Raw genomic sequence first — 57,671 nt, 5'->3', positions numbered from 1 at the left:
TAGGAAGAGAAATGCAAATTGTTGCAGATGATTATGTAGATATGGAGCTTGGCTCCGGAGCAGTTAAAATTACACCTGCTCATGATCCGAATGACTTTGAGATTGGGAACCGTCATAATCTAGAGCGTGTGCTTGTGATGAACGAAGATGGCACCATGAATGAAAATGCAGGGAAGTATCAGGGATTAGACCGTTTTGAATGCCGGAAGCAGCTGGTTAAAGACCTGCAAGAGCAGGGTGTGCTCTTTGAAATCGAAGAACGTCCGCATCAGGTCGGGCATTCGGAGAGAAGCGGTGCAGTGGTAGAGCCTTACTTATCTACACAATGGTTTGTAAAAATGGAGCCGTTGGCAGAATCAGCTTTGAAGATGCAGGATTCTGACGCGGAAAAAGTCAACTTTGTACCAGAGCGATTTGAAAAAACATATTTCAACTGGATGGATAATATCCGTGACTGGTGTATTTCCAGACAATTATGGTGGGGGCACCGGATTCCGGCCTGGTACCATAAAGTAACAGGTGAAATTTATGTAGGTAAAGAAACGCCGGAGGATGTTGAAAACTGGGAGCAGGATGAGGATGTATTGGATACATGGTTCTCATCTGCCTTATGGCCGTTCTCTACCATGGGCTGGCCGAATGAAGAATCCGCTGATTTGAAACGTTATTTCCCTACCAATGTTTTGGTAACAGGCTATGATATTATTTTCTTCTGGGTATCCCGGATGATTTTCCAATCAAAGGAATTTATGAATGAACGTCCATTTGAGGATACATTGCTGCATGGCTTAATTCGTGATGCTGAAGGAAGAAAAATGAGTAAATCCCTGGGGAACGGTGTAGACCCGATGGATGTCATTGATAAATACGGTGCCGATTCGCTGCGTTATTTCTTAATGACTGGTTCTACACCTGGTCAGGACCTGCGTTTTCATTGGGAACGAATCGAGTCTACCTGGAATTTTGCCAATAAAGTATGGAATGCCTCCCGTTTTTCTCTGATGAATATGGAAGGGTTCCAGTATGAGGATATTGATTTAACAGGGGACTTAACGGTTGCAGACAGATGGATTTTATCCCGATTGAATGAAACAATTGACCATGTAACGAGAAATGCAGATAAATATGAATTTGGCGAAGCAGGAAGATATCTCTACAACTTTATTTGGGATGAATTCTGTGATTGGTACATTGAAATGGCTAAGCTGGCGCTGTATGGTGAAGATGAAGCCAAGAAAAATACAACCCGTTCTGTATTGGCACATGTATTAGACCAGACGATGCGTATGCTGCATCCGTTTATGCCTTTTATTACAGAGGAGATCTGGCAGCAGCTTCCGCATGAAGGAGCATCTATTACAGTCAGCGAATGGCCAAAAGTAAATCCGGCATTTGATGATAAAAAAGCAGTTTCTGAAATGCAGCGCTTAGTTGCTATTATCAAATCTGTACGTAACAGCCGGGCAGAGGTAGATACACCGATGTCTAAGCAAATTGAGATACTTATCTCCGCAGAAAATGAAGAGCTTGTGCAGGAATTAGAAAAGAATCGGGAGTATTTAGAGCGTTTCTGTAACCCGAGCTCTCTGCAAATTGCAGAAGATATTGCAGCACCGGACAAAGCGATGACCTCTGTTGTGACAGGTGCAGAAATCTTCCTTCCTTTAGAAGGCCTGATTGACTTTGATAAAGAAATCGCACGTTTGGAAAACGAACTCGCTAAATGGAACAAAGAAGTAGAAAGAGTGCAGAAAAAGCTCTCTAACCAAGGCTTTATCAGCAAAGCACCAGAATCCTTAGTGGAAGAAGAAAAACAAAAAGAAAAAGATTATCTGGATAAACAGGCGAAAGTAAAAGCCCGTTTAGCAGAATTAAAACAGTAATTAAAAATGCTATGAGACAATTTCTCATAGCATTTTTTCTTTTATATACGTTACATATTCTTCTAATATATTGATATCGCTGAGTTTGCTCAACGTACGCGAACCAACGGCGTCTTCAATTTCATTAAATATAAATTCTCCATTTTCCGTGAACATAAAATCAATACCGGCAAGGCCGAAATCATAAGCATTTATAATTGTTTGAACGATACTTTTTTCTGTTTCATTTAACGTATACAGAGATGCTGTTCCGCCAAGAGAGTAGTTTGCTCGAAAATCGTTTAAGTTCTCACGTAAAACAGCTGCTATAATCCTTGTACCAATCACGAACACGCGTAAATCCTTGCCCGGCTGAATATGTTGAGAAGACTGAAGTACATAGTCTTCGGTCAGGCTCTGGCGGTATGCTTCCCATTCTTTTTGGCTATGAAGCATCGCAACCTGCTTTCCTCCTTTCCCATTAGCTGTTTTGGCAACAAAAGGGAAGTTAAAAGGCAAGGAGGGAGGGGCCATCTTTCCGGGGAAAAAATAGGTTTCCGGAACAGGAATACCTAGTTGCTGGATAGCGAGATAGCCATATGCTTTATGATTAAATGTTTCTGAGATTATAGAGTGATTAAATACGGTAATTCCCATTTGTTCTAATTGTTTATTGAGCAGAGGTTCCATTGTCCGGATAACTGCGAAATCTGCACAGATTTCTTCTCCATTCGCATAGATAACCTGTTTATTTTGATTTATGCCAATCGATAGATCTTCCCTGATCAATAATCTGAGATAGATGGATTGCTTTTTAGCTTCATCTATAAACCAGTCGATATAGCTTTTATTTCTTATTGAATCTGCTTTCGTATATATCAGCCATCCATTCATCGGGAAAGCTCCTTTTTTATATAAGTTATCATGTAATCAGCGGCGTTGACGCCCGTACACTCATAAAGATTGCGGATATGTGCATTCGCATTTATTTCACAAATCAGCAGTTCACTGTCTTGGCCAAACAATAAATCGACACCGGCAAAATCAGCTCCAATGGCTTTAGCTGCTGCTACAGCCAGCTTTTCTGTATTCTCATTAAGGGGAAAGGGCAGCATTTTGCCTCCATTAGTTACATTTGCCCGAAAATCTACTTCGTTTTGCCGTTCCACAGCAGTTATCGCTTTGTCACCAACTACCTGAACGCGAATATCCCTGCCTCTGCTTTCCTCTATATAACGCTGAAATACGAAGGGGCGCTCGCCAATATTCGAGATAATATCTGTTAAGCTCTGTTGATTGTCGATTAAATGAACCTGTTCACCAAAGGAGCCATATGCTTCTTTCACAATCAGCGGAAATCCAAAATGATTGATTATTTCCTGGATATAGTCGGATGGCAGATTATCTGCATGATATTTTTTAGGAGCAATAACCGTTTCCGGAATAGGAAGCTGATTTCTCATGAGCATTTGATAGGTGTAGATTTTATCGTCGCTGATTTCGATAGCAAGTGAACTATTAAAGACACGAACCCCCAACTGCTCCAGCTGTCTTGCCAGATAAATATCCTTGTCGATAAAAAAAGCAAAATCAGGCAGTTTATTATGGTTTGGTATAGGTGACACCGTTCCATTTTTCGGGCATAATAAAGTTAAAACCGCATCATTTTTTAAACAAATGGTTTTCATTTTTTGTTTTGCAGCGGCTTCTTCAATCATAGTTGCATAATCGATAAATTTATCCGTTGCGATACTTCCATTAATAATAATCCAGCCAGTATAATTCAAAGTTGTACATCCTTTCTGCTAAAGGGTGAAAATTTAGCTATTGGTCAATTTCTCCTGATAACCTTAAGGCAGTCACTGAGGAGATGAAGCGGCCACTTCCCTGTATAAAAAAATTTTTAGCTGTATGTAATATAGCAGGGAAAAGCACAGACGCTTATGCTGTGATAATTAGTATACGATGAAATAGATAAAGGAGGAAAGAAAGATGCGTACGAACATCCATGAATTTTTTGAAAAACGTCAGAAGCTTGGTGTACAGCCTGGACTAGACCGGATAGAAGCATTATTAGAAGCTTTAGATCATCCGGAGAAGAAGTTTACTTCGGTCCACATTGCCGGTACAAACGGAAAAGGGTCCACAGGAGCTTTTTTGCAGGCTGCTTTAAGAGCAAATCGTTATCGGATTGGAACCTTTACATCACCGAGTTTAAACGGTTTAACCGGGTTTATCCTTTACAACGGGGAATTTATTTCAGAAGATGTATTTGCAGAGTTGTTTGAGGAAATAGAACCGGTCATTGAACAAATGGATCGAGAAGGCAAACCGCCAAGCCATTTTGAAATTATGACAGCAATGGCATTTTTATATTTCTCCAGAAATGTTGATATAGCTATTATTGAAGCTGGTATGGGCGGAAGAGACGATACGACCAATGTGATACAACCAGTTTTATCCATTATTACCACGGTTTCCAAGGACCATACTGCTTTTTTGGGAGATACACTTGTGGAAATCGCAGCGCATAAAGCTGGAATTATAAAACCTCATACTCCGATTATAACAGGGGTAGAGGGAGAGGCACTCACTCCAATTGTTAATGAAGCAAATAAAAATAGAGCAGTATTATATCGTTTTGGGATGGACTTTACGATGGAAAATATCCAGATAGATGAATTTGAATGGAAAAACCTTGGCTCACGTTACCGAGTAAAGCTTCGGACAATTGGATTACATCAGCATCATAATGCTTCCGTAGCGATACAGGCGTTAAAAGTGTTAAAAAATCGATTCGGTCATCTGGATATGCACACGTCCATCGAAGCAATCCAAAAAGTGACCATCCCCGGCAGAATGGAAAAGATTCATGATAACCCGTTTATTCTAGTAGATGGTGCTCATAACGAAGCAGGAGTAAGAGCTTTTATTAAAACTGTGAGAGCTATTTATCCAAGAAGAAAAGTACATGTACTGTTTGCAGCTTTTAAAGATAAGGATATAGAAGAAATGCAGCGTCTGCTGGCAGATGTCTTTCCAAACTTATATATAACATCGTTTGATCATCCCCGGGCAGCTGCCCTAACCGATTATCCGCTGCAAGATAAGGGAGAGCAGGTCGAGGACTGGCAGGCATGGATGAAAGAAAAAATAAAAACGTCAATGGCACCGATCCTGATAACAGGTTCCTTTCATTTTGTTGATTATATCCGTTCTTTTGTGAAGTCACTTGAAGCGTCTGAATAGAGGGAGGATTATTAAGAAAATTGTAGAACGATTATAATAGATAGTGTCATGATTCGCCTTACTTTTTACAAGGGCTGTGCTAGAGTGAAACAAAACTGGCACTGGAGGGCTGGATGAATGACAAAACATAAACTGCATAGAATAAAAGATACGAAAGGTACTTGGACATACAAAGTCCATACATCCTCCAAAGATGATAGTGCAGAAAGAACATCGGCAGCAACGCTGGAGAACGAACCAGAAGAAACAGACATCACCACGCTGACAGCCGTTAAAGGCACGAATAAGGGAAAATTAAAAAGAAATCCTGTATGGAAAACAATCCTGATTAGTGGGGGAAGTGCTGTGCTTGTCGGTACCTTGATTGGTTTTTTAATTTTCCGGATGTTTCTGCAGGTTGATACACCGACAAGTGCTGAAAATCCATCCCAAACAACCCCAGCGGTAACGCCGGCAGAAAAAGAAGAAGCCAGTCCAGATGTTATTGCTGTCACACTCGCTTCGTTAGAAACCTATATCCTTCAAGCAGGTGTTTTTTCAGATCAAGAAAATGCTGACCCATTAATCGCCAGCTTGAAGAATTTAAATATTCCATCTGTATTTTTTGACAGGGATGGGGAGTTTTATCTAATGGCAGGAGTTGCATCGTCAGAGGATGCTGCACAGGCTCTTGCTGCATCCCTTTCCGATAATCAAGCAGAGCTTTATGTGAAGGCATGGGGAACGCAGACAAAGGACATAGAAATGACCGAAGCAGAAAGGGAATGGATCACAGCGTTTCAAGCTTTTTTTGAGGAGCAGCTTCAGCAGACAGAGTCCAATCAGCCGATCCCTGAGGAAGAGATAGCTGCTCTAGTGGACAAGGCTCCTGCAGAGACTGTGGCGATTGATGAATTATTAAGCAGCATAACCGAAATGCAAGGAGAGCCTTCTTTTTACCAATTGTTGACCTGGATGAAAATCTATGACGAATTATAGGGAGCAGACGTTATAAAACCCTTAGAAAGCTGGATTGAGATGCCCGCTTTCTAAGGGTTTTATAATGAACTGTTGATTTTACATAAAATTTATTTTTATAGTAGTACAAGGTTATCAAAACAACAATTTTTTATTAGAAAACAACGATTATTACTAGATAATTCTTATTGAAAATGGATAATTGTCAAGTTGTAGGAAAAGTGTGTTCTCGCTATGATATAAAGGAAACTTCATTCAGCGAAAGTTTTATCTCCGTTGAAGAAGGAACAAAGGCTAAGTTTACGCCGTCTCCGGGACATTTGTGACCAACAGCCAGTTGAACTGCAATAAATAAACGAAAGGCGGGATACCCGTGGCAAAACCAATTTTTATACGAGATTTACCTACAGAAGACAGACCGAGGGAGCGTTTGTTAAAGCATGGAGCGGATAAGTTGAGCAATCAGGAAATACTTTCTATTCTAATCGGCAGCGGCTCTAAAAATGAACCTGTCCAATTACTAGCAGACCGTATTTTGATGCATTTTGAAGGAATTAAACTGCTAAGAGATGCCACCGTGGAAGAATTGACAGCGATTAAAGGGATTGGAACGGCAAAAAGTTTAAATATACTGGCTGCCATTGAGCTTGGAAAGCGAATCAGCAGCTATAAGCCGGTGGATGCCTATGTAATCCGCTCTCCAGAAGACGGCGCGAATTACGTTATGGAAGAGATGCGTAATTTATCACAGGAGCATTTTGTAGCGCTTTTTTTAAATACTAAAAATCAAATCATTCACCGGCAGACTATCTTTATCGGTTCGTTGAATGCTTCTATCGTCCACCCCCGTGAGCTGTTCCGGGAAGCTGTAAAACGGTCAGCCGCCTCCATACTAGTTTGCCATAACCACCCCTCCGGAGATCCAACCCCCTCACAAGAAGATATTCTTGTTACAAAGCGTCTTGTCGAATCTGGAGATATCATTGGAATAAAGGTTATTGATCATTTAGTTATTGGGAATGAGTGTTTTGTTTCATTAAAACAAAAAGGATACTTATAAATACTATCTATTTTAGCGTTTTTTTCGTATAATTATATTTGGAATTAATTTTCAGCGCCATTTTTCGGAAAATATAAAAGTGGCGCTTCTTAGAATTGTATAAAGTATCACTCCATTCTGCAGGGCGGTTCTTTTCATCCCCTGCAAACGAAGCTTTACTGCGAAAGGAATACATTCTAGAGTGCTGATATAAAACGAAATTGCCTTCCAAGGGAATTTTACGGATGGCTATCCGTGATAGAGGAACAGCTAAAAATTAATATTTGATGGAAGAACGGAAAGGATGAAATTTATGGGGATATTTAACTTTTCACAGGATTTAGGAATTGATTTAGGAACAGCAAATACATTGGTTTATGTAAAAGGTAAAGGAGTTATTGTCCGAGAGCCTTCTGTTGTAGCTAAAAATTTGGAGACTGGGGCCGTCGAGGCTGTTGGAAGTGATGCAAGAATGATGATTGGGCGTACACCCGGAAATATTTCTGTTGTCCGCCCGATGAAGGATGGGGTAATTGCAGATTACGATACTACTTCCATCATGATGAACTACTATATGAAAAAAGCAATGAAGAAACGTTCTCTTTTTGCTAAGAAACCTAATGTAATGATTTGTGTTCCATCTGGCATCACCATGGTGGAGGAACGGGCAGTTATTGATGCAACGAAGCAAGCCGGTGCGAAAGAAGCCTATCCGATTGCAGAGCCCTTTGCAGCGGCAATTGGAGCAGGGCTTCCTGTCTGGGAACCGACAGGAAGTATGATCGTTGATATCGGCGGAGGAACGACGGAAATCGCTGTTATTTCATTGGGAGGAATTGTAACGAGCAGCTCCATTCGAATTGCAGGAGATGATATGGATGAAGCGATTATCTCTTACATAAGAAAAAAATATAACCTAATGATTGGAGAAAGATCCGCTGAATCGATTAAAATGGATATAGCAGCAGCGAAAAAAGGCATTGTTGGAGAAGAACGGGATATTAGAGGGCGTGATTTGTTGACGGGATTGCCAAAAACAATTACAGTTACATCGGAAGAAATTTCTGGAGCTTTGGATGATAATATTGATGCAATTGTGAATGCTGTCAAAACAACATTGGAAAAAACGCCGCCAGAATTATCGGCTGATATCATGGATAGAGGAATCGTCTTATCCGGAGGCGGTGCTCTATTAGAAAATCTGGATAAAGTCATTAGTGATGAAACGAAAATTCCTGCATTTGTTACAGAGGAACCATTGGAAAGCGTGGCAATTGGAACTGGAAAATCACTAGATTACATCGAACAATTCCGTTCAGCTCCGAGTGTGTCTTCACGCGCGTTAAATTAATAAGTAGGTGTTTGTATGAATTTTTTTCGAAGCAAGAAATTATTTATAATCCTTATCGGATTTATTGTACTCGTCGTATTAATAGGATATTCTCTAAACAATCGCGGACATTTAAACGTTGGTGAAAAGATTGTCAGTGATGCCGTGGGGTGGGTGCAGAATGTTGCACAGGCTCCAGTAACGTTTGTCACTGATATTGCTTCCAATATCAGTGATTTCAAGACAACATATGAAGAGAACCAGGTATTAAGGGAGCAGCTTTCTCAACAAAAAAGTGTAGCCTATGACCTGCAAAATCTGGAAGAAGAAAATGAAGAGCTGCGTTCCATGATTGATATGACGGAAACAGCTCGAGACTATGAACCAATCTATGCAACAGTGATTGCCCGTTCGCCGGAGCAATGGGTTAATCAGGTAACCATTAATCGCGGAGAGAATGACGGGGTACAGGAAAATATGGTTGTGCGTACAGCTGAAGGAATGATTGGAAAAGTGCTTCATACATCAGGGGGTACGGCCACGGTACAATTACTGACAGGTTTTGACGAGTTCAACCGTGTTTCTGCAACTGTATTGAGAGAAGACGACAGTGATATTTTTGGAATGATAGAAGGGTTCGATGAAGAGACAGAGATGCTCTTATTCCGCATTATTGAAGAATCGGATACAGATATCGAGGAAGGAGATACCGTATATTCCTCAGAACTTGGCGGAGAGTTTCCTGCTGGCATAACCATTGGTGAAGTAAATGAAGTAGTTGCCGACCAATATGGATTGACCAGAATCGCAATGGTCGAACCGGCGGCGGATTTATTTGACATCCGCAATGTTATTGTTGTGAACCGTTCTATTGACCAGCCGGAAGACGATGTTGAAGAAGGGGATGACGAGTCTTGACTAGACGTGTGATATTCCCTTTGATTCTGTTCGTCGTCATGGTACTCAGCGGCGTGGCTTTAGAGCTTTTACCTCAACAGTTATTAATGGGTACATATATGATTGTGCCGCACTGGCTGTTTATTATGCTCATTTACATTGCCATATTCTACGACCGTAATGATACTTATTATGCTGTTTTATATGCACTTATTTTTGGATTGCTTTTTGATATTGTGTATACAGGTATTTTAGGTGTTTATATGTTTTCTTATGCACTGGTAATTTACATTGTCCGCGGTTTAAAGAAAATGCTGCAAGGTAACTTTTATGTGCTGTTAATCCTTTCCGCTTTTGGAATAGCTTTGGCTGATCTAAGTGTCTATACGGTTTTCACTGTGATTGGATTAGCAGATATGCCGATAGAAGTATACTTATTGAATCGATTAGTGCCTACTATTCTTTTGAATCTTTTATTCCTGGTATTAATCTATCCGCTAATAATAAAACCGATACGGAAATGGGGAAGAGAATTAACCTGATCTGACCGTTTGAAATAAATCTGTTCAAACGTATATTTATGAAAGAGCGGCGGACTCTGCTCAGTCAGTAATCTGCTTTTATGCTGGCTGTAGAAAAAAGAGGTGAATATATCGTGCAAGAAACCAAACCGACCATCACGATTAAAGGGACAAGAGATGGTTTGATTTTATTTATAGATGAAAATTCTTCTTTTGAAGAAATTGTCCAAGATTTAATCAAAAAGCTTGATGAAAGCAGCCCGAAAAAAGAGGAACCTGTAGTTTCTGTAAAAGTAAAACTCGGACACCGTTATTTAACCGAGGAACAGCGCAATCAATTAAAGAAAATTATTGAAGAGAAGAATCGTTTCCAGATTGAAGCAATGGAATCCGAAGTTATACCAATCAAAGATGCAAAAACTTGGCTGGATCAGAGTAAATTAAAAGTAGTTAACCAGATTGTCCGATCTGGACAAGTTCTTGAAACAGAAGGCGATTTGCTGCTGATTGGTGATGTGAACCCTGGAGGCAGAGTAAGAGCCAGAGGAAACATCTATATCATGGGGAACTTATTAGGAATTGCACATGCTGGCACAGAAGGGGACCAAGAAGCTTTTATAGCTGCTTCTTATATGAAACCGGCACAGCTTCGAATTGCAGAATATATCAGTCGGGCACCTGATTATGAAGCAGATGGAGTATACATGGAATGCGGAATCATTGATCCGGATCAGAACAAGATTGTAATTGATTCTATCAAAATACTTTCTAAACAGAGAAAGGTGATTAGCGCATTTGAGAGGAGAATGAATAATGGGTGAAGCGATTGTAATTACATCCGGGAAAGGTGGAGTTGGTAAAACAACGACAACTGCAAATATTGGGACATCTTTAGCATTAATGGATAAAAAAGTTTGTTTAATCGATACAGATATCGGCCTTCGTAATCTCGATGTAATTATGGGGCTGGAAAATCGTATTATTTATGATATTGTTGACGTTATTCAGGGGCGCTGTAAGCTGCAGCAGGCTTTAATCAAAGATAAACGTTTTGATTACCTTTCTTTACTTCCTGCCGCACAGACAAGCGATAAGTCATCTGTCACCACAGAGGGAATGAAAGAGATCGTGACAGAATTAAAGCAAGAATACGATTATATCATTATTGATTGTCCGGCAGGTATTGAACAAGGCTTTCAAAATGCCATTGCTGGTGCGGACAGAGCGATTGTAGTCACAACACCTGAAAATTCCAGTGTACGCGATGCAGATCGAATTATCGGATTGATTGAAAAAGAAGATATGATCGAACCGCCGAGACTCGTCATTAATCGAATCCGTAATCATATGATGCAGAATGGCGATATGCTCGATGTAGACGATATTGTTCAGCTCTTAGCAATTGATTTAATTGGGATTGTAGCGGATAGTGAAGAAATGATTAAAGCTTCTAATAAAGGAGAACCCATTGCGCTGCATCCAAATTTTAAATCCTCTATCAGCTATCGCAACATAGCCAGAAGGATTTTAGGCGAAACCGTTCCGCTTCAGTCGCTCGAGGAAGAAAAAAGTTTTATGCAAAAGGTAAAAGCATTCTTTAAAATATAATAATCTTATAAATAAAACATCCGCTGCGGAAGTACCGTGGCGGATGTTTTATTTATTCAGTAGCCAGTAAAAGCTTCTCCAATCGTTTTTCGATAAGGTCTCTCATTAAAATAGAAATCCAAGCATTCATTATCCTCCACAGAAATGCGTTCTCTATCAGGGTATTCAATATAAATAGTATGTTTTTTTTCACGATGAAACCGGGCTAATACATCCAAAAAGCTATCTTGAGGAGAGGCATAAATCGGTTGGATAGCACGTACAAAATGTCCGCTCTCATATCTCTTTAAAAGGAAACGGATAAATACATAAAAGCGATATTTCCATTCTTTTCGATTTTCATGTATTAAAAAGAGCCAAATAAGAAAACTGCTCAGTGTAAATGGAAAGAAAAGAAGCTGAGCGAGAATAATCAGGGCACAAATTACTAAAGAGCTGATGATAGTTACATAATACGCCTTTTTAAAGGTTAAGAAAGTAGTTAAAGCTAAGAAAACAAGTTTTCCGCCATCCAGCGGCCAAATAGGCAGCAAGTTAAATAAGAGGATGATTGTATTATAATAAAGAATTAATCCGTAGTAATAGTCTGGTATCATTCCAAAGGAAAATGCGCTATAAAGGAAGCCAAATATGAAAACTTGTACCATCGGACCTGCCAGTATAACAATTACTTCTTCACGGACGGGGCGAGTCCCGTGTTCATCTGTCTTCATGACGCCGCCGAAAGCCCAAAGAATAATAGCGGAAATTCGCCATTTAAAGGAAGAAGCAGCAATATAGTGCCCTAATTCGTGAAGAAAAACAAGGCTGAATATAATAGCAAGTTCAGTAAAAGAACCTGTTAAAAAGGAAATGACAAAGAATATCCAAAGAATCGGATGTAGATGAATAAGCTGTACGGAATTTTTAAGGCTGTTGATCAACCAGAATCACCTGCTCAGGATCAATATATTGGTTTTCTTGCTCAATTGCGAAAAAAACAGATGAACTTTCGCTTTCCATTTCCATTCCTGAGGTTCCCAGAACTTGCCCATTGGCAATATGCTGATATAAATGAACCTCGATGGAATCTAAAAAGCCATATTGTGTCGTGGTTCCATCTGCATGCTGAATCTTGACTGTTTTTTCTGTGGAACGGTCGTTGCCGGCAAACACAACAATACCTTCTTGGACAGCTGCTACATTTTCTTCTCCCTCCGGTTCAATATAGATGCCTTGCCCATTTTCATGGAAATGCTCTGAAATGATGCCGTTGACTGGAAGATACCCTGCATCGTTGGTTACTTCTTCTGAAACTGTACTCGGCCTGAATGACAGGGGAGCACCAAATGCATCAGAATACCATGCATTTACTTTTGCAAAAGGAAATTGATTCGTTAAAGTGGAAGTAAGCCACTCTTTAGGCTGTTGCATAAATGGCCTGTCTATTTCTGTAACGAATGCGGTCCCCAGAAACAGTGAAACGGACAAAAGAGCCTTCACAGCAATACTGGTAATACGGGAATTGTTCTCAGGACTTGCTGAATTTGTATGGCTGGCGGATATAGAAGGATAAAAACCGTGAGACTCTTCCATTTCCGGTAACGCGTTACTTTGCAGATAATCTTCTTGCTGGCTCCGATTTGTTCGATTTAATCCTTTTGCTTTTTGACGCATTTCAATGGCTTTGCGAATTCTTTTTAAGTTTTTATCCATACATCTCACAATCCTTTATAGCGTGGTGTGATTCATTATATGTGGAACAAGCTGTATATATGAGTAAATGGAAGAAAGATAAATGACAGACTGTGCAGGCTGAAGATGATTGATATTTATCCCTTTATCAACGGATATATCGCAGTGTAATTAAAGGTAAGGTTCTTGCAGAAGGATGCATTATTTTATATAATTTGAAAGACACTCCGTCTAAATGGACGAATATAAAGGTATTTTTTAAAAAAGGTTGACAATGAAACCTGTAAAATGATAAGATTTATCTGTTATGCAAAGTAGCACCCGTGCTACAACCGCGCAGAACAGGTTTTAAAACTGCTGTCTGCAGTACCTGAATGGCGAGTCTGAGTTTAAAGAGGAGGTGCATATAAATGTACGCAATTATTGAAACTGGTGGTAAGCAAGTTAAAGTAACTGAGGGACAAGAAATTTATGTAGAGAAAGTTACTGGTGAAGTGAATGACACGGTGACTTTTGAGAAAGTCCTATTCGTCGGCGGAGACGATGTGAAGGTTGGTGCTCCATATGTGGATGGCGCATCTGTAACAGCTAAGGTTGAAAAACATGGCCGTCAAAAGAAAATTGACGTTGTGAAGTTCAAGCCTAAAAAGAACTATCATCGTAAACAAGGTCATCGTCAACCATATACGAAACTTGTAATCGATAAAATCAGCTTATAAGGATCTGTTGTTCATAATGATTCAGGTAACGGTTTTTCAATCTGACAATCAGGTTACAGCATTTAAACTTACTGGACATGCAGAGAGTGGTCCTTATGGGTATGATCTTGTCTGTGCAGGAGTTTCAGCTGTGACATTTGGTGCTGTGAATGCAATTATGAAGCTATGTGAGACAGACCTCGATATTGATCAGGGAGCTGACGGCGGTTATCTTGCTGTGAAGCTTCCAACAAATATAAGCTCCGAAAAACTTGAAAAAATACAGTGGCTGATAAAAGGGATGATTGTCTCTTTAGAAACCATTGAAGAAAGTTATGGGGAGCATATTGAACTGAAATTTTCATAAGGAGGTGCATTTTCATGTTACGTCTTGATTTACAATTTTTCGCATCTAAAAAAGGTGTAGGTAGCTCAAAAAACGGTCGTGATTCAGAATCAAAACGACTTGGATCTAAACGTGCTGATGGACAGTTTGTAACTGGCGGTTCTATCCTTTATCGTCAACGCGGTACAAAAATTTATCCAGGTGAGAATGTTGGCCGCGGCGGGGATGACACGCTTTTTGCTAAAATCGATGGTGTTGTGAGATTCGAACGCTTCGGTAGAGATCGTAAAAAAGTCAGTGTTTATCCTGTAGCTAAAGAAGCATAATGCTCGGATAACAGTATAGTTAAGAAACGAACAAGACAGGCTGTCGAGATAATCTCTCGGCAGCCTTCTTTGATTTCTAAAGTATAGCCGGATTCTGCTGTTTACGACTTTTGATTTCCTCTGATTTCTGCTATACTCAATTTTAATGAGGTGAAGGAATGGACGAAAAGGAGACAGTTGGTTTAATCCAGAAGTATCGACATGATCTAATGAACCGATTACAAATTGTTTCCGGTTATTTGAGTATGGGAAAAGCAGATAAAGCAAAAAAGAATTTAGATGATGTAATCAAGTTTTATGAAGAGGAACGAAAACTGATGCGGTTGAATGCTGATGCATTTATGATCTGGGTATTGCGGTTTCAGGATAACTACCCTTCTTTTGCATTAACCTATCGTATAGATTTGCTGGAATCAATGGAAAAATCCATTGACGGGCAAAAGCTTCTCTCTGCTTGTGAAGCATTATTAGCTGTTTTATCAGATGCTGCAGAAGCGTTCCATGTGCACGAACTCTTTCTCAATATGAAAGAAAAAGAAACCCATTGGGAAATCGGGATGAACATAAATGATGTCGTACTTGAGAAAATAAATATGAATAACGTAGAAAAACAATATGGGATTTCTATGACGAATGAAAAAGAACAAACAAGCTTTAATTGGAAAATAGCAAAGGAAGAAAGAGGTGAATAGCCATGTTTGTTGATCAGGTAAGTGTCTATGTGAAAGCCGGAGACGGCGGTAATGGACTTGTTGCATACCGCAGGGAGAAATATGTTCCAAAAGGCGGCCCCGCAGGTGGAGATGGCGGTAATGGAGCGGATATCGTCTTTAAGGTAGATGAAGGTTTAAATACATTAATGGATTTTCGCTACAATCGTCATTTTAAAGGTAAACGCGGTGAAAACGGAATGAGTAAAACCCAGCACGGTAAAAATGCTGCTGCTTATGTGATTCCAGTACCACCCGGAACAACTGTAATCGATGAAGATACAGAAGAAGTAATAGCCGATTTAACAACTCACGAGCAAGAGGCTGTTATCGCAAAAGGCGGACGGGGAGGAAGAGGTAACACAAGGTTTGCCAGTCCGCGTAATCCAGCTCCCGATATGGCAGAAAACGGTGAACCGGGGCAGGAGCGTAATATTAAAGTAGAGCTGAAGCTGATTGCTGATGTGGGATTGGTCGGTTTTCCAAGTGTTGGAAAGTCTACATTATTGTCTGTCGTCAGTGCGGCTAAGCCAAAGGTTGCTGCTTATCATTTTACAACGATTGCTCCAAATCTGGGTGTTGTGGACACAGGAGACCAGCGCAGCTTTGTGATGGCCGATTTACCCGGTTTAATAGAGGGCGCCTCCCAGGGGGTTGGATTGGGCCATCAATTCCTGCGCCATGTGGAGCGTACAAGAGTTATTGTTCATGTGATTGATATGGCAGGGACAGAAGGACGCGACCCTTATGAAGACTATATTAAGATTAATGAAGAGCTGGCGGCGTATGATAAGAAGCTTTTAACAAGACCGCAAATCATCGCTGCCAATAAAATGGACATGCCGGGTTCAGAAGAGAATTTAGCAGGGTTCAAAGAAAACCTTGGGGAAGAAGTTCCGATATATAAAATTTCAGCTGTTACCAAGGATGGTCTGAGAGATTTATTATTTGCAGTGGCAGATAAGCTGGAAGAGATTCCAAAATATGAGCCAGAGATAGAGCAGGCGGATGAAACGGTTGTTTATCGTTACCAGAAGGAAGAGGATCCTTTCCATATCACAAGAGATCCGGATGGTGCATACGTACTCTATGGACATCGAATCGAAACATTATTTAAAATGACTGATTTCCAACATGATGAAGCTGTTCAGCGTTTTTCACGCCAATTAAGAGGAATGGGTGTAGATAAAGCGCTTCGTGAGCGCGGAGCACAAGACGGTGATACGGTTCGGCTGTTAGATTATGAATTTGATTTTATTGAATAGATTTTAATTTTCAGTTCCAAGCGCCAAAAACGAAGAAATAACACATGAGCCCCGGCGGAAAAACTTAGCAGCCTGCAAGCCTGCAGGTGCGGACAGATCAAAGTTAAACCGCTCTAAATGAACAGGGGCTCAAGTTTCGGCGTTGTTTAACAGGTGCTTTGCATTTTTCTATTTAGGAGGAAATGAAGTTGACGAGTATTGGTTATTTAGGCCCCAAAGGAACATTTACAAAATTAGCAGTAGATGCAACGTTTAACGGAGAACATAAAGAAGCTTTTAAAACAATCCCAGAATGTATCGATGCCGTAGATAAAGGAGAAATTGATATTGGAGTTGTTCCGTTAGAAAACGCTATTGAAGGAACTGTACAATTGACGGTGGATTATTTGATTCATCAAGTGCGGATCCCTGTAGTGGGAGAAATCGTTGTCCCGATTCAACAGCATTTATTGGTGCGCAGTGATATAGTTCAAAAAGAATCCGATATAGAAGAGGTGCATTCGCATAGTCATGCTATTGCTCAGTGCCATCAATATTTGCACCAGAATTTACATAATGCCAAAATTGCTTTTACTTCCTCAACGGGGAAAGCGGCTGAAATCGTAAGCAATTCTGATCAGCCCATTGCAGCTATCGGAAATCGGGCAGCAGCTTCAGAGTATGGCTTGGAAATAATGAAAGAAAATATTCATGATTATCCAAATAACCATACCCGATTCCTGGTCCTTTCTCACCAGCCGGAGAAGGTTAAAATCAAAAGCGAAGCCAAGGGTGATAAAACAACGCTTTTAATTACGCTGCCAAGTGACCAGGCAGGAGCACTGCATCAAATTCTTTCTGCCTTTGCGTGGCGTAAATTGAATTTATCTAAGATTGAGTCCAGGCCTACGAAAACAGGATTAGGCAATTATTTCTTTATTATTGATGTGAATCAAGCCTATGATGACGTTCTTCTTCCCGGTGTAAAGGCTGAACTGGAAGCATTAGGATGCCAGGTTACAATTTTGGGATCATATTCTGTTTATGATATCTTATAAGTTAAAAGTCCTGTCCCTATTTGAAGTTTAGAAGTGATAACAGCGATAATATAATATTTTAAAATAAAAGATAGGTAACAATTTGCAAACAGAATATAGGAGAACAAAAGAAAAAAGTGCTGAGTGATTACGCCCAGCACTTTTTTCTTGCTTATATACCTTTTGTATCGTCTTTTTGCTTTTCTCTGTACGTTTCTAATTTTTTCTCATATTCCTCTGGCGATGTTTCCAGATAAGTTTTCACCCGCTGTTTGTTCGGTGTAATCGTTAGCCCCAGGAATTTTCTTTCTTCATTAGCAATTTTGAAGAAGGATATAACCAGCAATATGACTACAATACTAAATGGCAGAGCAGCTGTTATCGCAGCTGATTGTAATGCGTCAAGACCAGTTTCTCCTCCCGCTAATAAAAGAATAAATGCAATAGCTGATAAGGAAACTCCCCAAACAATTTTCACTCTTCCAGGCGGTGTCAGAGACCCGAAGGAGGTTTGCATTCCTAAAACGAAAGTTGCCGAGTCGGCAGAGGTTATAAAGAATATGGATACAAGCAGAATCGCAATAATTGATAGTATCACGCCCATTGGAAGTTCGTTGAAAATTCCAAACAATTGTGTTTCGGGCGGCATATCAAATATATGTGGAGTACTTTGACCGATAGAGATGCCAGTGACTCCAAATACGCTGAACCATATAATACCTATTACTGTAGGAACCAGCAATACAGCAAGAATAAATTCACGTACTGTACGACCCTTGGAAACACGTGCAATGAAGATTCCCACAAACGGGCTCCAGCTCATCCACCAGCCCCAATAGTAAATCGTCCAGTCGGACATCCAATCACTTTTTTGCTGATTCAGCGGTGCGACATCTAAAGCATTATATACGAAATTTTGCAGATAGCCGCCAGTGCCGGAGGTCATAATATTCAAGATTAAAATAGTCGGTCCGACAATTAATATGATTAGAAATAAAATTCCGGCCAATACCATGTTTGCATTACTTAAATATTGGATTCCTTTGCTTAAACCGCTCCAAGCGCTGATTAAGAACAGCACTGTTACCACAGCTATAATAATTGCTTGTACGAATATGTTATTAGGTATACCGATTAAGTAGTTTAAACCGCCATTAATCTGCAAAGCACCTACACCAAGTGAGACGGCAACACCGATTACGGTTGCAAAAACTGCAAGAACGTCTACCACGGTGCCCAATGGTCCATCAACGCGATCGTGGAATATCGGGCGTAATGCTTTGGATAAAAGTCCAACTTCCCCTCTTCTAAATTGAGAATATGCGAGTGCCAATGCTACAACACCATATATAGCCCATGCATGGAAGCCATAGTGTAAGAAAGTAGAGCGCATCGATTCAAGCATCGCTTCGTTCGTCTCTGGATCCGCTGTTGGCGGAGCAAGATAATGCGAAACAGGCTCAGACGCACCATAGAACACTAACCCAATTCCCATCCCGGCACTAAATAACATAGCAAGCCAAGAAACGGTATTGAATTCTGGTTTATCTTTTGGTTTTCCTAACTTTAACGTTCCGATTGGACTGAAAATAAGAAAAATACAGAAGAAAACGAGGATGGTTGTAAGAATCATGTAATACCAGCCAAAATATTCTGTAATCCAATCTGATAAATTACCTGCAATGTTTCCAAATCCTTCTGGAAAAACTGCTCCAAGTATTACTAAAATGCCAATAACAATAGAGGCGTAAAGAAAAACGTTAGACATTTTTCTTTTTGATGAGTTTTTACTCATAATTTGCTCCTTCCCGTATTTAAAACAATCCTAAATACAAATTTGAATTTTGTATTTTATAGACTTTCATATCCTAACAAGGAACCATCATAAAATCAACTGCAATCTGGATAAAAATAAAGCGAAAGCCTTATTGTACAGCGGTAAGAATGGATTTTAAATTTTATTAAGCTTCTTGTTTCAGGATATCCCCTTATATCTATATACCTCTATAAGATAAAAGAAAACATTTTTATATCAAAATGCGCCTTCAACAGAATAAATGAACTGCCAATGAAAAAAGAAAACCATTTTTAAGGTGCCTGTATGTTTGCAGGTTCTGTTCAGGCGGACAGCCCGGGATAAAATAAAACGGTACAAGAAAAAGCGCTGAGTTATTTTCTTCCCAGCACTTTTTAAGCATCTAATCAGTGTTCAAAAATCTTTCATAACAGAACCTGTCCCTAAGCATGCAACAGCACAGAGTCTGACGGAGAAGCAAGCTGAGAGGCGTCCACAGAATTTAATTTGTTTGCATACTTATTTACCACGGAGAACCGTCCGTAAAACTCCCGCTGAGTGAAGTTTTATTTTATATTCCTTTGGTATCGTCTTTTTTCTTTTCCCGGTATGTTTCTAAATTCTTTTCGTATTCCTCTGGGGAATTTTCCAGATATGTCTGCATTCTTTTTTTGTTAGGCGTTATAGATAAACCTAAAAATTTCCTTTCCTCGTTAGCAACTTTAAAGAAGGATATCACCAGCAATATAACCACGATGCTGAATGGCAAGGCAGCGGTTATTGCGGCGGACTGCAGTGCATCGAGGCCATTTTCTCCGCCTGCCAAAAGAAGGATATATCCAATGGCTGATAATGCAATCCCCCAAATAATTTTTATCTTCCTATCTGGAGTTAAAGACCCAAAGGATGTTTGCATCCCTAAAACGAAAGTTGCTGAATCCGCAGAAGTTATAAAGAATATGGTTACGAGCAGAATTGTAACAATGGATAAAATGGTGCCCAGCGGCATTTCATTGAAAACTGCAAATAATTGCGTTTCCGGGCCCATATTAAAGATTTGCGGAGCACTTTGGGCAATCGAAATACTTGTAACGCCAAATACACTGAACCATAAAATACTAATGATTGTAGGAACAAGCATTACAGCCAAAACAAATTCTCGAATTGACCGGCCTCTGGAAACACGGGCGATGAAGATGCCGACAAATGGACTCCAGCTCATCCACCAGCCCCAATAATAAAGCGTCCAGTCAGCCATCCATTCACGCTTTTGAGCATTTAGCGGCGCGACGTCTAAAGAATTATACAAAAGATTTTGCAGATAGGAGCCTGCTCCGCTTGTCATCATATTTAAGATTAGAATAGTTGGTCCAACAATTAATATAGTAAGAAAGATGATGCCGGCTAACACCATGTTTGCATTGCTCAAATATTGAAGCCCTTTATTTATTCCGCTCCAGGCGCTGATAAGGAATAGCACCGTTACAATAGCGATAATGATCCCCTGAACGATTGAGTTATTAGGCACACCGAACAGGTAGTTTAACCCGCCATTGATTTGTAAAGCTCCGACACCGAGCGATACGGCAACACCAATTACAGTTGCAAAAACGGCTAATACATCTACGACAGTGCCGAATATACCGTCCACACGATCATGGAATAATGGACGCAGGGCTTTAGATAATAGTCCGACCTCTCCTTTTCGAAACTGGGAATATGCGAGAGAAAGAGCAACTACGCCATATATCGCCCAGGCATGAAACCCATAATGTAAAAAAGTGGAGCGGATCGACTCAAGCATCGCGGCATTGGTTTCTGGATCTTCTGTAGGTGGAGCAATATAATGTGAAATTGGCTCAGAGGCACCATAGAACACTAATCCAATCCCCATCCCGGCACTGAATAACATGGCAAGCCAAGAAATTGTATTGAATTCTGGTTTATCTCTTGGCTTCCCTAATTTTAAAGTTCCTATAGGACTGAAAATAAGAAATAAACAGAAGAAAACAAGAATCGCAGTAAGAATCATGTAATACCAGCCAAAATAGTTCGTGATCCAGGAGGATACGTTTCCGGAAATTTGTCCGAATTGATTTGGAAATACTGCACCAAGTATCACTAAAATACCTACAACAATAGAGGCATAAATGAAAACATCAGATATTTTCCTTTTTTTAGAGGGGTTGCTCATAATTTTCTCCTTCCAGTATTTAAAAAATACCTACAATGATTTTTATTATTTTTTAGAATCCAGTTTCCTAAGCAAGCATAAAAAATAATCTCTGCCATGAACGACTCATCTCAGACGCTATAACATTTACGGCCAGCATGAAAACAGACTCCAGACTAAAACAAAACCTATGATTGGAGCGTGTCCAAATAAATACCCGACACAAGAAACGTTATTTAAACGATGCTTTCTCTGGTTAGTATGTACAAATCAGATTGAAACATTTATGGATATGGACACTATTTTGACAGGTCGTCTCTTCTGTGAGGAATATGAAATAAAAAATTTGGCATATTTCTTTATCAATATAAAATGCTGGATTGAAAGCTTGAAAATGAACAAGCATGTAACCATACATGTGCAACTTTTTTCTGTTTCATGCATATGCTGATATAGAGCATTAGCCCATTTCAATCATGAAAGGGAAAGGAGTTCGTTATTTTTGAAAATACACATTGTGCAGCTTGGAGATACGTTGTGGAAATTGGCTGAGAAGTATAATGCTTCTTTTGAGGAATTAAAAAAGGTAAATTCACATTTGGCTGACCCGGAGAAACTAATGCCTGGAATGAAGATCAAAATACCCGGATCAAAAAAAGCGGTACAAAAAAGTACATCTAAAAAAGAAGAGACAGCACCACTATCTAAGGAAGAAAAGAAATCCAAGAAAGAACAAATGACGCCGGTTTCCAAAGAAGAGACAAAAACAACCAAGAAAGAACAAAAAAAACCGGTGCAAAAAGAAGAAAAGAAAAAAGAAGAGCATCCTTATAAGCATAAAACACCGACACCAATTGCTGTTTTAAAAGAGGATGATCAAAAAGAAAAGAAAAAGGAACAATTTGAAGCAGTGATGCCCAAAATGCCTCAAATGCCACAGGCGCCTGCTATGCCTATTTTAGAAAAGGAAATGAAAACAGAAAAGAAACCAGCTAAAATGCCAAAGCCGCCGAAGCCTAAAGAACATAAGCAAGAAAAAACAGCACCAGCTAAAGAGCAGCAGCCGGCAAGTAAGACCGAACCGCAAACACAAGCGCCAGAACAGCAACAGCCTGTATTTGACTTTGATTCTTACCAGCAGCCGGCAGCGATGCCTTGTGAACCTATGCCGTTTTTACCGCAGATGATGCCAGTGTTTTATATACCTTGTCCGCCAATGCATCCGCCGGTACATCCGTATCACCCGTATCCTGTTCATCCGGGAATGCAGCAAGGATTTCCAATGATGCCGCCGACGGGAGACTGCGGCTGTGGAGGACAGCAACCACTACCGCCGATGCAAGGGAGCTTTGCCCCGATTCCGGCTGGTTTTAATGAATCACAGTTTGAAGCAGCTCCTCAGCAGTTTCAAGACATGATGCCTTATCAGCAGCAGCCGTCTGTAAATGAAGCAAGTCAGCAAACGCCGATGCCTGAGTCTTATCAGTCAGTAACGAACCGAGCATTGCATTCTAAACAACAGTCCGATAATGATAAACCGTTGTCTTCTAATAAAGCTAATCATCTGCCAACATCAGCATCATTTTTGGAGCAGCCGCAGGAACAGAGTCCGAAATTCTCTGAAAATCGACACTATTTTCAGCCTCATCAGACGCCGTTATCTAATTCACATGGAAATACATTCTATCCAAAGCCGCCATTTTTTCCGGAACAGCCTGACGATAAACATGATTCCAGCTCGTAAAAGTTTTGATAAAAAAGGTGTAAAAAATCCTTCCTTATCCATACTAAAGTATAAGGGAGGATTTTTATTATGTTTAAAATACAATATATAGTTTATGCAGTGTTCACCATGATAATATTAACAGGCTGTTCAGATACCGATACAGCTACAGAAAAAAATGCAGGCAATGACCAATCTGTTCAGCCAATTCATTATGAGGAAAACAGAAACCGAACAACCTCGGAGAATGATGCTGAAAAGCAAACAAAGGCCCCGTCATTAGAGAATTTTGACCGGGAAGAATCAGCTGCATTTCAAAAATTGGTCAGCGAGCATGTTGATGCAGAAGATGTTCGGGTTGTTACAGGAAGAGATCGAGTGGTTGTTGCTGTTCAAATGAAGAAAGGGACAGATCAGCGTGATTTTGAAGAAATAAGTGAGGAAATCGAACAAATTCTGGATACAGATAAACAGCTTTTTATCTATAATGATGTGGCAAAGTGGGAGCAAGTTAAAGATTTTTATGCACGTGATGAAGCAAACCAAATGGGAGAAGATATGGAACGTATGTTTGAAAATCTGTTCGAGTAGCTAAGGAAAAAAGACGGTTTTCCTTTTCTGATGGGACTTTTTTTGATATAGTAAAAAAAGAGTTTCGAGAGAGGAGTATGTCTAATGGCTGGACATTCCAAATGGAAAAATATACAGAAGAGAAAAAATGCACAGGATGCAAAAAAAGGTAAAATTTTTATGAGGCATGCGAAGGATATCTATCTTGCTGCGAAAAGCGGCGGCGGAGATATGGATACCAATGCTGCTTTAAGAACAGCTGTGGATAAAGCAAAGGCTGATAATATGCCTAATGATAATATAGAGCGAAATATAAAAAAAGCAACCGGCACGCTGGATGGCGCCACCTATGAGGAAATTACCTATGAAGGCTACGGCCCCGGCGGTGTTGCGGTTATTGTAAATGTGTTAACAGATAATAAAAACCGTACTGCGGCTGAAATCAGACACGCTTTTAAGAAAAATGGCGGAAATCTTGGTGAAAATGGAAGTGTATCTTTTATGTTTGATCGTAAAGGCTACATTGTCGTTGAAAATGAAGATGATACTATCGATGAAGATACGATGACTTTAGATGCACTGGAAGCCGGTGCAGAAGATGTCAGTATAGAGGATGGAGCTTATGAAATCTATACGAGCCCCGAGGATTACCAGGATGTTGTCTCTTATTTGGAGGAGCAGTCTTATAAGTTAGCTGATGCAGAAGTCACTTTCATTCCGCAAAATTATAATTCTTTATCTCCGGAAGATGAAGAGAAGATGATGAAGTTAGTGGATGCATTAGAAGAAAGTGAAGATGTTCAAGATGTTCATCATAATCTGGAGTCGAATGAATAAACTTCTATTTATCCTAAATAGAAGTTTATTCATTGATTCTGTTTAAAGAGGATGTTCAAAAAGTCCATAAAAAATGACACGGCGGGGAAAAGATTTTTTCCTATGAACACCTACGTTCTGGCACATTATTAGACGACCTGTTCTTATTTATTGGTCTTTATGAACACGCACTTAAAATAAAGGGAGCTCAATATGATTGCATATATAAAAGGAAAGCTTACGACGATAAAAGATAATGCTGTCATTGTGGATGTACATGGGATTGGGTATGAGCTGATTTGCCCCAATCCCTACGTATTTGAACCGGAAATGAATCAGCAAGTCCAAATACATACGCATCATCATGTCAGAGAAGATGCACAAATTTTATTCGGCTTTCGGAATACAGATGAGAAATATTTATTTACGAAGCTTATTTCAGTGTCAGGCATCGGTCCTAAGGGAGCTTTGGCGATTTTAGCCGGCGTGAATATTCAAGGCTTTATTGCGGCGGTTGAAAATGAAGATGAAAAATTTTTAACAACCTTTCCAGGGGTCGGAAAAAAAACAGCGCGCCAGATTATTTTAGACTTAAAAGGAAAGCTGGTTCATGATTTTGCAATAGAAAATACAGAGGAACAGACTTCCGGAGAAGCAGCAGGCACTAGCGGGCGTGAAATTGTGTCTGAAGCATTGGATGCCTTAAAATCATTAGGCTTTACCACAAGTGAGCTGAAAAAAATCACACCGCAGCTGAAATCAGATAAGACGCTCACGAATACAGACGAGGTTATTCGCAAAGCATTTAGTCTGTTAGCAAAATAATAGAAAGGAGTGTTCCTTTTGGATGAACGTATGATTGACGGAAACCTGCATGATGAGGATGTGTCGATAGAGCAAAGTTTAAGGCCGTTACAGCTAGAGGACTACATTGGTCAGCCAAAGGTAAAAGAAAATTTAAGTATTTTTATCCAAGCAGCTAAAATGCGTGAAGAGCCGCTGGATCATGTATTGCTGTTCGGGCCGCCGGGGTTAGGTAAAACGACACTGGCTTCTATTATTGCTAATGAGATGGGTGTGCAATTCAGGTCTACTTCTGGCCCGGCAATAGAGAGAGCCGGAGATTTAGCAGCAATTCTATCTTCTTTGGAGCCTGGAGATGTATTATTTATTGATGAAGTGCATCGTCTCCCGAGATCTGTGGAAGAAGTGCTTTATCCTGCTATGGAAGACTTCTTTATTGATATTGTAATTGGGAGCGGGCCAAGTGCGCGCAGTGTCCGGATTGATTTGCCGCCTTTTACACTGGTAGGAGCAACAACACGATCTGGGCTCTTGAGTGCGCCGCTGCGTGACCGGTTTGGTGTACTCAGCCGTCTGGAATACTATGATGTGGCGGATTTACGTCAAATTGTTATGCGTACAGCCGATATATTCCATATGACGATTTCAGAAGATGCGGCTATAGAGATTGCCCGCAGATCGAGGGGAACGCCGCGTATTGCAAACCGTTTATTAAAAAGAGTACGTGATATTTCACAGGTAAAAGGAGAAACAGAAATTAGCTTTGAAACGACCAGACAGGCTTTAAAAATGCTGCAGGTGGATGACGCCGGTTTGGATCATATTGATCATAAATTGTTAACGGAGATTATAGAAGGCTTTAATGGCGGGCCAGTCGGGCTGGATACCATTGCGGCAACGATTGGTGAAGAATCGCAGACGATTGAAGAAGTATATGAGCCGTATCTGCTTCAATTAGGTTTTATCCAGCGTACACCCAGAGGGAGAAAAGTAACACCCAAAGCCTATGAACATTTTGGAATACCAATGATAAACGGGGAAGAGTAATGGGTAAATTATTTATTATTGCTGGAATCGTGCTAATTATCATCGGCTTGATTTGGACCTTTATCGGGAGGCTGCCGGGTGATTTTACGTTTCAAAAAGGAAATATGACCTTTCATTTTCCGTTAATGACTTCTATTCTTGTTAGTGTCATATTAACGCTGATTTTATTTATTATCAGCAGATTTAGATAGGTTTTAATGATAAGAGGAAAGTAAGGGATGGACATGAATATTGAAGATTTTGATTTTGATCTGCCTGAAGAATTAATTGCGCAGACACCGCTGAAGGATCGGACTGCATCCAGGCTTTGTGTGCTGGATAAACAGACAGGCCGAATACAGCATCAGCATTTTTCAGATATAATAGATTACCTTCAAACTGGAGATTGCCTTGTTTTGAATGATACAAAGGTGTTGCCTGCCCGCCTGTATGGTGTAAAAGAAGATACAGGTGCGAAGCTGGAGGTTCTTTTACTGCATCAGGAAGAAGGCGACAGTTGGGAAGTGTTAGTAAAGCCGGCGAAAAAAGTAAAAAAAGGGACAGTCATTGATTTTGGAGATGGGCTGTTAAAGGCTGTTTGCACAGGCACGAAAGAACATGGCGGACGTACAGTCGAATTTTCTTACCAGGGTATTTTTTATGAAATATTAGATGAACTTGGAGAAATGCCATTGCCGCCATATATTAAGGAGCAGCTTTCTGAAAAAGACCGTTATCAGACGGTTTACGCAAAAGAAAAAGGATCTGCTGCTGCTCCGACTGCCGGTCTTCATTTTACCGATGCATTATTACAGCAGATAAGGGAAAAAGGCGCCCAGATTATTTTTATTACGCTTCATGTTGGTTTGGGGACATTTCGGCCGGTAAGTGTTGATTCTGTTGAAGAGCATACGATGCATAGTGAATTTTACCGTATGTCCGAAGAAGCGGCTGACACTTTGAATCAAGCCAAAGCAGAGGGCAGAAGGATTATTTCAGTAGGAACCACCTCCACTCGGACACTGGAAACAATTGCCCGGGATTATGATGGTTCCTTTGCAGAAACGAGCGGCTGGACAGATATTTTTATTTATCCGCCATATCAATATCAGGCGATTGATGGATTAATTACAAATTTCCACCTTCCCAAATCAACACTTATTATGCTTGTAAGTGCTCTGGCCGGGAAAGATGAGGTGCTTCATGCATATCATGAGGCTGTAAAAGAACGTTATCGTTTCTTCAGTTTTGGAGATGCGATGCTAATTATCTAGCCTAACGAGGTATAAATACGTTATGATATGTTTAGGCTGAAGAAAAGGGAAGATAAATGATGACACCGATAACGTATGAATTAATAAAGACAGATAAACAGACAGGGGCAAGACTTGGCCGTGTCCATACACCGCATGGCTCGTTTGATACGCCTACTTTTATGCCGGTGGGGACACTGGCAACAGTAAAAACAATGAGTCCGGAAGAATTGCATTCGATGCAGGCAAATATTATCTTATCGAATACCTATCATTTATGGCTGCGCCCCGGAGAAGATATTATTGAAGAGGCTGGCGGCCTGCATAAGTTTATGAACTGGGATAAAGCCATTTTAACAGATTCAGGCGGTTTTCAAGTGTTCAGCTTAAGCGATATGCGTCAAATCGAAGAGAAAGGTGTACACTTCCGAAATCATTTAAATGGAGAGAAGCTGTTTCTTTCACCTGAAAAAGCAATGCATATTCAAAATGCATTGGGATCAGATATTATGATGGCATTTGATGAGTGTCCTCCGTATCCGGCGACCTATGATTATATGAAGTCATCTGTTGAACGGACCTCCCGATGGGCAGAGCGCTGCCTGGAGGCGCATAAGCGTCCGGATACCCAAGGTCTTTTTGGTATCGTTCAGGGCGGTGAATATGAAGAATTACGAAAACTAAGCGCTCAAGATTTAGTTTCTCTTGATTTTCCCGGCTATGCAATTGGCGGATTATCTGTTGGGGAGCCAAAAGATGTGATGAATCATGTCTTGGAATTTACTACACCTCTATTGCCGTCGAATAAGCCAAGATATTTAATGGGAGTCGGTTCCCCGGATGCACTGATCGATGGGGCGATTCGTGGCGTAGATATGTTTGATTGTGTTCTGCCGACCCGGATTGCCAGAAATGGAACGTGCATGACTTCAAACGGCCGATTAGTAGTTCGGAATGCGAAATATGCACGTGATTTTTCACCGATAGATGAGCATTGCGACTGTCATGTTTGTAAGAATTATACAAGAGCTTACATCCGACATTTAATAAAATGCAATGAAACATTCGGATTCCGACTTACGACTTATCATAACCTGCATTTTCTGTTAAAATTAATGGAGCAAGTCCGAACTGCTATAAAAGATGATCGACTTGGTGATTTCAAAGAGGAATTCTTTGAACAATATGGATTGAATCAAGAGAATCCAAAGAACTTTTAGGAAGGAGTTGGAACATATGGAAATGGTTACACCTATTTTATGGATCGTACTTATGTTTGCTATTTTTTATTTCTTACTTATTCGTCCGCAGCAAAAGCGTCAGAAGCAAGTAAGAGAAATGCAAGATAGCCTGCAAAAAGGTAATGAAATCATAACAATCGGTGGATTACATGCGAAAATCCATGCGATTGACGAAGGCACCATTGTGTTAATTACTGAAGAAGGTACAAAATTAACATATGACCGTTCAGCAATCAGAGAAGTAAAACAAAACGCATAATCAATGAAAAAAGCTAATGAGTAACATTCATTAGCTTTTTTTTTATGGATTACTATCGTTTACGAATCAATTTTCTTCAGCCGGACTTGAAAAGTTAACCCCGATAATCCCGCCTAATATGGCTGCAATCAGATAAAACCCGTGATACATTGCTTGTGTCCATGTAAAACCCTGCTGGTAGCCGAGAAATTGCACCAGAAAAACAAATCCGGTAAATCCTAAACCAACCAGTACTCCTAAAAGCCAACCCTTTGCTTTTCCTTTTAAACCAGTAATTATTCCGCAGGTGAATAAAATAACCAGACCAATGACAAAGGTTGCCCATGATAAAGTTGATTCTGTCATGTCCACGAATTTTAATAACAAGCCCAATGCAAAGCTCGTGAGAAAAAGTAAAACGAATAATATAATCCAACCGTAGAGTAAGGATGTCCATTGAATTTTTACCATTGATTCATCTCCTCTGAGTTTGTCCCTTAATTAAATTTATGCCCGGACATTTTATTTAGAAGAAATATTTATAGGAGAATGACATATAAATTCTCTAAATTTATTTCTTTTTAGAGAAAAACGGCAGCTGTCTTAATTCTTCTTTTCGAATAAATCGTAATAGAATCAGCAATATCATATAAATTAGAGCAATAATGATGAGCAGCAGGATAAACGAGATTAAAGTTGTATCGGCTGTGTAAAATTGGTTTTTTATATAAAACGTCAGCAGGAAAGTAGTTCCGCATAAAATAATCATGCGGATAATCTCCTTCCAGGCAGGAAAATAATTTATTTCCTTTTTTAATACCATAATATGGAGAAAAGTAACGAGAACAACATTTGCGCAGATAGCGATTGCTGCTCCTTGGATTCCTAAATTGGAACTGGTTGCCAGCAGTATCATCGCTCCGAATTTTAAAATGACTCCAATCAATGAGTTCCACATTGCCGGCCGGGCTAAATCAAGTGCTTGCAGTGCTGCCTGCAATGGGGCTTGAATATATAAAAATAAGAAAAAAGGTGCCATAATAATCAACAACGGGGCAGCGGAATCCGAACGATACATAAGATTTAGCAGATCAGCAGCGAATAAAGTCATTACAATGGTGGCTAATGCCCCTGAAGCAAAGGAAATTCGGATGGATTGGTGAATACGGCTATGAATCAGTTCCTTTTGGTTCTTGGCAGCAGCTTCCGAAATAGAAGGAACAAGTGCTATTGACAGGGAGCTTGTTATAAAAGTCGGTAAAAATAATAAAGGCATGGTATAGCCCATTAATTCTCCGTATTGTTTCGTTGCAACAGCTGTAGTTACTCCAGCCAGCGCAAGAGATTGGACAATAATGATTGGGTCGAGAAAATTAGAAATCGAACCAATCATTCTGTTCCCCAGGGTAGGCATAGAAATAGATAATAGTTCTTTTGCGGTTTCTTTTCCGGATAAAACTGTTTCTGTAAAGTGTTTGCGTATTTTCAGCTTTCTTTTTTGACGAAATTTTCGAATCATGTATAAGAGAGAAGCGAATTCACCAATAATAATACTGAACATAGCGCCTGCCGCTGCATATTCCACCCCGTAAGGTAAAAGGATATATATGAATATACCGACGAAGGCAATCCGTACAACTTGTTCAAGAACTTGTGCGATACTTTGCGGCTTCATATTCTGTTTTCCCTGGAAATATCCCCTTAATACTGCGGAGACAGCAGCTATAGGGATAATCGGGCTAATCACCACTAGAGGAAGCAGTACACGTTTGTCCGTGAATAAGGTATCCGATAAAATGGGTGCTGCGAGAATCAAGATGACAGTAAACAGGATACTTGCACTTAAAGTTATCGCAAGGGAGACGGCAACGATTTGTTTTATTTTTTTCGAATCATTTTGAGCATCTGCTTCGGCTACACGCTTGGAAATAGCCACAGGAAGACCGAATTGCGTCAGCGTCATTACCAGAAATAAGGTAGGCAAAGCCATCATATAGAGACCGACACCTTCTTCACCCATAAAGCGTGCGACGACCATACGGTTAATGAAGCCCATAAAACGGGTCAGCATCCCGGCGATAATTAGAATCAATGCTCCTTGGATAAAGGATTGTTTTGTCATTTGTGTTGCCCCGCCTTCTCAAAAAAATAAATTTGATATACAATGATATATATGCTGTATAATGGACAAACCATGACAGTTGAATAAAAAAGTCGTACAATAAGAAAGTACTTCATGGTGATTAACAAGGATGCTTAAGAAGAAATGGTGGGATGAAATGGACAGCCGACATGTAGACACATGGAAAGAAATGATTTATCCGGCACTGAAAAGCAAACAAGAAGAATTAGAAATGCTAGGTTATGAACAAGCGACTCCAGAGGGCGTGTGGAAGTGTCTTTGTGTAAAAATCTGGAACGGAGAACCGGAAAAAAGGTTACATGAAATCGTTCAAGATATTTTTCATTTGAAATCATCTGTTTATTTAAGCTATTTAACGATTCAATCCTATGAAAATGATGATTTAGCCGCTTCAATCGAAGCACTTATAGGCAATTCACCAGATAACGGGTAAATAATACTCGTTTGAACACGTATGAAATGGTTGATATATGAAGGAGGAAGTGCAAACGATGAAAAAAAGAGGCAGAATCGTTGCCTTTTTTCTTGTCATCGCAATTTTGGCAGGAGTAATTGGAACAACGTTTAGTAATCTGGCAAGCAATGTGAACCTTGGCTTGGATCTGCAGGGAGGCTTTGAGGTTTTATATGAAGTAGAGCCTGTTGAAGATGGTCAGGAGATTTCAAGTAGTTTACTGGAAGGGACGGTCCAGACGCTGAATGACCGGGTGAACCGACTGGGAATAAGTGAAGCGGTTATCGATATAGAAGGAGATGACCGGATTCGAGTGCAGCTTGCAGGTGTTGACAACCAAGCTGAAGCAAGAGAATTGCTGTCTACATCCGCACAATTGTCTTTCAGGGATGTTGATGATGAAGAGTACCTTGATGGATCTGATATTGTAGAAGGAAGCGCCAGTCAGGATTATAATCCGAATACCAATGCGCCGATTGTTACCTTGCAATTACAAGATGCATCTAAGTTCGGTGAAGTAACCGAAGAAATTAGCCAAATGACAGATAACCGTTTAGTAATCTGGATGGATTATCAGGAAGGTGAGGATTCTTTTTCAGAAGAGGTGACGAAAGAAGATCCTAAATTTGTCTCTGCGCCGGCAGTAAGCGAGCCCATTCATTCTCGTGATGTCATGATTGAAGGAGACTTTACGGTAGAGTCGGCTCAGCAAATGGCAGATATCATTAATTCTGGTTCACTGGATGTACATATGAATGAAATTTTCTCTACATCTGTAGGTGCACAATTCGGCGAACAGGCATTAAATGAGACAGTTATTGCAGGACTGATTGGGATTGCTTTAATCGTTCTTTATCTCTGTGTAGTTTATCGCTTCAGCGGGATTATTGCTTCCATTAATTTGGCTGTATATGTATTCTTAGTTGTATTGATTTTTGAATTACTGAATGGCGTATTGACATTGCCGGGAATAGCAGCCCTGATTCTGGGAGTAGGAATGGCAGTTGATGCGAACGTTATTACGTTTGAACGTATTAAAGAAGAGCTGCGTGCCGGCAAGTCGGTGAAAGCTGCCTTTCAATCTGGAAATAAAAGCTCTTTTGTAACGATTTTAGACGCTAACATAACAACCTTAATTGCAGCTGCTGTGTTATTTATATTTGGGACAAGTTCTGTTAAAGGCTTTGCAACGATGCTGATTATCAGTATTTTAGTCAGCTTTATCACTGCAGTATTTGGCACAAGGGGACTTCTGGCTTTATGGGTCCAAAGCGGCTTCTTGAAAAAAAGAAAGACATGGCTTGGTGTCAATAAGAATCAAATCAAAGATATTGCAGAGGGCGAAGAAGCAGAGCCGACCGTTTTAGGAAAACAGGTTAACTTTACAAATCATCGCAGGAAGTTCTTTGCTGTAAGCTTAATACTTGTAATTATTGGAGCTCTCGTTATTGGCATCTTTCGAATTAATCCGGGTGTTGATTTTACAAGCGGCTCGCGAATAGAAGTAGTAGCTGACCAAAGCTTGACAGAAGAAGAAATAGAATCGGAATTTGCAACGCTTGGTTATGAAGTCAGCTCCGTGAATTTATCAGGTGAAAATAACGATATCGGAGTTGTCCGGTTTGACACGGTTCTTGACGAAGGGGAAGTGGATACCGTACAGCAGCACTTCCTGGAAATCTATGATCATGAGCCTAGTGTGAGTGTTGTATCACCAATTGTCGGTCAGGAGCTTGTGAAAAATGCAATCTATGCAGTTGCTATCGCATCCATATTTATTGTTGCGTACATTGCCATACGTTTTGAATTCTTCTTTGGGGTTACAGCAATTATTGCCCTCTTGCATGATGTCCTGTTTATGCTGATGGCTTTCAGTATCACGCAAATTGAATTTGATGTCACCATTGTAGCGGCAATTCTGACGATTATCGGTTATTCCTTGAATAATACGCTCGTTATTTTTGACCGAATCAGGGAAAACATTCGTCAGGAGAAAAGAGTCAAATCCTTTAAGAAGCTTGCAGAAATTGTGAATAAGAGTATTGTTCAATCATTTATCCGAACAATGAATACATCGATCACTACTATTATTGCTGTTGTTGCGTTCCTAGTACTTGGAGCTGCGTCTATATGGGCTTTTGCTTTCGCTCTCTTAATTGGATTGATTGCCGGAACTTACTCTTCTCTATTCCTTGCTTCCCATATCTGGTTAGTATGGAGAGGCAGAAAAGTGAAGGATAAGCCGGTAGACTTTAGAAAGAAAGAACGAGTGGAAGGACCGCAAGTATAAATACCTTAGAGTGCGTATTCAAAAAGCCCGAAGTACGGACACTCACTATGTCATGTGTATTGGATTTTTTGAATATCCTCTTTAAATAAAATGGATAAGAGCGATGAAAAAGAGAGCTTTCAACATGGTAATATGGTAATGTATTCGAATACGTCTGATCACGGACCTTGCCGGGTACAGTATCATTTGCAATATGGAAGCTCTCTTTTTTCATTAATATGCTTAAAATGATTCCTTATCGGGTAATAAACAGGTAGTAAATATTTTTTAATGGAGGAAGTTTTATGAATGCACAAGTTTATGTCATACTCGCAATTATATTTGTAATTATTATTGCCGTTTTTGCTGTAATCAATGTGGACCCTGTTGCAGTGAACTATTTATTTTGGACACAGGAGTCTCCTTTAATTCTGGTTATTCTTTTTTCTGTATTAATGGGAGGATTGATTACTGCAGCAGTAGGAGCTATCAGACTATACAGAGCACATCAAGAAGTGAAAAAACTCCGCACAGAAAATGAGCGTCTTAAAAAGCGCATGGCAGCAAATGGAATGACGGATGAACTGGATAATGAAAATGGCAGAAACGATAAAAAAGATTACCAAGAATCCCGAAAAGAAATGCGTGTGGAAAGAAGAAATGCGAAAAGAACAGATAAAGAATAATCTGTTTAATCAATTTAATTCATAATCAGAGAAATCTATTTGATGCCCCTGGCTTACTTTAGTATAATAACTAGGTCAGGGGTGAATTTATGCTATCAAGTAAAGCGAATTGGAAATATATAGATAATCCTCCTGTAGAGGAGAGAGAGTCGCTCGACATTGCGATGTCACCTATTGTAAAAGATTTATTTTTACAAAGAGGAATTACGACAACAGAAGAAGCAAAACAATTTATGCAGCCCGATCTCAACCATTTGATTGATCCATTTTGTTTAAACGGTATGGAAAAAGCCGTAAAGCGAATCAAAGAAGCGGTAGATAATAACGAAAAAATAGTTGTATACGGAGATTATGATGCGGATGGAGTAAGTTCTACGGTTGTTTTGCTGCACGCATTGAATAAAATTGGTGCAGTTTATGAATATTATATCCCGAATCGGTTTACAGAAGGATATGGTCCCAATGAAGCTGCCTTCAGGCAGCTTCATCAAGCTGGATTTGGATTAATTATAACGGTCGATACCGGGATTGCTTCAATTCGTGAAGCCGAAGTAGCAAAGGAGCTCGGGTTGGATTTAATTATTACAGACCACCATGAGCCCCAAGCGGAGATACCGGATTGTTATACCATTATTCATCCGAAGCTGTCTGAAGCGTATCCGTTTAAAGAACTGGCAGGTGTTGGTGTTTCTTTAAAATTAGCACATGCTCTTCTCGGAGAACTGCCTGTGGAGGTGCTTCCTTATGCAGCGATAGGTACGATAGCTGATCTGGTCCCGCTGGTGTCTGAAAATCGAATTTTAGCTGCATTTGGTCTAAAAGAATTGCAACGCACAAATTATGTTGGCTTGAAAGCATTAAAACAAGTATGTCAGCTGGAAGAAACCATAACCGAAGAAGATGTAGGCTTTCGCATTGGACCGCGTATAAACGCTGTAGGAAGACTGGGTGATGCTGATCTGGCTGTTGATCTTCTGCTGGAAGAGGACGCGGAAATTGCTCTGGAAATGGCGAATGAATTGAATCACATAAATGAACAGCGTAAGAAAATAGTTCAGGATATTGTAGATGAAGCAATGGACATGGTTCAAACAGATAAGCGGATTATTATTGTAGCTAAAGAAGGCTGGAATGAGGGCGTATTAGGGATAGTTGCTTCAAAATTAGTTCAAAAATATGATCGGCCGGCGATTGTGCTTGCGAAAAAGCCGGAACAGGGAATTGTAAAAGGGTCAGCCAGAAGTATTCCTGCATTTGATTTATTCGAGGGCTGTATGACAGTCAGAGATTTGTTCACACACTTTGGCGGACATGCCCAAGCAGCGGGGATGACATTACCTGCTGAAAATCTAGAGCCGTTAGAAACTGCTTTAAATAAGCTGCTTTTTGAAAATTTATCAGAAGAAGATTTTAAGCAGGAATTATATATTAATGCTATATTAGATATGGAAGATATCAATGTTTCTCTTATCGAGGAGATAGGAAAGCTTTCTCCGTTTGGTATGGGCAACTCAAAGCCGTTATTTGAGATAAAGGAGATACCAAAGGAAGTCCGTCAAATCGGAAGCAGAAAGAATCACTTGAAAATGCAATTTGCTTCTTCCAATGCCCAAATAGATACAGTAGGTTTTGGATTTGGAGAGCTGAAAGAAGCTATTTCGCCATACACTAAAGTATCCGTTGCCGGCGAGCTTTCTGTTAATGAGTGGAATGGGAGAAGGAATGCGCAAATAATGCTGGAAGATTTAAAAATTACGGAACGGCAGCTCTTTGACTTTCGCGGAAAAAAAGCAGAGCAATTGCTTTCTGAAACGGTGAAAGAAGTTTTTGTTTGCGGAGAGCCTCTCCGGTTGAGAGAGCATCAGGAGACATTTACCTATAAAGAGGCGCTTTCTAAGAAACTTGATGCTTATCAGACCATTGGTTTTACTGCGTTGCCGGCTTCATTAGATGATATGAAGAAGATTATTCGGCAGGTGAATCCTGAAAATATTGTCATCGCGATACGTCAGGTGCCAAATCAATATCCATTTCAATTCCCTTCCCGGAAAGAATTTGTAGACTATTATAGCTTGATTAAACAGCATAAGAAGTTTCAGATTAAAGAGATGCAGAAAGCGATTGAACAGCACCGGGGCTGGAATGAAGCAAAAGTAATGTTTATGTCGGAAGTTTTTGCAGATTTAGGTTTTGCAGAGAAAAAGGATGGATGGCTCCGTTATGCGGAATCAGGGAATAAAAAGGATTTATCCGAATCCGAAATTTATCAATCCTGCATGAAACAAAAAGAAGCAGAAAATATACTTATCTATTCGAATTATCAAGATTTAAAAAAATGGTTTGAAGCTTGTATGGACACGCCCAACAACCTGAAGGAGGAAGCAGTATATGGATTATAAAGAATATATTGAGATTGTGGAGAACTGGCCGAAAGAAGGTGTCCGGTTTAAAGATATTACGCCTTTGATGGCTAATGGACCAGCTTACAAATCGTCTGTCGATGAAATTGTAGAATATGCAAAAGAAAAAGAAATTGATGTGGTTGTAGGTCCGGAAGCAAGAGGATTTATCGTAGGATGTCCGGTTTCCTATGCCTTAGAAATTGGGTTTGCTCCTGTTCGCAAAGAAGGCAAGCTGCCGCGGGAAGTAATTAAAGTTGATTACGGTCTGGAGTACGGAGAGAATGTATTAACTATTCATAAGGATGCAATTAAGCCTGGACAGCGTGTATTAATTACAGATGATCTTTTAGCTACAGGCGGTACCATCGAAGCAACGATTAATTTAGTTGAACAGCTTGGCGGAATTGTTGCGGGGTGCGCTTTCCTGGTGGAGTTAAGTTATCTGGACGGCAAGGATAAGCTGGAAGGCTACGATGTACTTACCATCATGACCTATTAAAAGCTATGGAAAAAAGAGTCAAAACAGATTCTGATACTGTGTTGACTCTTTTTGTATAGATTAATTTATCCGTATATATTAGGTTTTAGTTGGACAGACATATAAAAAAAGTCTTATAATAGTAATTATTATCGAATAATGTATTTAAATCGAAGAAATGTAAGAGATTTTAATTCAAAAGATGGCTTCAAGCTCTAAAATACTTGTTGCTATTTTTATTTTTATACAATTTATTGAATACTGAAGGTAAATAAAGGTGATTACATGGCAAAAGATGAAAATGTCAACATTACAGATATTGTAGAAAAAGTAAAAGAGTATTTATCTGATGACGATGTTGCTTTAATTGAACATGCATATGAATTTGCAAAAGAAGCTCATAAAGATCAATTTCGCAAATCTGGTGAGCCGTATATCATTCATCCGGTACAGGTCGCAGGGATACTGGCTGAATTATTAATGGATGCAGAAACAATTTCAGCAGGCTTTCTTCATGACGTAATCGAGGATACTGACGTCACATTTGAACAGATGGAAGAAGAATTCAATCATGAGATAGCTGCGCTTGTAGATGGGGTAACGAAGCTTGGGAAAATCCGCTATGAAACAAAAGAGGCCCAGCAAGCAGAAAACCACCGAAAAATGTTCGTGGCGATGGCGAGGGATATTCGTGTTATCATGATTAAGCTTGCCGACAGATTGCATAATATGAGAACGTTAAAGCATCTGCCGCCAGAAAAGCAAAGGCGTATTTCCAATGAAACGCTGGAAATTTTTGCTCCGCTTGCCCACCGCCTGGGAATATCAACAATAAAGTGGGAGCTGGAGGATACGGCATTACGTTATCTTAATCCACAGCAATATTATCGTATTGTTCAGTTAATGAAGCAAAAACGGGAGGAAAGAGAAACTTATATCCAGGAGGTTATTGCTGACCTCTCCCAGGAATTTGAAGCTGTAAATATTAAAGCAGAGATGTCCGGGCGTCCGAAGCATCTATACAGCATTTATCAAAAGATGGTCAATCAGAAAAAGCAATTTAACGAAATATATGATCTTCTTGCTGTCCGTATTTTAGTTGATAATATTAAAGATTGTTATGCTGTTTTAGGTATTATCCATACAAATTGGAAGCCGATGCCCGGAAGATTTAAGGATTATATCGCGATGCCGAAGCAAAATCTGTATCAATCCCTGCATACAACAGTTATTGGACCAAAGGGCGACCCGCTGGAGGTGCAGATTCGTACCAAGGAAATGCATGATATTGCCGAATACGGGATTGCTGCGCACTGGGCCTATAAGGAAGGAAAGCAAGCAAAAGGAAAAAGCTCTTTTGAGGAAAAATTGTCATGGTTCCGGGAGATTCTGGAGTGGCAAAGTGAAACACATGATGCAGAGGAATTTATGGAATCGCTGAAGATTGATTTGTTTTCAGATATGGTTTATGTTTTCACACCAAAAGGCGAGGTAATTGAGCTGCCGTCTGGATCCATCCCAATTGATTTTGCATACAAGATTCATACTGAAATCGGTAATAAAACCATTGGAGCGAAAATCAATGGGAAAATGGAACCTTTGGATTACGAGTTGCAAAATGGAGATATCGTGGATGTGATGACTTCGAAGCATTCCTATGGACCATCGCAGGATTGGCTGAAAATGGTTCAAACCTCACAGGCTAAAAGTAAGATAAAGCAGTTTTTCAAAAAACAGCAGCGTGATGAGAATATTGTCAAAGGAAAAGAAGCTGTGGAAAAAGAAATTCGCGCCTTTGATATTGAGCCTAAAGAAGTATTGACTCCAGATAATCTGCAGCGTGTATTCGATAAGTTTAATTTTACAAACGAAGAAGATATGTATGCTGCTGTCGGCTATCAAGGAATTACCGCAGCGCTGATAGCAACCCGTTTAACAGAACGAATTCGTCATTTGAGAGAAGCAGATCAGGATTTAGAGACAAAAATAGAAGAAGTAAAAACCAATAAAGCAAAACCATCCTCTAAGAAGGATTCGGGTATTGAAGTGGCAGGAGTAAATAATTTACTTGTCCGGATTGCAAAATGCTGTAATCCAGTTCCCGGTGATGATATTTTAGGGTATATTACAAAAGGCAGAGGAGTGTCTGTTCATCGTGCGGATTGTCCGAATGTACAAACCGAAGAAGCGAGGCAGCGCTATATCGATGTAAAATGGAAAACCCAATACGCGGAACGAAAGCAATATCATGTAGACCTGGAAATTACAGGATATGATCGCCGCGGTCTGCTTAATGAAGTATTGCAGGCGGTCAACGAAACAAAAACAAATATCACACATGTGAATGGCAGGTCTGATCGTAATAAAATGGCAGTAATCCAATTAACTATTTTAATCCACAATACGAATCACTTGAAAAAAGTAGTTGATCGAATAAAGCAAATACAGGAAGTATATACCGTAACAAGAACAGTTCAATAAGGAGCGTTTGTTTTTTATGAAGGTAGTATTACAACGGGTGAAAGAAGCTTCTGTCACCGTCCGGGAAGAGAAAATAAGTGAAATACAAAAAGGATTTTTGCTGCTTGTTGGTATTACTCACGAAGACACAGAGGAAGACGTAAAATATCTCGTAAATAAGATTGTTCACCTGCGTGTCTTTGAAGATGAGAATGAAAAAATGAACCGTTCGATTAAAGATGTAGACGGGGGTATATTATCTGTATCGCAATTTACATTGTACGGAGACACTAAAAAAGGCAGACGACCAAGCTTTATCAAAGCAGCAAAGCCGGCCGAAGCAGAAGCATTATATAATACATTTAATCAAGCATTACGTACAGAAGGCGTCATAACAGAAACAGGAGAATTTGGCGCAATGATGGATGTCCAGCTGGTAAATGACGGACCTGTTACATTGATTTTAGACAGCAAAGACAGATAAAAACGATTAAAGAATAAGATTCTTGTTTTGTGGAGATGCTATAAAAACTTAAAGAGGCCGAATCAAAAGGAGAAATGAAGTTATGCATCGACACACAAAACAACGCAATGCCAATAATTATTCTGAATTGATGATGACAGATTTCCATCATTTTATGAAAATGGAAAAATCATCAACCTATTTAGAAATAGCAACGGAGCTTGGAATTTCCATTCAGGAAGTAAAGCAATTGAAAAAAAGCTTAGGTCGTTCTTGACATTGTGAGCAACTAACCTTATTATTATAATCATTCCACTTCCACAAGTGTTTTCAGCGGGACGAGTAATCCCAGTCCCAGGATGTGGTGTGGCTTCTGCGTTGTCCACAGGGCGTGGGCGGTATTAGTAGAAGTTCCTTAAAATTAAATGATAAAAACCATTGAAGGAAAAAGTAATGTAAGTACAGATAGCAAGAGAGTAGTTGTCAACGGCTGGAAGCAACTATCTATACGACTTATATGAAAGACATTCTGGAGGAGTTATATCGAAATAGATGAGTAGATATAAACGTGTTGCAGGCGTTAACTGATAAAGGTGGATATCATTCAGATATCAACTAGGGTGGCAACGCGGGTAAAAACCCGTCCCTTATTTTTTATAAGGGACGGGTTTTTTGTATTGTCCAATAAAAATATGGGGCAGCCGTCAAACGTTGCTTGTTATCATTTTCGCTAACCAGAAAATTACTTTCATCCGTGTTCTGTATATTCGCAAAGGAGGAAATAAAATGGCTATGAAGGCTCCAAGAGGAACAGTGGATATTTTGCCGGAAGATACGGCGAAATGGCAGTATGTTGAAAACAAAATTAAAGAAATTTGTGAAGCCTATTACTATCACGAAATACGCACGCCGATTTTCGAGCACACAGAAGTATTTCAGCGTGGGGTGGGAGATTCTACGGATATTGTACAAAAGGAAATGTATACTTTTGAAGATCGTGGAGGAAGAAGTCTGACCCTCCGTCCAGAAGGCACAGCTGCTGTAGCCCGTGCTTTTGTAGAAAATAAGTTATTTGGCAGTCCCAATTTACCGGAGAAGCTTTATTATTTCGGCTCGATGTTCCGTTATGAACGGCCGCAAAAAGGAAGAATGCGTCAACTAAATCAATTTGGCGTCGAAGCAATGGGAAGTGAAGATCCTGCAATTGACGCAGAAGTGATTGACCTGGCAATGCATATTTATCGCAGCTTAGGCTTGAAATCTTTGAAGCTGGTGATTAACTCATTAGGCGATAAAGAAAGTCGTCAAGTTCATCGTGACGCACTGGTGACTCATTTTGATCCATATCGTGAGGAACTTTGCTCCGACTGCCAATCACGATTAGATAACAATCCATTACGTGTATTGGATTGCAAGAAGGATCGTGATCATCCAGCAATGAAAACTGCGCCATCCATCTTGACCTATTTAAATGAAAAATCACAGGCTTATTTTGAGCAAGTGAAAGCTTATTTGGATGCAATGGATATTTCTTATACCGTAGACCCTAATTTGGTTCGCGGTCTAGATTACTATAATCACACTGCATTCGAAATCATGAGTGAAGCAGATGGATTTGGGGCAATCACAACACTGGCCGGCGGCGGCAGATATGATGGATTAATCAATGAATTTGGCGGACCTAACACTCCAGGTATCGGTTTTGGGATGGGATTAGAGCGCTTGTTAATGGCTCTTCAGGTAGAAAATATAGAAATCCCCGTAGATACAAAGTTAGACTGCTTTGTAGCAGGTTTTGGCTCTGAAAAGGTACGTACAGAGGCTGTGAAAGCTGTTCATCAGCTACGTATGGCCGGTATCCAGGCAGACACAGATTACCAGCACCGCAAAATGAAAGGCCAGCTTAAAGCAGCAGACCGGTTAAAAGCTAGATTTGTGATTTTCTTAGGCGATGATGAACTTGAAAAACAAATCGTAACCATTAAAAATATGGAATCCGGGGACCAAAAGGAAGTTCCGATGAAGGATATTGTTAGCGAATTTAAAGTGTTATTGGAGGAGAGCTAAAAAATGACAGAACGTGTTTTATCTGGACACTTAACTGAAAAAGAAATTGAAAAGGAGGTCAGGCTGAAAGGCTGGGTCCAAAAACGCCGTGATCTTGGCGGACTTATATTCATTGATTTACGCGATAAATCCGGAATCATCCAAATCGTTTTTAACCCAGATTATTCCGGGGAAGCATTAGAAATAGCTGAAAGCATCCGCTCGGAATATGTAATCGATGTGGTCGGAAAACTGGTTTTACGTGACGAGGCAACCATAAATCCCGCTATTGCAACTGGTAAATTGGAAGTGCTGGCCAGTTCAATCACCGTATTGAATAAGGCAAAAAATCCGCCGTTTATGATTCAGGATGATGTAAATATTGCAGAAGATATCCGTTTGAAATACCGTTATTTAGATCTGCGCCGTCCAGGCTTGCAAGAAACGTTTAAATTACGGCATCAAACAACGCAAAGCATCCGCAACTATTTAAATAAAAATGAATTCTTAGAAATGGAAACTCCGATTTTAACGAAAAGCACGCCGGAAGGAGCCCGTGATTACTTGGTGCCAAGCCGTGTACATCCTGGTGAATACTATGCGCTGCCGCAATCTCCACAGTTATTTAAACAATTGATTATGATGAGCGGTTTTGAACGTTATTACCAAATCGCACGCTGCTTCCGGGATGAAGATTTGAGGGCGGACCGTCAGCCGGAATTTACACAGGTTGATATTGAAACTTCCTTTTTAACAAGTGATGAAATTATGACAATGACGGAAGAAATGATGAAAGAGGTTGTTAAAGAAGTAAAGGGCGTCGATATTCAATTACCTTTACAGCGGATGCCTTATGATGAAGCAATGGATCGTTATGGCTCGGATAAGCCGGATACCCGCTTTGGGTTAGAGTTAATCCATGTATCTGATATCGTAGCTGATTCTGGGTTTAAAGTATTTAAACAGGCGGTAGAGAATGGCGGTAAAGTAGCCTTATTAAATGTGGAAGGTGCTGCTGCCGGCTACTCTAGAAAGGATATTGATAAATTAACAGAGTTTGTCAATATTTATGGTGCAAAAGGCTTAGCTTGGCTGAAAGTAGAGGAAGAAGAAGTGAAAGGCCCAATCAGCAAATTCTTGTCAGATGATGAAAAAGCAGCGATTGTGGATAAAGCCAATGCAAGCAGTGGAGATTTGCTGTTATTTGTAGCTGATAAATCAGCTGTTGTCTATGATAGTTTAGGCGCTTTACGCTTAAAGCTTGGAAAAGACTTAGGGTTAATTGATGAAGAAGCGTTTCATTTCTTATGGGTAACAGATTGGCCATTATTTGAATATGATGAGGAACTGGGCCGTTATTTTGCAGCACACCATCCATTTACATCGCCAATTGAAGCGGATAAGGAAAAATTATTGACTGATCCAATCAATGTTCGGGCAAATGCATATGACTTGGTATTAAATGGATATGAGCTTGGTGGCGGGTCCATTCGTATTCACCAAACGGAACTTCAAAACCAGATGTTTAAAGCGCTGGGATTCACAGAAGAAGAAGCAAGAGAACAGTTTGGTTTCTTGCTGGATGCACTGGAATATGGTGCGCCTCCTCATGGAGGAGTTGCGCTTGGTCTGGACCGTATCATTATGCTTCTGGCAGGACGCTCGAATCTGCGTGATACGATTCTATTCCCTAAAACAGCGTCTGCATCTGACTTGATGACAGAAGCTCCGAGTGAAGTGAGCGGAGATCAATTGCAGGAATTGTCAATTGCATTGTCAAATCATGAAATGAAAGAATAGAAATAGTAGAATATGCACGGTATTTAAAATATCGTGCATATCATTTCAGGAATATTTGCTGAAAAATGTGAATTAAAAGCAACAAATCCTCAAGAATCTTGTGTTTATTTGGTTTTTCATATAAAATATAAAAACCTTCTAGTTGAGGAATCGGTTGAAATAAATAAAGGAGATGAATGATAGAAGCCATGGAAAATAAATTACAATATCAAAACAGAACAGCAAAAGAGTACGTGCAGGGAGTCTATGAGGAACTAAAGAATAGAAACAGCCACGAGACAGAATTTTTGCAAGCAGTAGAAGAAATTGTCGAATCTTTAGAAGGCGTTTTTGAGAAGCATCCTAAATATATGGAATTAGGCATTTTAGAGAGAATTGTAGAACCAGAGCGCTTGATTGCCTTCCGTGTACCCTGGGTGGATGATGAAGGCCGGGTTCAGGTAAACCGCGGATATCGTGTTCAATTCAGCAGTGCAATCGGACCTTATAAAGGCGGGCTTCGTTTTCATCCAACAGTAAACACAAGTATTATTAAATTTTTAGGCTTTGAACAAATCTTTAAAAATTCTTTGACCGGGCAGCCTATAGGCGGAGGAAAAGGTGGATCAGATTTTGATCCAAAAGGAAAATCAGACTTAGAAATTATGCGATTTTGTCAGAGTTTTATGTCAGAATTAGCTAGACATATCGGACAGGATACAGACGTGCCTGCAGGAGATATTGGTGTGGGCGCCAGAGAGATTGGCTACCTTTACGGGCAATATAAGAAAATCAAAGGCGCTGTAGAACCAGGCGTTCTAACAGGAAAAAGCTTAGGTTTTGGAGGCAGCTTGGCACGTAAGGAAGCAACTGGTTACGGTACAGTTTACTTTGTACAGGAAATGCTTAAAGATAATGGGCAGGACTTTTCTGGCAAAACAGTTATTGTATCCGGGTCAGGAAATGTATCGATTTATGCCATGGAGAAGGCAGCTGAATTTGGGGCAAAAGTTGTTGCCTGCAGTGACTCTAATGGATATGTCTATGATAAGAACGGCATCGATGTGGAACTTGTAAAGAAAATCAAAGAGGTAGACAGAGAGCGTATTAATGTATACTTAGAAACTTATCCAAATGCAGAATACGTTGCCGGCGGATCCGTTTGGGAGATTCCATGTGAGATTGCTTTACCTTGTGCGACACAAAATGAAATCGACGAAACTGCAGCAAAAACATTAATCAAAAATGGTGTTATTGCAGTAGGTGAAGGTGCTAACATGCCATCATCCTTAGATGCAATTAACCAATTCCAGGGAAATAATGTTTTATTCGCCCCAGCGAAAGCTGCAAACGCAGGCGGTGTAGCAGTATCAGCTCTGGAAATGGCGCAAAATAGCAGCCGCGTTTCCTGGAGCTTTGAAAAAGTCGATGAAAAGCTGCAAAGCATTATGCATGATATTTATCATAATAGCATCCAAGCCGCAAATGAATATGGTAAATCAGGAAATCTTGTTGCAGGGGCTAATATTGCAGGCTTCTTGAAAGTAGCAGATGCTATGGCAGAACAAGGAATTATTTAAATAAAAAATAGGCTTTCATATATTTGAACTTTGAATCAATGTATGCTAAGATTAATTCAAATAAAACGTTAATCATCCTGATGTGTACGTTAACAATTGGTATTTTGACCGAACACCTATAAGTTAGGGAGTCCGATTGGTCTTTAAAGTGCATGCATGCCTCAAGCAGGAAGCATAAAACCTTTAAAGCAGGACACCCACCTGCCAAAAGCGGGATCAAAACTTTATTGTTTGACGGCACTATCGGGATTACGCAAAAATACTGCACATTTTTTGTGCAGTATTTTTGTATATTGAAAAAAGGAATTCCGACTCCCTCCATCATTCCAATATATATGTCTGATTCAAACTAGTTAGAGCCTTGTGCAATCTGTTCAAGATTTCCGTTTTTATCCATACGGAAGGAAGGAGAATTCACAAGATTGGTATCCTCAAAAACTGTCATCTTGCGGGCACGATCCATAATCTGGATAAATGTCTGATAATCTTCTTTCATCGCTTGCAGCTGTTGTTCCGTATCTGCTAATTTCTTTTTTAATTCTTCGACTTTTGTCTGCAAGGATTGATTCTCACTCTCTAACGATTGCATCGACGATCTCGATTGATTGGAAGTATATAATTCTTTTTTTAGTGATTTTAAATACTTAATAACAGTATCTAAATTAAATGCTGCAACCGGTTCAGCACTTGTTTGTACGGCCGGCACCTCCACGGAAGTCTCCAGTGGCGGGATATTTTCTGTGCTTTCAACAGGCTCTGCTTTGGGAACAGCCTGAATGGTTTTGTTTAAAGCTCTTTTTCTTTCTTTTCTTTGTCTTTTTGCTAAATCAATTGCATTTTCGTATTTATTACGCACTTCTGCATTCCATCTGAATCCACAAGCTGCTGAAGTACGGTTTAAATGATCTCCCACTTCTTCAAAAGCGTTCAATTGGGTGCTGCCCTCACGAATATGCCGCAAGACAGTTTCTGCCAACAGCAAATCATCTTCATGAGACCAAGCGTCTTGTCTTACTTTTACCATGTTATTCACTCCTCATAATTATAAAAATACGTAGAAAATCTGTCATCCTTTATCGTTTAATGAATATACAGTTTTTCTTACACCTGCACGTTAAAAAGTGAGATTTCCTAACGTACTAGAAAGATTATAGTAATCTCTATTCTTTCCAGAGGAGTTTAAAATTATACATTGCTTTAAAATTATAGTGTGAGTTCAAAAGTTTGATAAAATGAAGCCTCCTGTTCTTTAAAGAGAGTGAAGAGTGCAAAAAAGCCCATACACATCAGGTCTAGAATGGATGTGTATGGGCGGAAAAAAGTCACTTTATCTAATTTTTGTTAATTCGTTCATATACTTGTTTTAATGCAGTCTCAAATTTTCCTGTGTCTTTGGGTGTATAGTAGTTTCGATTTTTAATGGTGTCAGGTAAATATTGCTGTTTGATCCATGCCCCTGGGTAATTATGCGGGTATTTATAATCTGCTCCTCTGCCAAGCTTAGTTGCCCCTGAATAATGTGCATCCTTTAAATGTGCTGGAATATCACCGCTGTTGCCTTTGCGAATATCCTCCAAGGCTGCGTCCAAAGCTTTATAGGCTGTATTTGATTTGGGAGAAAGGGCTAATTCCACAATAATATTAGCTAAAGGAATCCGCGCTTCCGGAAAGCCGATCCGTTCAGCTGCTTGAACAGCAGCAATGGCGCGCGGGCCAGCCTGCGGACTTGCCAGACCTACGTCTTCATATGCAATGACAATCAGCCTTCTGGCAATACTGTCTAAGTCGCCGGCTTCAATCAGACGTCCTAAATAATGAAGCGCTGCATCCACGTCGCTTCCGCGGATTGATTTTTGAAAAGCACTTAAAACATCGTAATGAGCATCTCCGTCTTTATCGTGAGAAAAGCTTTTTTTCTGCATACATTCTTCCGCAATTTCCAGTGTTATCTCGATTTGCCCCTCTGCGTCCGGCGGGGTAGAGCTGACCGCCAGTTCCAGGCCATTTAAAGCTGATCTCAAGTCCCCATTTGCTGAGATGGCAAAATGTTCTATAGCATCTTCATGGATATGAATCGCTTTATCTCCGTATCCGTTCGATGTATCCCGGACAGCGCGCTGCAGTGCCGTTTTAACATTGTCCAGCGTTAACCCGCGTAATTCAAATAAATGACAGCGGCTCCGGATTGCCGGGTTGATGGAATGGTACGGATTGCTGGTTGTACAGCCTATCAAGGTCAGTAAATTATTCTCTAAATGCGGCAGTAAAAAATCCTGTTTTGCTTTATCCAGACGATGTACTTCATCTAAGATAAGAACTGTTTGACCTTGCATTTTAGCCTGCTCGACAACAATTTCCATATCCTTCTTTTTATCTGTAACGGCATTTAAGGTTTTGGAGGGAAGTCCGATTGTTTCTGCAAGGGCAAATGCCATGGATGTTTTTCCTGTTCCGGGAGGGCCGAATAAAATCATGGAAGAAAGCTGGTTAGCTTTTATCATCCGATCAATTATTTTCGCTTGACCTACCAGGTGTTCTTGTCCTATAATATCATCTATGTTTTTTGGTCGCATTCGAAATGCGAGTGGCTGTTTATACATGACATAACTTCCTTCATCTGTTTAGGTATCGTATTCTATTAGCTTAAAGCGAATATAGAAGAAATGCAAGAGGTTAGCAGTCATGCTATAATAGGTATTGATAATATAAATAATCAAATTTGTATAGGTGGAATTAAAAGTTGGTATAATGAAAGAATAGGTTTGAATAGAATCTTTCAGCTATTATTCGTCCGCTTGAAGACCTTTATACTTCAGGGATTAAAAAGGAAGTTTGAGTACGTTTCATAACTTGATGGAACTTTACTTGCTAAAGTTTTTCAGCGGGGCGGGCAGCTGCAGTCCCGTTTATTAGAAAAGGTAAAGTGAAACCGGACTGTATGAGGTTTCCCTTTGTAACATATAAATGACAGAAGATAGTTAAAAAAATTGAGGTGTAAATGATGAAAATTTCAACTAAAGGAAGATACGGACTGACAATAATGATAGATTTGGCAAAAAACGAAGGGAACGGGCCGATTTCCCTAAAGGTTATTGCAAAGGATAATGATCTGTCAGAACATTATTTAGAGCAGCTAGCTTCTCCATTAAGAAATGCTGGATTAATTAAAAGTATACGCGGTGCATATGGAGGATACCAGCTTGCTAAAAAACCGGAGGAAATTAAAGCCGGTGATGTGATTCGGGTGTTGGAAGGTCCGTTAACCATTGTGGAAGGCATGGAAAATGAGAAGCCGGCACAGGCATCCTTATGGCTGCAAATCAGAGATGCGGTAAAAGATGTATTAGAAAAAACGACTCTGGAAGATTTGGCAAATTATGATGAAAGTGATGAAGGACCTGCAGAGGCATATATGTTTTATATTTAAGGGCTGGAAAGGATTTTGACTCATGGAAGCAATATATTTAGACCATGCCGCTACTTCTCCTATGGCAAGAGGAGTTGCGGAGGCAATGATTCCTGTATATGAAGAAATCATTGGCAATGCATCAAGCGTTCATTCTTTTGGACGGAAGGCAAGGCAGCAGCTGGATGCTTCAAGGCAGGCTCTGGCAGCATCTATTGGTGCAAATGAAAAGGAACTTATATTTACAAGCGGCGGAACAGAGGCGGATAATATGGCGCTCACAGGCGTTGCAGAAGCAAACCGGAATAAAGGGAACCATATTATCACTTCCATTCAGGAACATCATGCTGCTTTGCATACAGCTGAAAAGTTAGAGAAACAAGGCTTCCGTGTAACCTATTTACCTGTTGATGAAAAAGGGCTGGTCTCGACGCAAGATGTTGAAGCAGCTTTAACGGATGATACGATTTTAGTTTCTATTATGTATGTAAACAATGAGACAGGTGTTATTCAGCCTATCAGTGAGATTGGAGAATTGCTAAAGGAGCATCAGGCTTATTTTCATACGGATGCTGTGCAGGCTTACGGTTTGCTGGATATTGATGTGCATGCACAAAACATTGATTTACTGACAGCAACTGCACATAAAATCGGCGGTCCTAAAGGGATTGGCTTTTTATATGCAAATGAAAAAGTAGCTATGAGTCCGATTCAATTTGGCGGGGAACAGGAGCGGAAACGCCGCCCCGGTACAGAAAACATTCCGGCGGCAGTCGGTTTTGAACTGGCATCGAATATTGTAATGGAAACGAAAGCTGCAAGAAATCAACAATATGAGAAATATAAACAAATTTTAATAGATACCTTTACAGAAGCCGGCATTGATTTTGGTATCAATGGAGATCCGGAGAAGACTGTCTCCACGATAATCAATGTCCGTTTTCCAGGGGCGAATGTAGAAGCACTGCTAGCCAATTTTGATTTGAGCGGTGTTGCGGCTTCAAGTGGAAGCGCGTGTACAGCAGGAAGTGTTGAGCCTTCTCATGTATTGTCAGCCATGTTTGGTTCAGAAAGTCCGGTTACGACAAATTCAATTCGATTCAGTTTTGGACTGGCAAATACAGAAGAGAATGTAAAGGAAGCGGCAGAAAGAATTGCCGGAATCGTAAAACGATTAACAAGCTAAAGGAGGGGCGGAAATGAAAGAGAATAAAAATACACGTGTTGTTGTTGGTATGAGCGGCGGTGTCGACTCTTCCGTTGCAGCACTACTATTAAAAGAACAAGGATATGATGTTGTAGGGATCTTTATGAAAAACTGGGATGATACAGATGAATTTGGAGTCTGTACCGCGACAGAAGACTTTGATGATGTTGTCCGGGTCTGTAATCAATTAGATATACCCTATTACTCAGTCAATTTTGAAAAACAATACTGGGACAAGGTATTCACCTATTTTCTGGATGAATATAAAGCGGGAAGAACGCCAAATCCGGATGTGATGTGTAATAAAGAAATCAAGTTCAAAGCATTTCTTGACCATGCGCTTTCTCTAGGGGCAGATTATCTAGCTACCGGACATTATGCGCAGGTGGCAAGAGATGAAAATGGCAGTATTCAAATGCTGCGCGGGGCGGATGACAATAAGGATCAAACTTATTTCTTAAATCAACTCAGCTCAGATGTATTAGAAAAAGTCATGTTTCCGTTAGGGCATCTGCCAAAGCCGGAGGTCCGCAAAATTGCAGCTGATTATGGTTTGGTAACGGCAGCGAAGAAAGACTCTACCGGCATCTGCTTTATTGGAGAACGAAATTTTAAAACCTTTTTAAGTGAATATTTGCCGGCACAGCCAGGAAAAATGATGACGTTGGATGGGATTGAAAAAGGAAATCATGATGGGTTAATGTACTATACAATCGGTCAGCGTCAAGGGCTTGGCATCGGCGGTTCTGGTGACCCTTGGTTTGTTGTGGGCAAAAATTTAGAAGATAATTATTTATATGTTGCACAGGGCTATCATAATGATTATCTATATTCGGACTCGCTCGTAGCAACGGATATTAATTGGGTACAGCCGGATCAAATTGAAGAAACATTTACTTGCACAGCGAAATTCCGCTATCGTCAGAAAGATTCAGAAGTAACGGTGACAGTGAAAGACGATAAAGCCTATGTCGCATTTAAAGAAAGCCAGCGGGCAATTACGCCTGGCCAAGCCGTGGTATTTTATCAAGGCGATATTTGTCTCGGCGGCGGAACGATTGATGAAATTATTAAAGATAATAAAGCATTACAATATGTTGGTTAGTAGGATGGTTTGATAAATGGATAAAAATCAGCAGGCAATTGCATTATTAAATGAAAAAAAGTATGAAGAAGCAGCACAGCTGTTTAACGACGTTATTGAAGAGTCACCCAACGATCCGCTCGGTTATATTAATTTCGGCAACCTTTTAATGCAGCTGAATGAGACAGAAAGGGCAGAGCGCTTTTTTGAGCGTGCTGTTGAACTGGATGAAAAAGCAGCAACAGCTTATTATGGTTTAGGTAATTTATATTTTGAGAAGGAAGATTACCAGAAAGCTTCGCAAAAATTTCTAAAGGCAATTGAGCAGGGGCTGGAGGAAGCGGATGCTTACTTTATGCTCGGGATGTGCTTCCGGAATCAAGAACAGTGGAAGCTGTCTTTACCTTATTTATTACGGGCAACCGAACTAGACTCTCAGGATGAGAGCTTTCTGTTTCAATATGGTTTGTCCTTAGCTCAGGTTGAATTGTTAGATGAAGCGCAAAAAACATTTGAAAAAGTGCTTGAATTGGATGAAGCGCATAGCGATGCTTATTATAATCTGGGTGTGATTTCCTTATTCCATGAGAAAATAGAGGAAGCTTTGCGTTATTTTGAAAAAGCACTGGAATTGCAGTCAGATCATGTCTTAGCTGCAAACGGAAAGAAAATTGCATTACAGTATATGGAGCAATTTGAGGATAAATAAGGGGTAATCATCATGGGAAACCAGATAGAAACAAAGGAAGCACTGCCTTTTGTAACAGGGAGCGTCATCAATACAATTTTTCGCAATGAGGCAGAACATTTCTCTATCGTCCGAATTAAAATAACAAAAACAAACCTTGATTATCAAGATAAAGAAATCATTGTAAAGGGGTATTTTGATCAGCTTCAGGATCAGACTGCCTATTGTTTTTATGGAGTGATGGAGAAGCATCCCCGCTATGGTTCACAATTAAAAGTACAATCCTATGAGACCATTCTGCCGACCACAAAGGATGGGCTTGTCCAATATTTATCCAGTGATTTATTTTACGGTGTCGGAAAAAAGAGCGCCTTAAAAATTGTAGAGAAGCTTGGAGAGAATGCTGTGTCTAAAATTATGGATGATCCCTCTGTTTTAGACGGCGTCTCCGGCGTATCCAAGGAAACAGGAAAAAAGCTGGCTGAGCGTCTCCGGGAAAATCAAGGATTTGAACGGGTTGCTGTTAAATTATCAGAGTACGGAATTGGTCTGAAAATGGCTCAGGTCATTTATCAGACTTATCGAGATGAAGCATTAGAGGTTCTGAAAAAAGATCCGTATCAATATGTTTTTGATATTGAAGGCTTCGGGTTCAAAATGGCAGATCAAATAGCTTCCGGACAAGGGATTTCACATACACATGAAAGCCGTATTGGTGCAGGTGTCATTTATATTCTGCAGCAAAGCATTCAGGCAGGTCATGTGTATCTTCCGTTTGAAAAATGTATGCAGGAGGTTATTTATTTACTTCATCTGCCTAATCCAGACCAAGGCTCTGTTTCTGATGTTATCATGCAGTTAAATACAGAAAAAAAGGTTATTGTCATTGATGAACGTGTTTACCTGCCCTCGTTATATTATGCAGAGGATAACTTTACTGCCAGCTTGAAAAAAATTCTTACCAAACCGATAGAGGATGAAGTGCCTTTGGCGGAGCTTTTGAAGATAACGGGTGAGATTGAGGAAGAAGAGTCATTGAGCTATGGAAAAGAACAATTTGATGCCATTGTTCAGGCAATCCACTCAAAAATTATGATTTTAACAGGCGGACCGGGAACGGGGAAAACAACGGTAATCACCGGAATTATTCAAGCATTTGCCCAAATCCACGAGCTTTCTTTAAATCTATCGGATTATCAAAAGAAAGATAATTTTCCGTTTATATTAACAGCTCCTACCGGGCGGGCAGCAAAACGGATGTCTGAGTCAACTGGCTTGCCGGCTGTGACCATCCATCGATTACTTGGCTGGAACGGTATGGGCAGCTTTGAAAAAGATGAGCATGAACCATTATCCGGAAAGCTGCTGATTGTTGATGAATTTTCCATGGTTGATACCTGGTTAGCCAATCACTTATTTAAAGCTATTCCCGATACAATGCAGATTATTCTGGTTGGTGATGAAGACCAGCTTCCATCGGTGGGGCCGGGTCAGGTTTTAACTGATTTGATGAAAAGTGAGGTATTGCCGGTTATTTCATTAACGGATGTATATCGTCAAAAAGAGGGCTCTAAAATTATTCAGCTTGCCCACCAAATTAAAAACACCGATTGTGATAAAAATTCGTTGGAGAATGCGCGTGATTTCAGTTTTATTTCCTGTCATGATTATCAGATGACAGATGTGTTGACATCTATTATTGATAAAGCGCAAAAAAAAGGAATTGATTCTTCTTCTATTCAGGTGCTGTCTCCCATGTATCGTTCGCAAGCTGGCATTCATGCAATCAATGAAGCATTGCAGCAATTGATTAATCCTCCCGGCGAGAAAAAACGGGAGATTGCATTTCAGGATGTGGTTTATCGTGTCGGCGATCGTGTAATACAGTTAATCAATCAGCCTGAGGATGGCATATACAATGGGGACATTGGAGAGATTGTCGCCATGTTTAAACCGGAAGAAAATGCAGAGAATGAAGAACAGATTGTAATTGCATTTGAAGATAAAGAAGTTGTTTTCATTCGAAAAGATTATAATAACTTTACTCATGCGTTTTGTATTTCCATTCATAAATCACAGGGAAGTGAATTTCCAATTGTGATTCTTCCGGTGGTTTATTCACACCACCGCATGTTGCGAAAAAATCTTTTGTATACAGCAATTACAAGAGGAAAAGAGTCATTGATTATTTGCGGTGAAAAAGAGGCCTTTATTAAAGGTGTGCAAACGGAAGATACGAATCGCAGATATACTTCATTACAGGAAATGCTGCACATTCAATTAGCGAATCAAAAAGCGGAGAAGAAGGAATATGAAACGGTAGAGGACATCCCGGAGGAAGAACTGTCTCCCTACGATTTTATGGATTAAATGTATAAATATTTTTATTTGGGGCAATACTTGGACTGATAGAAGCAGAAAAAGGATGAAGATGTATGCTAGTATGTCCAAATTGCCGGGAAAAACAAATAGGAAAATTAAGCCCCACAAGTTATTATTGCTGGGTGTGTTCGATTGAATTAACAGTGTCTGGAAAGGAAGTACACATCCACCAGGTAGAAGCGGACGGGACACTCAGTTCATTAGACGATCTATTTTCAAAAGAAGAAAGAAGATTATTATAATATGGGTTTCTAAAGCGGGCAATGGTTTTCGGCGGGGCGAGTAACCGCAGCAATGTTGTCAGGTTAATGAATTTTATAAAAATTATATTTGATACAAGTAAATAGCAATAAGACTATCTAGCGGCAGGAAAAACACGGAGACTCCTGTGGGAAAGCGCGGAGGGAAGACCCCGCAGAAAAAAGCGAACTTCTTTTTTCGAGGAGGCTGAGCTCAAGCTCACGGAAAGCGTAGTGTTTTTCCGTAGCGGTCGATGAACCTGACAACATTGGTAACCGCAGTCCCAGCCCCATCAGAAAAACCACGTCAGCTAAAAAGAAAAAGTTCGCCGATTATCATTTAGTAACTTTTTGAACATCCTATTATAAACTCCCAGTCTGTTGGTTACACTACCATGGACTGGGAGTGATTATTATGTGGAAAAAAATAAAGGCAAAGCAAGTCATCTATTTCCTTGTGATTGCTATTCTTTCTTTTATTCTTTTATATTTTTTAGCTATTACCAAACCATATTATGGGGCATTTTTTTCCTTTATCCTTAAACTGGTGCTTCCGTTTTTGATTGCCGGAATTTTGGCTTTCTTGCTGCATCCATTCATTGAGTGGCTGTATCGGTACCGGATTCACCGCGGGATAGCAATCTTAGTGATATATCTGGTCTTTTTCGGAGGCGCCGGCTACGCAATATACCGCGCGTATCCACTAATCGTTGAACAGGTGAAGGAAATGAGCCGGAACTTTCCAGAATTTATCGCGCTGTATCAAGAAGGATTAAATAAGGTGTATACATCTACCGCCTTTTTACCCGAGACAGTGCATGACCGGATGGATATGTTTATTCAATCTCTCGAGAATACGATGAATAACTTCTCAGGAAAAATTATCGGCGGTTTTAATGGAATGATGGACGCAGTTATTCTCTTGACTATTATTCCTGTCCTTGTATTTTATTTCTTAAAAGACTATCCGTTTATCAAATCCTTTTTATTTCGTCTTATCCCGTATAAATATCGGGAGGAAACAGGAAATGTATGCAGGGAAATAGGAAAAGGACTTGGCGGTTATATCCGAGGACAGTTTATTATCAGTGCAGCTGTTGGTGTTATTTCCACTCTGAGCTGGATGTGGTTAGATTTACCTTATGCTTTATTGCTTGGTATCATTCTGGCAATCGTCAATATCATTCCTTATTTTGGTCCGATCCTCGGTGCCATCCCGGTAGTAACCGTTGCTTATATGGTGGAGCCGGAAAAAGCGTTATTCGTTATCGTAATTATCTTTATCATCCAATTGATTGAAAGCAATCTATTATCACCATATATTATGGGGAAAACAGTCAAGATTCATCCAATCGGGATTATCTTCGCCTTATTATTGGGCGGCCAACTGGCTGGTGTCATTGGTATGGTTATTTCAGTACCTGTTTTTACTATGTTGAAAGTATTGATTCAGCAGTATCGAATGTCAAAAGCCGGCTGAATTAATAATAAGTATTTCATCATCTATTTTTTAAAGGCGAAAAATTGACATACAGCGGAAAAATCACTATAATAACGCTATAATCATACAAACAACAGGAAATGATAAAAAACTGTCATTTTTAATCATGTAGAACACGTTGAAGGTATTAAGTACATGACATGATATTTCAAGAGAGGGACTCCCCCGGCTGAAAGGAATCCTAATTATACTGTTATGGAAAGCTACACTGGAGTACGGCTAATCCCCGTCGGTATCATACCGTTATTATGATGAAAGTGATGAACATGGATTGTTCATAATAAGGGTGGTACCGCGAAATCTCGTCCCTGCAATGATGCAGAGAGGAGATTTTTTGTTTGATAAAAAAAAGGAGGGAAAATGATAATGAAATTTTTAAGTTCCGCAGAAATTCGGCAAATGTTTATTGATTTTTTTAAAGAGAAAGGGCATCAGGTTGAACCAAGTGCTTCTTTAGTACCGCATGAAGACCCTACGCTTCTTTGGATTAATAGCGGGGTGGCAACATTAAAAAAATATTTTGACGGCCGGATTATCCCGGATAATCCTAGGATTGTGAATGCACAAAAAGCAATACGTACAAATGATATTGAAAACGTCGGTTTTACAGCGCGTCACCATACGTTTTTTGAGATGCTAGGAAACTTCTCCATTGGTGATTATTTTAAAGAAGAAGCGATTGAATGGGCATGGGAGTTTTTGACAGATGAGAAATGGATAGGTTTTGATCCGGAAAAATTATCTGTCACGGTTCACCCGGAAGATGATGAAGCGTATGATCTTTGGCTGCAAAAAATTGGTCTGCCAAAAGAGCGGATCATCCGATTGGAAGAAAACTTCTGGGATATTGGAGAAGGCCCAAGCGGACCGAATACCGAGATTTTTTATGATAGAGGCGAAAGCTATGGAAATGACCCGGCTGATCCAGAACTTTATCCGGGGGGAGAAAACAGCAGGTATTTAGAGGTTTGGAATCTCGTGTTTTCGCAATTTAACCATAATCCAGACGATACGTATACACCGCTGCCAAAGAAAAACATTGATACAGGAATGGGATTAGAACGGTTAACCTCCATTATTCAAGAGGTACCTACAAACTATGAAACAGATTTATTTATGCCGATTATCCAGGCAACGGAAATGATTGCAAACAGCAAATATGGGGAGGATGATGCAGCGGATACGGCATTTAAAGTAATTGCTGATCATATTCGAACAGTCAGCTTTGCCATTGGTGATGGGGCCATGCCGTCGAATGAAGGCAGAG

53 protein-coding genes, 1 other RNA gene and 3 other annotated features (2 of these 57 running past the window's edge) are annotated in these 57,671 nt (G+C 40.0%); of the genes, 44 read left to right on the top strand and 10 right to left on the bottom strand.

From position 1 onward, the window contains the following. Window positions 1-1,883: the 3' portion of a valine--tRNA ligase gene (locus MKY45_RS13170; RefSeq protein WP_341173005.1), read on the top strand. It extends 763 nt beyond the left edge of the window; 1,883 of the gene's 2,646 nt are visible here — the last part of the coding sequence; the start codon falls outside the window, past its left edge; it ends in the stop codon at window positions 1,881-1,883. A 24-nt stretch (window positions 1,884-1,907) separates the two neighbouring features. On the opposite strand, the gene MKY45_RS13165 is transcribed toward MKY45_RS13170, so the two are convergent. Both MKY45_RS13165 and MKY45_RS13160 read right to left on the bottom strand, forming a co-directional pair. Further along, window positions 1,908-2,756: an ATP-grasp domain-containing protein gene (locus MKY45_RS13165; protein ID WP_256704754.1), complete on the bottom strand. Its 849-nt coding sequence runs from the start codon at window positions 2,754-2,756 to the stop codon at window positions 1,908-1,910. Continuing rightward, the gene (locus MKY45_RS13160; protein WP_042534400.1) at window positions 2,753-3,649 is read right to left on the bottom strand and encodes a RimK family alpha-L-glutamate ligase; all 897 of its coding nucleotides are present in this window, start codon (window positions 3,647-3,649) and stop codon (window positions 2,753-2,755) included. The genes MKY45_RS13165 and MKY45_RS13160 overlap by 4 nt, the downstream gene beginning before the upstream one ends. Before the next feature lie 205 nt (window positions 3,650-3,854). On the opposite strand from MKY45_RS13160, the gene MKY45_RS13155 reads away from it, so the two are divergent. The 8 genes from MKY45_RS13155 to minD all read left to right on the top strand — a co-directional run bounded on the left by MKY45_RS13155 (window position 3,855) and on the right by minD (window position 11,463). Continuing rightward, window positions 3,855-5,111, top strand: coding sequence for a bifunctional folylpolyglutamate synthase/dihydrofolate synthase (locus MKY45_RS13155; RefSeq protein ID WP_289584817.1), 1,257 nt, complete (start codon window positions 3,855-3,857; stop codon window positions 5,109-5,111). 117 nt (window positions 5,112-5,228) lie between these two features. Continuing rightward, the gene (locus tag MKY45_RS13150) at window positions 5,229-6,089 is read left to right on the top strand and encodes an SPOR domain-containing protein (protein WP_042534396.1); all 861 of its coding nucleotides are present in this window, start codon (window positions 5,229-5,231) and stop codon (window positions 6,087-6,089) included. 352 nt (window positions 6,090-6,441) lie between these two features. Beyond that, window positions 6,442-7,128, top strand: coding sequence for a RadC family protein (gene radC / locus MKY45_RS13145; protein ID WP_084612981.1), 687 nt, complete (start codon window positions 6,442-6,444; stop codon window positions 7,126-7,128). Window positions 7,129-7,420: 292 nt separating this feature from the next. Further along, window positions 7,421-8,458 carry a rod shape-determining protein gene (locus MKY45_RS13140; protein WP_289584816.1) on the top strand — a complete coding sequence of 346 codons (1,038 nt, stop codon included), beginning with the start codon at window positions 7,421-7,423 and terminating at the stop codon, window positions 8,456-8,458. A gap of 15 nt (window positions 8,459-8,473) precedes the next feature. Next, a complete protein-coding gene (gene mreC, locus MKY45_RS13135; RefSeq protein WP_042534393.1) occupies window positions 8,474-9,355 on the top strand; it encodes a rod shape-determining protein MreC in 882 nt (293 codons plus the stop codon). Next, entirely contained in the window at window positions 9,352-9,876 is a 525-nt protein-coding gene (mreD, locus tag MKY45_RS13130; protein ID WP_042534391.1) for a rod shape-determining protein MreD, read from the top strand. The genes mreC and mreD overlap by 4 nt, the downstream gene beginning before the upstream one ends. A 113-nt stretch (window positions 9,877-9,989) precedes the next feature. Beyond that, on the top strand, window positions 9,990-10,676 hold the full coding sequence (gene minC, locus MKY45_RS13125; RefSeq protein ID WP_042536291.1) for a septum site-determining protein MinC: 687 nt from the start codon (window positions 9,990-9,992) through the stop codon (window positions 10,674-10,676). Beyond that, window positions 10,669-11,463 carry a septum site-determining protein MinD gene (gene minD, locus MKY45_RS13120; protein ID WP_042534389.1) on the top strand — a complete coding sequence of 265 codons (795 nt, stop codon included), beginning with the start codon at window positions 10,669-10,671 and terminating at the stop codon, window positions 11,461-11,463. The genes minC and minD overlap by 8 nt, the downstream gene beginning before the upstream one ends. 56 nt (window positions 11,464-11,519) lie before the next feature. Here the strand turns inward: minD and MKY45_RS13115 are convergent, their stop codons facing one another. Next, complete coding sequence (locus MKY45_RS13115; RefSeq protein WP_052485080.1) at window positions 11,520-12,386, bottom strand: M50 family metallopeptidase; 867 nt, start codon at window positions 12,384-12,386, stop codon at window positions 11,520-11,522. Beyond that, window positions 12,370-13,158 (bottom strand): M23 family metallopeptidase, encoded by a 789-nt coding sequence (locus MKY45_RS13110; protein WP_042534387.1) that lies wholly within the window; start codon window positions 13,156-13,158, stop codon window positions 12,370-12,372. Before MKY45_RS13110 ends, MKY45_RS13115 begins: the two co-directional genes overlap by 17 nt. 299 nt (window positions 13,159-13,457) lie before the next feature. Further along, window positions 13,458-13,532 (top strand) — a sequence feature (ribosomal protein L21 leader region). Window positions 13,533-13,547: 15 nt separating this feature from the next. On the opposite strand from MKY45_RS13110, the gene rplU reads away from it, so the two are divergent. The 6 genes from rplU (at window position 13,548) to pheA (ending at window position 17,519) form a co-directional block, all read left to right on the top strand. Next, on the top strand, window positions 13,548-13,856 hold the full coding sequence (gene rplU, locus MKY45_RS13105) for a 50S ribosomal protein L21 (protein ID WP_042534385.1): 309 nt from the start codon (window positions 13,548-13,550) through the stop codon (window positions 13,854-13,856). Between the two features lie 16 nt (window positions 13,857-13,872). Further along, window positions 13,873-14,202: a ribosomal-processing cysteine protease Prp gene (locus MKY45_RS13100; protein ID WP_289584815.1), complete on the top strand. Its 330-nt coding sequence runs from the start codon at window positions 13,873-13,875 to the stop codon at window positions 14,200-14,202. Between the two features lie 14 nt (window positions 14,203-14,216). Continuing rightward, entirely contained in the window at window positions 14,217-14,507 is a 291-nt protein-coding gene (gene rpmA, locus MKY45_RS13095; protein WP_042534381.1) for a 50S ribosomal protein L27, read from the top strand. A gap of 158 nt (window positions 14,508-14,665) precedes the next feature. Continuing rightward, window positions 14,666-15,199: a Spo0B domain-containing protein gene (locus tag MKY45_RS13090; protein ID WP_289584814.1), complete on the top strand. Its 534-nt coding sequence runs from the start codon at window positions 14,666-14,668 to the stop codon at window positions 15,197-15,199. A 2-nt stretch (window positions 15,200-15,201) separates the two neighbouring features. Continuing rightward, entirely contained in the window at window positions 15,202-16,482 is a 1,281-nt protein-coding gene (gene obgE / locus MKY45_RS13085; protein WP_256704753.1) for a GTPase ObgE, read from the top strand. A 182-nt stretch (window positions 16,483-16,664) separates the two neighbouring features. Continuing rightward, the gene (pheA, locus tag MKY45_RS13080; RefSeq protein ID WP_042534376.1) at window positions 16,665-17,519 is read left to right on the top strand and encodes a prephenate dehydratase; all 855 of its coding nucleotides are present in this window, start codon (window positions 16,665-16,667) and stop codon (window positions 17,517-17,519) included. Between the two features lie 151 nt (window positions 17,520-17,670). On the opposite strand, the gene MKY45_RS13075 is transcribed toward pheA, so the two are convergent. Both MKY45_RS13075 and MKY45_RS13070 read right to left on the bottom strand, forming a co-directional pair. Further along, entirely contained in the window at window positions 17,671-19,293 is a 1,623-nt protein-coding gene (locus MKY45_RS13075) for a BCCT family transporter (RefSeq protein WP_042534374.1), read from the bottom strand. A gap of 571 nt (window positions 19,294-19,864) precedes the next feature. Beyond that, window positions 19,865-21,487, bottom strand: coding sequence for a BCCT family transporter (locus MKY45_RS13070; RefSeq protein WP_256704752.1), 1,623 nt, complete (start codon window positions 21,485-21,487; stop codon window positions 19,865-19,867). Window positions 21,488-21,968: 481 nt separating this feature from the next. Here MKY45_RS13070 and safA point away from each other — a divergent pair, with 481 nt between their 5' ends. The 9 genes from safA (at window position 21,969) to yajC (ending at window position 29,158) form a co-directional block, all read left to right on the top strand. Further along, a complete protein-coding gene (gene safA / locus MKY45_RS13065) occupies window positions 21,969-23,210 on the top strand; it encodes a SafA/ExsA family spore coat assembly protein (protein WP_256704751.1) in 1,242 nt (413 codons plus the stop codon). 69 nt (window positions 23,211-23,279) lie between these two features. Continuing rightward, entirely contained in the window at window positions 23,280-23,780 is a 501-nt protein-coding gene (locus MKY45_RS13060; protein ID WP_256704750.1) for a YhcN/YlaJ family sporulation lipoprotein, read from the top strand. A gap of 84 nt (window positions 23,781-23,864) precedes the next feature. Next, on the top strand, window positions 23,865-24,596 hold the full coding sequence (locus tag MKY45_RS13055) for a YebC/PmpR family DNA-binding transcriptional regulator (protein WP_042534369.1): 732 nt from the start codon (window positions 23,865-23,867) through the stop codon (window positions 24,594-24,596). Between the two features lie 192 nt (window positions 24,597-24,788). Next, a complete protein-coding gene (ruvA, locus tag MKY45_RS13050) occupies window positions 24,789-25,400 on the top strand; it encodes a Holliday junction branch migration protein RuvA (RefSeq protein ID WP_042534367.1) in 612 nt (203 codons plus the stop codon). Between the two features lie 18 nt (window positions 25,401-25,418). Next, on the top strand, window positions 25,419-26,426 hold the full coding sequence (gene ruvB, locus MKY45_RS13045; RefSeq protein WP_042534365.1) for a Holliday junction branch migration DNA helicase RuvB: 1,008 nt from the start codon (window positions 25,419-25,421) through the stop codon (window positions 26,424-26,426). Further along, complete coding sequence (locus tag MKY45_RS13040) at window positions 26,426-26,617, top strand: DUF2905 domain-containing protein (RefSeq protein WP_042534363.1); 192 nt, start codon at window positions 26,426-26,428, stop codon at window positions 26,615-26,617. The genes ruvB and MKY45_RS13040 overlap by 1 nt, the downstream gene beginning before the upstream one ends. Before the next feature lie 33 nt (window positions 26,618-26,650). Next, window positions 26,651-27,679: a tRNA preQ1(34) S-adenosylmethionine ribosyltransferase-isomerase QueA gene (gene queA / locus MKY45_RS13035; RefSeq protein WP_341173482.1), complete on the top strand. Its 1,029-nt coding sequence runs from the start codon at window positions 26,651-26,653 to the stop codon at window positions 27,677-27,679. 59 nt (window positions 27,680-27,738) lie between these two features. Continuing rightward, on the top strand, window positions 27,739-28,878 hold the full coding sequence (gene tgt, locus MKY45_RS13030) for a tRNA guanosine(34) transglycosylase Tgt (RefSeq protein ID WP_042534359.1): 1,140 nt from the start codon (window positions 27,739-27,741) through the stop codon (window positions 28,876-28,878). A gap of 16 nt (window positions 28,879-28,894) precedes the next feature. Beyond that, entirely contained in the window at window positions 28,895-29,158 is a 264-nt protein-coding gene (gene yajC / locus MKY45_RS13025) for a preprotein translocase subunit YajC (protein ID WP_042534357.1), read from the top strand. A gap of 66 nt (window positions 29,159-29,224) precedes the next feature. Here the strand turns inward: yajC and MKY45_RS13020 are convergent, their stop codons facing one another. Both MKY45_RS13020 and spoVB read right to left on the bottom strand, forming a co-directional pair. Further along, the gene (locus MKY45_RS13020) at window positions 29,225-29,608 is read right to left on the bottom strand and encodes a TIGR04086 family membrane protein (protein ID WP_042534355.1); all 384 of its coding nucleotides are present in this window, start codon (window positions 29,606-29,608) and stop codon (window positions 29,225-29,227) included. Window positions 29,609-29,708: 100 nt separating this feature from the next. Further along, window positions 29,709-31,259 (bottom strand): stage V sporulation protein B, encoded by a 1,551-nt coding sequence (spoVB, locus tag MKY45_RS13015; RefSeq protein ID WP_042534353.1) that lies wholly within the window; start codon window positions 31,257-31,259, stop codon window positions 29,709-29,711. Between the two features lie 130 nt (window positions 31,260-31,389). On the opposite strand from spoVB, the gene MKY45_RS13010 reads away from it, so the two are divergent. The 12 genes from MKY45_RS13010 to ssrS all read left to right on the top strand — a co-directional run bounded on the left by MKY45_RS13010 (window position 31,390) and on the right by ssrS (window position 46,151). Beyond that, entirely contained in the window at window positions 31,390-31,713 is a 324-nt protein-coding gene (locus MKY45_RS13010; protein WP_226894692.1) for a post-transcriptional regulator, read from the top strand. 58 nt (window positions 31,714-31,771) lie between these two features. After that, a complete protein-coding gene (gene secDF, locus MKY45_RS13005; RefSeq protein WP_042534351.1) occupies window positions 31,772-34,024 on the top strand; it encodes a protein translocase subunit SecDF in 2,253 nt (750 codons plus the stop codon). Between the two features lie 284 nt (window positions 34,025-34,308). After that, on the top strand, window positions 34,309-34,689 hold the full coding sequence (locus MKY45_RS13000) for a LapA family protein (RefSeq protein WP_289584811.1): 381 nt from the start codon (window positions 34,309-34,311) through the stop codon (window positions 34,687-34,689). 89 nt (window positions 34,690-34,778) lie between these two features. Then, complete coding sequence (gene recJ, locus MKY45_RS12995) at window positions 34,779-37,088, top strand: single-stranded-DNA-specific exonuclease RecJ (RefSeq protein WP_212928146.1); 2,310 nt, start codon at window positions 34,779-34,781, stop codon at window positions 37,086-37,088. After that, entirely contained in the window at window positions 37,078-37,590 is a 513-nt protein-coding gene (locus MKY45_RS12990; protein WP_042534345.1) for an adenine phosphoribosyltransferase, read from the top strand. Before recJ ends, MKY45_RS12990 begins: the two co-directional genes overlap by 11 nt. A 264-nt stretch (window positions 37,591-37,854) precedes the next feature. Next, complete coding sequence (locus MKY45_RS12985; RefSeq protein WP_042534343.1) at window positions 37,855-40,050, top strand: RelA/SpoT family protein; 2,196 nt, start codon at window positions 37,855-37,857, stop codon at window positions 40,048-40,050. A gap of 16 nt (window positions 40,051-40,066) precedes the next feature. Continuing rightward, the gene (dtd, locus tag MKY45_RS12980) at window positions 40,067-40,513 is read left to right on the top strand and encodes a D-aminoacyl-tRNA deacylase (RefSeq protein WP_042534341.1); all 447 of its coding nucleotides are present in this window, start codon (window positions 40,067-40,069) and stop codon (window positions 40,511-40,513) included. 82 nt (window positions 40,514-40,595) lie between these two features. Continuing rightward, entirely contained in the window at window positions 40,596-40,769 is a 174-nt protein-coding gene (locus tag MKY45_RS12975) for a hypothetical protein (RefSeq protein WP_256704747.1), read from the top strand. 152 nt (window positions 40,770-40,921) lie between these two features. Continuing rightward, window positions 40,922-41,143: a binding site (T-box leader), on the top strand. A 135-nt stretch (window positions 41,144-41,278) separates the two neighbouring features. Then, a complete protein-coding gene (gene hisS / locus MKY45_RS12970) occupies window positions 41,279-42,559 on the top strand; it encodes a histidine--tRNA ligase (protein WP_341173004.1) in 1,281 nt (426 codons plus the stop codon). A gap of 3 nt (window positions 42,560-42,562) precedes the next feature. Then, window positions 42,563-44,338: an aspartate--tRNA ligase gene (aspS, locus tag MKY45_RS12965; RefSeq protein ID WP_341173003.1), complete on the top strand. Its 1,776-nt coding sequence runs from the start codon at window positions 42,563-42,565 to the stop codon at window positions 44,336-44,338. A gap of 176 nt (window positions 44,339-44,514) precedes the next feature. Continuing rightward, window positions 44,515-45,897 carry an NADP-specific glutamate dehydrogenase gene (gene gdhA, locus MKY45_RS12960; protein ID WP_341173002.1) on the top strand — a complete coding sequence of 461 codons (1,383 nt, stop codon included), beginning with the start codon at window positions 44,515-44,517 and terminating at the stop codon, window positions 45,895-45,897. Window positions 45,898-45,968: 71 nt separating this feature from the next. Beyond that, window positions 45,969-46,151: non-coding RNA, 6S RNA (gene ssrS / locus MKY45_RS12955), on the top strand. Between the two features lie 95 nt (window positions 46,152-46,246). Here ssrS and MKY45_RS12950 read toward each other — a convergent pair. Together MKY45_RS12950 and MKY45_RS12945 are read right to left on the bottom strand one after the other, a co-directional pair. Continuing rightward, the gene (locus MKY45_RS12950) at window positions 46,247-46,921 is read right to left on the bottom strand and encodes an RsfA family transcriptional regulator (RefSeq protein WP_042534335.1); all 675 of its coding nucleotides are present in this window, start codon (window positions 46,919-46,921) and stop codon (window positions 46,247-46,249) included. A gap of 307 nt (window positions 46,922-47,228) precedes the next feature. Then, window positions 47,229-48,497 carry a replication-associated recombination protein A gene (locus tag MKY45_RS12945; RefSeq protein ID WP_256704745.1) on the bottom strand — a complete coding sequence of 423 codons (1,269 nt, stop codon included), beginning with the start codon at window positions 48,495-48,497 and terminating at the stop codon, window positions 47,229-47,231. A 401-nt stretch (window positions 48,498-48,898) separates the two neighbouring features. Between MKY45_RS12945 and cymR the strand changes: the two genes are divergently transcribed. The 8 genes from cymR to alaS all read left to right on the top strand — a co-directional run. Then, window positions 48,899-49,324, top strand: coding sequence for a cysteine metabolism transcriptional regulator CymR (gene cymR, locus MKY45_RS12940; protein ID WP_042534331.1), 426 nt, complete (start codon window positions 48,899-48,901; stop codon window positions 49,322-49,324). A 22-nt stretch (window positions 49,325-49,346) separates the two neighbouring features. Next, window positions 49,347-50,489 (top strand): cysteine desulfurase family protein, encoded by a 1,143-nt coding sequence (locus tag MKY45_RS12935; RefSeq protein ID WP_256704744.1) that lies wholly within the window; start codon window positions 49,347-49,349, stop codon window positions 50,487-50,489. A 13-nt stretch (window positions 50,490-50,502) separates the two neighbouring features. Beyond that, the gene (mnmA, locus tag MKY45_RS12930) at window positions 50,503-51,615 is read left to right on the top strand and encodes a tRNA 2-thiouridine(34) synthase MnmA (RefSeq protein WP_042534327.1); all 1,113 of its coding nucleotides are present in this window, start codon (window positions 50,503-50,505) and stop codon (window positions 51,613-51,615) included. Between the two features lie 16 nt (window positions 51,616-51,631). Next, on the top strand, window positions 51,632-52,303 hold the full coding sequence (locus MKY45_RS12925) for a tetratricopeptide repeat protein (protein ID WP_042534326.1): 672 nt from the start codon (window positions 51,632-51,634) through the stop codon (window positions 52,301-52,303). Window positions 52,304-52,315: 12 nt separating this feature from the next. Then, the gene (gene recD2, locus MKY45_RS12920; protein ID WP_042534325.1) at window positions 52,316-54,652 is read left to right on the top strand and encodes an SF1B family DNA helicase RecD2; all 2,337 of its coding nucleotides are present in this window, start codon (window positions 52,316-52,318) and stop codon (window positions 54,650-54,652) included. A gap of 65 nt (window positions 54,653-54,717) precedes the next feature. Further along, on the top strand, window positions 54,718-54,906 hold the full coding sequence (locus MKY45_RS12915; RefSeq protein WP_084612979.1) for a hypothetical protein: 189 nt from the start codon (window positions 54,718-54,720) through the stop codon (window positions 54,904-54,906). A 412-nt stretch (window positions 54,907-55,318) separates the two neighbouring features. Further along, complete coding sequence (locus MKY45_RS12910) at window positions 55,319-56,383, top strand: AI-2E family transporter (protein ID WP_341173001.1); 1,065 nt, start codon at window positions 55,319-55,321, stop codon at window positions 56,381-56,383. A 130-nt stretch (window positions 56,384-56,513) separates the two neighbouring features. Continuing rightward, window positions 56,514-56,717 (top strand) — a binding site (T-box leader). Between the two features lie 53 nt (window positions 56,718-56,770). Then, window positions 56,771-57,671 carry the 5' end (the start) of an alanine--tRNA ligase gene (gene alaS, locus MKY45_RS12905; protein ID WP_341173000.1) on the top strand. It continues 1,742 nt past the right edge of the window, so only the first 901 of its 2,643 coding nucleotides appear in the window; the start codon lies at window positions 56,771-56,773; its stop codon lies beyond the right edge, outside the window.

Origin of the sequence: Oceanobacillus sp. FSL K6-0251, assembly GCF_038004725.1 — a bacterium.
Taxonomy (GTDB): Bacteria; Bacillota; Bacilli; order Bacillales; family Amphibacillaceae; genus Oceanobacillus; species Oceanobacillus oncorhynchi.
Note: the sequence above shows the minus strand (reverse complement) of the source record. Positions and strands in the feature narration are given on the sequence as shown.

Excerpts from the sequence above, each read along its gene's own strand:
- MKY45_RS13165 (WP_256704754.1), bottom strand. The coding sequence starts at position 2,756 with ATGAATGGATGGCTGATATATACGAAAGCAGATTCAATAAGAAATAAA.
- MKY45_RS13155 (WP_289584817.1), top strand. The coding sequence starts at position 3,855 with ATGCGTACGAACATCCATGAATTTTTTGAAAAACGTCAGAAGCTTGGT.
- MKY45_RS13150 (WP_042534396.1), top strand. The coding sequence starts at position 5,229 with ATGACAAAACATAAACTGCATAGAATAAAAGATACGAAAGGTACTTGG.
- MKY45_RS13140 (WP_289584816.1), top strand. The coding sequence starts at position 7,421 with ATGGGGATATTTAACTTTTCACAGGATTTAGGAATTGATTTAGGAACA.
- mreC (WP_042534393.1), top strand. The coding sequence starts at position 8,474 with ATGAATTTTTTTCGAAGCAAGAAATTATTTATAATCCTTATCGGATTT.
- minD (WP_042534389.1), top strand. The coding sequence starts at position 10,669 with ATGGGTGAAGCGATTGTAATTACATCCGGGAAAGGTGGAGTTGGTAAA.
- MKY45_RS13110 (WP_042534387.1), bottom strand. The coding sequence starts at position 13,158 with ATGGATAAAAACTTAAAAAGAATTCGCAAAGCCATTGAAATGCGTCAA.
- rplU (WP_042534385.1), top strand. The coding sequence starts at position 13,548 with ATGTACGCAATTATTGAAACTGGTGGTAAGCAAGTTAAAGTAACTGAG.
- MKY45_RS13100 (WP_289584815.1), top strand. The coding sequence starts at position 13,873 with ATGATTCAGGTAACGGTTTTTCAATCTGACAATCAGGTTACAGCATTT.
- rpmA (WP_042534381.1), top strand. The coding sequence starts at position 14,217 with ATGTTACGTCTTGATTTACAATTTTTCGCATCTAAAAAAGGTGTAGGT.
- MKY45_RS13090 (WP_289584814.1), top strand. The coding sequence starts at position 14,666 with ATGGACGAAAAGGAGACAGTTGGTTTAATCCAGAAGTATCGACATGAT.
- obgE (WP_256704753.1), top strand. The coding sequence starts at position 15,202 with ATGTTTGTTGATCAGGTAAGTGTCTATGTGAAAGCCGGAGACGGCGGT.
- pheA (WP_042534376.1), top strand. The coding sequence starts at position 16,665 with ATGAAGTTGACGAGTATTGGTTATTTAGGCCCCAAAGGAACATTTACA.
- MKY45_RS13075 (WP_042534374.1), bottom strand. The coding sequence starts at position 19,293 with ATGAGTAAAAACTCATCAAAAAGAAAAATGTCTAACGTTTTTCTTTAC.
- MKY45_RS13070 (WP_256704752.1), bottom strand. The coding sequence starts at position 21,487 with ATGAGCAACCCCTCTAAAAAAAGGAAAATATCTGATGTTTTCATTTAT.
- MKY45_RS13060 (WP_256704750.1), top strand. The coding sequence starts at position 23,280 with ATGTTTAAAATACAATATATAGTTTATGCAGTGTTCACCATGATAATA.
- MKY45_RS13055 (WP_042534369.1), top strand. The coding sequence starts at position 23,865 with ATGGCTGGACATTCCAAATGGAAAAATATACAGAAGAGAAAAAATGCA.
- ruvA (WP_042534367.1), top strand. The coding sequence starts at position 24,789 with ATGATTGCATATATAAAAGGAAAGCTTACGACGATAAAAGATAATGCT.
- MKY45_RS13040 (WP_042534363.1), top strand. The coding sequence starts at position 26,426 with ATGGGTAAATTATTTATTATTGCTGGAATCGTGCTAATTATCATCGGC.
- queA (WP_341173482.1), top strand. The coding sequence starts at position 26,651 with ATGAATATTGAAGATTTTGATTTTGATCTGCCTGAAGAATTAATTGCG.
- tgt (WP_042534359.1), top strand. The coding sequence starts at position 27,739 with ATGACACCGATAACGTATGAATTAATAAAGACAGATAAACAGACAGGG.
- yajC (WP_042534357.1), top strand. The coding sequence starts at position 28,895 with ATGGAAATGGTTACACCTATTTTATGGATCGTACTTATGTTTGCTATT.
- MKY45_RS13020 (WP_042534355.1), bottom strand. The coding sequence starts at position 29,608 with ATGGTAAAAATTCAATGGACATCCTTACTCTACGGTTGGATTATATTA.
- spoVB (WP_042534353.1), bottom strand. The coding sequence starts at position 31,259 with ATGACAAAACAATCCTTTATCCAAGGAGCATTGATTCTAATTATCGCC.
- MKY45_RS13010 (WP_226894692.1), top strand. The coding sequence starts at position 31,390 with ATGCTTAAGAAGAAATGGTGGGATGAAATGGACAGCCGACATGTAGAC.
- secDF (WP_042534351.1), top strand. The coding sequence starts at position 31,772 with ATGAAAAAAAGAGGCAGAATCGTTGCCTTTTTTCTTGTCATCGCAATT.
- MKY45_RS13000 (WP_289584811.1), top strand. The coding sequence starts at position 34,309 with ATGAATGCACAAGTTTATGTCATACTCGCAATTATATTTGTAATTATT.
- recJ (WP_212928146.1), top strand. The coding sequence starts at position 34,779 with ATGCTATCAAGTAAAGCGAATTGGAAATATATAGATAATCCTCCTGTA.
- MKY45_RS12990 (WP_042534345.1), top strand. The coding sequence starts at position 37,078 with ATGGATTATAAAGAATATATTGAGATTGTGGAGAACTGGCCGAAAGAA.
- MKY45_RS12985 (WP_042534343.1), top strand. The coding sequence starts at position 37,855 with ATGGCAAAAGATGAAAATGTCAACATTACAGATATTGTAGAAAAAGTA.
- dtd (WP_042534341.1), top strand. The coding sequence starts at position 40,067 with ATGAAGGTAGTATTACAACGGGTGAAAGAAGCTTCTGTCACCGTCCGG.
- MKY45_RS12975 (WP_256704747.1), top strand. The coding sequence starts at position 40,596 with ATGCATCGACACACAAAACAACGCAATGCCAATAATTATTCTGAATTG.
- hisS (WP_341173004.1), top strand. The coding sequence starts at position 41,279 with ATGGCTATGAAGGCTCCAAGAGGAACAGTGGATATTTTGCCGGAAGAT.
- aspS (WP_341173003.1), top strand. The coding sequence starts at position 42,563 with ATGACAGAACGTGTTTTATCTGGACACTTAACTGAAAAAGAAATTGAA.
- gdhA (WP_341173002.1), top strand. The coding sequence starts at position 44,515 with ATGATAGAAGCCATGGAAAATAAATTACAATATCAAAACAGAACAGCA.
- MKY45_RS12950 (WP_042534335.1), bottom strand. The coding sequence starts at position 46,921 with ATGGTAAAAGTAAGACAAGACGCTTGGTCTCATGAAGATGATTTGCTG.
- MKY45_RS12945 (WP_256704745.1), bottom strand. The coding sequence starts at position 48,497 with ATGTATAAACAGCCACTCGCATTTCGAATGCGACCAAAAAACATAGAT.
- cymR (WP_042534331.1), top strand. The coding sequence starts at position 48,899 with ATGAAAATTTCAACTAAAGGAAGATACGGACTGACAATAATGATAGAT.
- MKY45_RS12935 (WP_256704744.1), top strand. The coding sequence starts at position 49,347 with ATGGAAGCAATATATTTAGACCATGCCGCTACTTCTCCTATGGCAAGA.
- mnmA (WP_042534327.1), top strand. The coding sequence starts at position 50,503 with ATGAAAGAGAATAAAAATACACGTGTTGTTGTTGGTATGAGCGGCGGT.
- MKY45_RS12925 (WP_042534326.1), top strand. The coding sequence starts at position 51,632 with ATGGATAAAAATCAGCAGGCAATTGCATTATTAAATGAAAAAAAGTAT.
- recD2 (WP_042534325.1), top strand. The coding sequence starts at position 52,316 with ATGGGAAACCAGATAGAAACAAAGGAAGCACTGCCTTTTGTAACAGGG.
- MKY45_RS12915 (WP_084612979.1), top strand. The coding sequence starts at position 54,718 with ATGCTAGTATGTCCAAATTGCCGGGAAAAACAAATAGGAAAATTAAGC.
- MKY45_RS12910 (WP_341173001.1), top strand. The coding sequence starts at position 55,319 with ATGTGGAAAAAAATAAAGGCAAAGCAAGTCATCTATTTCCTTGTGATT.